Genomic DNA, 55,517 nt, shown 5'->3' with positions numbered 1-55,517 from the left:
GGCCCGGAAACGCGCGAAGCGCGACCGCTCCTCCCCCGGTTCGGAGGAGGAACGGCCGCGCTGCGTGAGTCGTGCTTCGGTGTCCATCGGGAGGGAGCCTATCCGGCCACCCCCGGGACCCGCAGACGAGCTCAGTTGTCGCGCTTCTCCTTGATCTTCGCGGCCTTGCCACGGAGCTCACGGAGGTAGTACAGCTTCGCGCGGCGCACGTCACCGCGGGTGACCAGCTCGATCTTCTCGAAGATCGGGGAGTTCACCGGGAAGGTGCGCTCGACGCCGACGGAGAACGAGACCTTGCGGACGGTGAAGGTCTCGGAGACGCCGGAGCCCTGGCGGCGGATGACGACGCCCTTGAACTGCTGGATACGAGAGCGGTTGCCCTCGATGACGCGGACGTGCACGTTGACCGTGTCACCCGGGCGGAAGGACGGGACGTCCGAGCGCAGGGAGGCGGCGTTCACACCGTCGAGGAGAGAAGACATGTTCTTCGTCTGCTTTCTTCGTACGACGCCACAGGCCGCCGTACGGGTTTTCGTAGAGAGTTCGGGAGCTGTGCCACCCGACGGGCGACGGTCCCCCTGTGGCAGGGGCGCACGCGGGCGTACAGCAGCCGCCTATTCTTCCACGGCCGGCGGCCTGCGCCAAAATCGGCCGTCGGGGGCCGGCGACCAGCCCATCATGGACAGGATCTCGCGGTCCTTCTTGTCGAACGCCGAGGCCTCGCAGCGCTCGATGAGGTCGGGCCGGTGCGCGGCCGTGCGGCGGAAGGCCTCGTCCCGGCGCCACCGGGCGATCTTGCCGTGGTGGCCGCTGAGCAGCACGTCCGGGATACCGCGGCCGCGCCACTGCGGGGGCTTGGTGTAGACGGGCCCCTCCAGCAGGTTGGCCATCGCGCCGGGGGCGAAGGAGTCGTCGCGGTGCGATTCGGCGTTGCCGAGCACGCCGGGCAGCAGCCGGGCCACCGCCTCGGTGACGACGAGGACGGCCGCCTCGCCGCCGGCCAGCACGTAGTCGCCGATGGAGACCTCGTAGACGGGCATGCGGGTGGCGTACTCGTCGATGACACGGCGGTCGATGCCCTCGTAGCGGGCGGGCGTGAAGACCAGCCACGGCCGCTCGGACAGCTCGACGGCCAGTTCCTGGGTGAACGGCCGGCCGCTGGGCGTGGGCACGACGAGGACCGGCCCGTGGGCGCCGGCCTCGTAGCCGGCGGCCAGGGCGTCGTCCAGGCAGTCGCCCCACGGCTCGGTCTTCATGACCATGCCGGGGCCGCCGCCGTACGGGGTGTCGTCGACCGTGTTGTGCCGGTCGTACGTCCAGTCCCGCAGGTCGTGGACGTGCACGTCGAGCCGGCCGCGGGCGCGCGCCTTGCCGACGAGGGAGACGTTCAGCGGTTCGAGGTACTCAGGGAAGATCGTGACGACGTCCAGCCGCATCAGGACGCGTCCTCGGAGTCGGCGGCCGCGGCTTCGGCGTCCCGGGCGGAGGCGATCTCGGCACGGTCGTCGATCAGGCCCGGCGGCGGGCTGATCACGGCGCGCTGGTTCTCCAGGTCGATCTCGGTCACGATCTCCTCGACGAACGGGATCATCACCTCGGTGCCGTCGGGGCGCTCCACGATGAACAGGTCCTGCGAGGGCAGGTGCGAGATCTCCGTGATCCGGCCGATCTCGGTGCCGTCGGCGAGCACCACGTCGAGGTCCATGAGCTGGTGGTCGTAGAACTCGTCCTCGTCCTCCGGCAGCTCGTCGGGGTCCACGTCGGCGATCAGGAGGGTGTTGCGCAGGGCCTCGGCGCCGGTGCGGTCCTTGACGCCCGCGAAGCGGAGCAGCAGCCGGCCGCTGTGCACCCGGCCGGTCTCGATGGTCAGCGGTCCCGCCGAGGCGGGTTCGGTGTGGAGGACGGCGCCGGGGCTGAGCCGGAGCTCCGGCTCGTCCGTACGCACCTCGACGGTGACCTCGCCCTTGATGCCGTGGGCGCGGCCGATCCGCGCGACTACCAGCTGCACTCTTCCTTCTCCTGTCCATACGACGACGGGCCGGGGCGGGCCTCAGCCCTCCCCGGCCCGTGCCGGTGATTCAACTGCTCAGCGGACCTGGTCCACGTCGACGAGGTCGACGCGGATGCCACGGCCGCCGATGGCGCCCACGACGGTACGCAGTGCACGTGCGGTGCGGCCGTTGCGGCCGATCACCTTGCCGAGGTCGTCGGGGTGGACCCTGACCTCCAGCACCTGCCCGCGGCGCAGGTTGCGCGAGGCGACCTGCACGTCGTCGGGGTTGTCCACAATGCCCTTTACGAGGTGCTCAAGAGCCTCCTCGAGCATGCTCAGGCCTCGGTCGACTCGGCGGCGGCGTCAGCCTCGTCCGCCTTCTTCTCGGCCTTCTTCTTCTGGGTGATGGCCTCGCCCTTGGCGTCGCCACCCTCCAGCGCCTTCGCGAACTCCTCGAAGGAAGCGCGCTTCTGCTCCTTGGTCGCCGGGGCGAGCAGCGGCTTCTCCGGGGCGGGCAGGCCCTTGGCGGCCTGCCAGTCACCGGTGAGCTTCAGGATGGCGAGCACGGCGTCGGTCGGCTGGGCGCCGACGGACAGCCAGTACTGGGCACGCTCGCCGTTGACCTCGATGCGCGAGGGGTTGTAGGTCGGCTGGTAGATGCCGATCTCCTCGATCGCGCGACCGTCCCGACGGGTGCGGGCGTCGGCGACGACGATGCGGTAGTGCGGCTGGCGAATCTTGCCGAGGCGCTTCAGCTTGATCTTGACTGCCACTGGAGTGGTGTCTCCTGAACTTGACGTGGGTGGGCACAACAAGATGCCACGTGGGGTTGCGGTACTCGGGGTGCCCGATGGACGCGTCAGCCGGAGGAGAGAGGGGTCCTGTGCGACTGTCGAGTACAGCTAGCCATTGTGCCACATGCCCGCATCCGGTCAGGACGCGGCAGCTGCGACCGCCACCTCGGGGATGCGGAAGGGCTTCATGCAGCCCCCGCACACGATCGGCGCCTGCGCCAGCACCGACGGGACCACCCGCACGTTGCGTCCGCAGTCGCAGACCGCCTTGACCCGCACGCCGCCGCCCGAGGAGCCGTGCCGGGCGGCCGGTCCGCGGAAGGAGCGCTTGGTGTCGGCGGCCGTGGCGACGGTGTGGGCGCGCAGGGCCCGCTGGAGCCGCTCAATGGTGGGGCGGTAGCGCCGGCGGGCTTCCGCGTTCAGGGTCACCAGCGAGAAGCCGCTGCTCGCATGCGGCTCCTCGGCATGGTCGAGGCCCATCTCCTCGGCGATCGCCAGGAACCGGCGGTTGTGGTACCGGCCGGCGCGCGAGGTGTCGCGGACCCCGCGGGCGGCGGCGATGCCGTGGACTGCCTCGTGAAGCAGCCGTTCGAAGGAGAGTTCCGCCCCGCAGGCGGACGAAGACTCCCCGATCAAGGACTCGGGCGCGGCAAGGTCGGGCAGCTCGGGGTGGTACCGCTGAATGTCGGCCCACGCCTGCGCCAGCTCTGCGGCGAGTACTGGTGGTGTCGTGCTCACGTCGTGACAACGAGCCGGGGGGCCCAGGTGTTCCGATTCCGGGCCATTCCAAATTTTTTGCACGTACCAGTCAGTTCACACTGATGCATCCCGACGAGGGCGGGTGCGCATATCTCCGGAGGAGTCGGTACGTACGGGTGGTCCCCCGGACCCGGTCCGGGGGACCACGGCCGTCACGGCGGTGTACCGCCGTGACGGCTGCCCCGTGCGGCTCAGTAGGAGCGCGCGACGATCGCGAGGGTGCCGGGGGCGGCGTCCTCGGTCGGGACCGAGCCGTCCTCGGCGACCAGGCAGCGGACGGTCACGGCCTGCTCGCCGAGCTTGGCCTCGCCCTCCGGGCCCAGGACGTCCCACGGGATCCGCGCCCAGCCGCCGGCGAGGGCGGCCTCGGAGGCCTCCTCGATGGTGGCGACGTCGGTGGTGCGGGACTCGCGGCGCTCGCGGGACTCGCGCAGCAGCTGCGCCTGGTCCTCGTCGAGGACCTTGGGCAGCAGGTCGGCCAGCGCGTCGATCCGGACCGGCTCCTTGCCGCCGGGGATCCGGCGGGCCAGCATCGCGGTTCCGTTCTCCAGGTCGCGGGGGCCGATCTCGATGCGGACCGGCACGCCCTTGAGCTCCCAGTCCACCGCGCGGCGGCCGAACGGGGTGTCGACGCGGTCGTCCACGTGCACGCGGATGCCCGCGGCCTTCAGCTGCGCGCCGAGCTCGCGGACCTTGGCGACGGCCTCGTCGCCCTTGATCGCCATGACGACGACCTGGACGTGCGCCAGCCGCGGCGGGACGCGCAGGCCGTTGTCGTCGCCGTGGGACATGATCAGACCGCCGACCATGCGGGTCGAGACGCCCCACGAGGTCTGCCAGACCAGCTCCTGCTGCCCCTCCTTGGAGAGGTAGGAGGTGTTGAAGGCCTTGGCGAAGTTGGTGCCGAGCTCGTGGCTCGTACCCATCTGGAGGGCCTTGCCGTCGCCCATCATGCCCTCGAGGGTGAGGGTGTTGATGGCGCCGGCGAAGCGCTCCTTAGGGGTCTTGCGGCCGAGCACCACGTCGATGCCGAGCACGTTGGTCATGAAGTCGCCGTACACGTTCCGGTGGATGTGCGCGGCGTAGTCGCGCGCGTCCTCGTACGTGGCGTGGGCGGTGTGCCCCTCCTGCCAGAGGAACTCGCTCGTACGGAGGAAGACGCGGGGGCGCATCTCCCAGCGGACCACGTTGGCCCACTGGTTGATCAGCAGGGGCAGGTCGCGGTAGCTCTGCACCCACTTGGAGAAGTAGTCGTTGATGATCGTCTCGGAGGTGGGCCGGACGACGACCGGCTCTTCGAGCTCCTTCCCGCCGCCGTGCGTGACGACCGCGAGCTCGGGGGCGAAGCCCTCGACGTGCTCGGCTTCCTTCGTCAGGTACGACTGCGGGATGAACAGCGGGAAGTACGCGTTCTGTGCACCCGCGTCCTTGATGCGGGCGTCCATCTCCTGCTGCATCCGCTCCCACAGGCCGTAGCCGTACGGACGGATGACCATCGTGCCGCGCACTGGGCCGTTGTCGGCCAGTTCGGCCTTGTTGATCAGGTCCTGGTACCAGCGGGGGAAGTCGTCCGCCTGGGGGGTGAGAACGGGAGCCTTTGCCATGGCGCGAATGGTACGGCGCCGGGCACGCTGAGCGTGAATCGGGTACGACGGTCCTCTGGACGGGCGGCCCGAAGAGCAGTTCTCTGACAACGGGGGCAAGGAGGACGGGAGCGCATTTCCATGACGACGACGCTCGCTGCCCGGGACTGGGCGGAGATCCAGGAGCGGATGCTCGTACCGCTGTACGAGGCGGTCCACGACCGGCTCGGCATCGGGCCGGGCACCCGGCTGCTGGGGCTCGACTGCGGGGCCGGGCTGGCCCTGCTGCTGGGCGCGGCCCGCGGTGCCCGGGTGGCCGGGGTGGAGCCGGACCCCGGCAGGCGGGAGCTGGCCCGTGAACGGCTGCTGGACGTGGCGGCGGCCCCGCCGGACGCCGGCGGCGCGGGGTACGACGTGCTGACGCTGTTCTCGCCGGACGGCCCCGCGGACCTGGCGGCCGCGCTGCCGCTGGTGCGGCGGGGCGGGGCGGTGGTGCTGGCCGGCTGGGGGCCGCCGGAGCGGTGCGCGACGCTGACGGCGCTGGGCCCGGAGTGGCGGCGGCCGCGGCGCGGCGCTCTGGAGGACCTGGTCACGGCGGCCGGGCTCGGGTTCGACGGCTCGGGCCGGGTGTTCTGCCCGTTCGGGTACGCGGACATGGAGAGCGCGGTGCGCGGGCTGCTGGCCGCCGGACGGTACGCGGGCGCGGATCCCGGGCTGTTCGAGGGCGATCCGGCGCACCTGGAGAAGGAGCTGGCGGAGGCGCTGCACCCGTACGCCCGGCCGGACGGCACGGTGTGGCTGCCGAACGTGTTCCGGTACGTGATCGCCCGAGTGCCGTAACGGGGCCTTCCGGGCAACGCAAAAGGCCCCCGCGACGGCGGAGGCCCTGCGTCCGGGGCACCCGTAGGGGTGCCCCGGCCCGGTTGCTTCACGGACTCACTTCATGAACTTCTTGAACTCGTCCGGCAGCTCGAAGTCCTCGCCCTGGGCGCCGCCGGGCAGCCCGAACGGGTTGCCCGGGTCCAGCGCCGGGGCGGCCGCACCCTGCTCGCGGCGCGCGGCGGCCGCGGCCTCGTCGGCCTTGCGCTTCATCGGGTTGCCGCTCTTGCGCTTGCCCTTGGCCTGCTTGATCTGCTTCTTCTGGCGGCCGGGGCCGCCGCCCATGCCCGGGATGCCGGGCATGCCGGGCATCCCGCCGCCCTGGGCCATGCGGGACATCATCTTGCGGGCCTCGAAGAACCGCTCGACGAGGTTCTTGACGGCGCTGACCTCGACACCGGAACCCTTGGCGATACGGGCGCGGCGGGAGCCGTTGATGATCGTCGGGTCCTGGCGCTCGGCCGGGGTCATCGACTTGATGATCGCGGCGGTGCGGTCGACGTCGCGCTCGTCGATGTTGTTGATCTGGTCCTTGATCTGGCCCATGCCGGGCAGCATGCCGAGCAGCTTGGAGATGGAGCCCATCTTGCGGACCTGCTCCATCTGGGCCAGGAAGTCGTCGAGCGTGAACTCCTTGGGGCCCTTGGCGAGCTTGGCCGCCATCTTCTCGGCCTCGGCCTGCGAGAAGGTCTTCTCGGCCTGCTCGATGAGGGTGAGCATGTCACCCATGTCGAGGATGCGGCCGGCCATGCGGTCCGGGTGGAAGGCGTCGAACTCGTCGAGCTTCTCGCCGTTCGAGGCGAACATGATCTGCTTGCCGGTGACGTGCGCGATGGAGAGCGCGGCACCACCACGGGCGTCGCCGTCGAGCTTGGAGAGCACCACGCCGTCGAAGCCGACGCCGTCGCGGAAGGCCTCGGCGGTGTTGACCGCGTCCTGACCGATCATGGCGTCGACGACGAACAGGACCTCGTCGGGGCTGACGGCGTCGCGGATGTCCGCGGCCTGCTGCATCAGCTCCTGGTCGATGCCGAGGCGGCCGGCGGTGTCGACGATGACGATGTCGTGCTGCTTGGTCCGGGCGTACTCGATGGAGTCCTTGGCGACCTGGACCGGGTCGCCGATGCCGTTGCCGGGCTGCGGGGCGTACACGGCCACGCCGGCGCGCTCGGCGACCACGCTGAGCTGGTTGACGGCGTTGGGGCGCTGGAGGTCGCAGGCGACGAGCAGCGGGGTGTGGCCCTGGCCCTTGAGCCAGAGGCCGAGCTTTCCGGCCAGGGTGGTCTTACCGGCACCCTGGAGACCGGCGAGCATGATCACGGTCGGTGCGGTCTTCGCGAACCGCAGTCGGCGGGTCTCGCCGCCGAGGATGCCGACGAGCTCCTCGTTGACGATCTTGAGGACCTGCTGCGACGGGTTGAGGGCCTTGCTGACCTCGGCCCCGAGGGCGCGCTCCTTGACGTTCTTGATGAACGAGCGGACCACGGGCAGGGCGACGTCCGCCTCGAGGAGGGCGATACGGATGTCCCGGGCCGCCGCGTCGATGTCGGCCTCGCTCAGGCGGCCTTTGCCGCGAAGGCTCTTGAAGGTCGAGGCAAGGCGGTCGGAAAGCGTATCGAACACGATGGTCGCGATTCCTCAGGTCGGGGGCGTCTGGTCGCCCTCCAGAGTATCCGGCTCCGGCAAGGGCACGGCCCCGCCCGGGGAGAACGGGCGGGGCCGCCGGTCAGGACAGTGCCGTCCGGACCGTGGCGGCGAGTGCGGCGGCGTCGGCGGGGCCGAGCGGCTTGCCTTCGGGGTCGGTGACGTAGAGGGAGTCGACGGCGTTGGCGCCCAGGGTGGACACGTGGGCGCTGCGCACCCGTACCCCGGCGCCCTCCAGGGCCCGCCCGATCCGGTGCAGCAGGCCGACCTCGTCGGGGGCCCGCACTTCGAGGACGGTGGCCAGGGAGGACACGTCGGGGACGACGGTGACCCGGGGCGGCGGCGGGACCACGCCCCGGCGGCGCGGGTACGCGGCTTCCCGGTCGGCGAGCCGGGCGGTCACGTCGAGGGAGCCGTCGAGCGCGCGCACCAGGTCGGCGCGGAGCCGGGGGGCCTCGGGCAGGGCGCCGTACTCGGCGGCCACCCGCCAGCGCAGGACGAGCACCTCGCCCAGCGCGTCGGGCAGTTCGACGGAGCGCAGGTCGGCGGCGCGGACGGTGAGCCGGTGCAGGGCGAGCACGCCGGCCGCGGCGGGCAGCACGCCGGGCTGGTCGGGGACCGCGACGACGAGTTCGACGCCGATCTCGCTGCCGGCGCCGTCCGCTTCGGTGCGGGCGTGCAGCGCGAGGACGGGTTCGCCGGTGCGGAGGGCTTCCACGGCGAGCCGTTCCTGGTCGGCGGAGGGGGCGGTGGGGCCGGGGGCGGGCGGCTGTTCGCCGCCGAGCAGGGCGGCGGCGCGGGCGGCGAGGTCGGCGACGAGGGAGGCCCGCCAGGCGCTCCAGGCGGCGGGTCCGGTGGCGAGGGCGTCGGCCTCGGTGAGGGCGTGCAGGAGTTCCAGGACGGCGGTGGAGCCGACGGCGTCGGCGACGGCCTGCACGGTGGCGGGGTCGTCGAGGTCGCGCCGGGTGGCGGTTTCGACGAGCAGCAGGTGGTGGCGGACGAGGGTGCCGATGACGGCCGTGTCCTCGGCGTCGAAGCCGGTACGGGCGGCGAGGGCGCGGGCCGGGGATTCGCCGGCGACGGAGTGATCGCCGGGCAGGCCCTTGCCGATGTCGTGGAGGAGGGCGGCGACGAGCAGCAGGTCGGGGCGGCCGACCCGGCGGGTGAGGGCGGCGGCACGGACGGCGGTCTCGACGAGGTGCCGGTCGACGGTCCAGGTGTGGACGGGGTTGCGCTGGGGGCGGCAGCGCACCCGCTCCCATTCCGGCAGCAGTCGGCTGATCAGCCCTTCCGCTTCGAGGGCTTCCCAGACGGCGACGGTGGGTTCGCCGGCGCCGAGGAGGGTGACGAGCTGTTCGCGGGCCTCGGCGGGCCAGGGCACGGGCAGGTCGCGGGTCTGGGCGGCGAGCCGGCGGACGGCGTGCGGGGAGACGGGCAGGCCGGCCTGGGCCGCGGCGGCGGCGAGCCGCAGCGGGAGGACGGGGTCGCGGTCGGGGCGGGCGGCGAGGGCGAGCACTGCCTCGCCGTCCTGTTCGACGACGCCTTCGGCGAGCGGGGCGCGTTCGGCGGGGGCGGTGCGGCCGCCGAGCAGGCTGCGCAGCCGGGGGCGGGCGGAGCGGGCGCGCAGCACCCGGCCGACTTCGCGCCAGGTGATGTCGCCGGCGTACGCGACGACGCGGGCGGCTTCGTAGACCTGGCGGAGCAGGGTGTCGGCGTCGGGCAGCCCGAGGCCCTCGGCCACCTGGGCCTGGTCCTGGAGGGAGAGCCGGTCGCCGGGGCGGCCGGTGGCGAGGTGGAGGGCGTCGCGGGTGTCGAGGAGCCGGCGCCGGGCGTCGGCGAGGCCTTCGCGGGGGGCGTCGGCGACCCAGGAGGCGGCGACGGCGCGCAGGGCGGTGAGGTCGCGCAGGCCGCCGCGGGCCTCCTTGAGGTCGGGTTCGAGGAGGAAGCGGAGTTCGCCGGCGCGGTCGGCGCGGTCGCGGGAGAGGGCGTGGAGTTCGGGCAGCCGGCGGACGGCCTGGTTGCGCCAGTCGGCGAGGACGGCGGTGCGCAGGCCGGTGACGAGGCCGTGGTCGCCGGCGACCGGCCGGGCGTCGAGGAGGCCGAGGTGCACCTTGAGGTCCTCGGCGGCGGTCTTGCGCGCCTGGGCGGGGGTGCGTACGGAGTGGTCGAGGGAGAGGCCGGTGTCCCAGACGGGGTACCAGATCCGGTCGGCGAGGGCGGCGAGGTCGGCGGGGCTCGCCTTGCCGTCGTGGAGGAGCAGCAGGTCGAGGTCGCTGCGGGGGGAGAGTTCGGCGCGCCCGTAGCCGCCGGTGGCGACGAGGGCGGCGCCGCGGACCCCGGTGTCGCGGACGGCTTCGGCGAAGAGCCCCGTCAGCCAGGTGTCGGTGAGTCCGGCGAGGGCGGCACGGCGCGGCGGCCCGGACCGCGGCTCCTCCTGGAGGAGCCGCAGCCGGGCCGCCGCGTGGCCACCGGGTTCCGGTTCCGCGGGTGCGGTGCTGTCGTCGGCGCCCGTCATCCGGGGCTCTCCTTCGCTTCCGTTGGCTTCCGTCGCCGCCCGCCGGCTTCCGGTTCCGTTACAGCGCGTCGGCGCCGCGTTCGCCGGTGCGGACCCGGACCACGGAGTCCACGGGGAGGGCCCACACCTTGCCGTCGCCGATCTTGCCGGTGCGGGCGGCGGTGACGACGACGTTCATGACGTCGTCTGCGTCGGCGTCGTCGACGAGGACCTCGATGCGGATCTTCGGGACCAGGTCGACGGTGTACTCGGCGCCGCGGTAGACCTCGGTGTGGCCGCGCTGGCGTCCGTAGCCGCTGGCCTCGGTGACGGTCAGGCCCTGGACGCCGAAGGCCTGGAGGGCCTCCTTGATCTCGTCGAGCCGGTGCGGCTTCACGATCGCGGTGATGAGCTTCATGCATCCACCTTCTTGTTCTGCTGGGCGGCGGGGGCGGTCAGGGCGGTGCTGCGCGGTGCGGCACCGCCGCCGGCTCCGCTGAAGTCGTACGCGGTCTCGGCGTGTTCGACCTGGTCGATGCCGGAGACCTCGTCGTCCTCGGTGACCCGCATGCCCATCGCCTTGTCGATGAGGAAGGCGAGCACCGCGGACGCGACCAGAGAGTAGGCGAGGACCGCGAAGACGCCCACGGCCTGCTTGCCGAGCTGCTCCAGGCCGCCGCCGTAGAAGAGGCCGGCCGCGTCGGACTGGACGCCGCCGGTGGCGAAGAGGCCGACGAGGAGGGAGCCGAGGATGCCGCCGACGAGGTGGACGCCGATGACGTCGAGGGAGTCGTCGTAGCCGAACTTGAACTTGAGGCCGACGGCCATGGCGCAGACCAGGCCGGCGATGGCACCGATGGCGATGGCGCCGAGCGGGGAGCAGGAGCCGCCGGACGGGGTGATGGCGACGAGGCCGGCGACGGCTCCGGAGGCGGCGCCGAGCGTGGTGAACGCGCCGTGCCGGATCTTCTCGTAGGCGAGCCAGGCGAGCATGGCGGCGGCGGTGGCGACCTGGGTGTTGACGAACATGACGGCGCCGATGCCGTCGTCGTTGCCGAGCCAGGAGCCGGCGTTGAAGCCGAACCAGCCGAACCACAGGAGGCCCGCGCCGAGCATGACCAGCGGGAGGCTGTGCGGGCGCATCGGGTCCTTCTTGAAGCCGACGCGCTTGCCGATGACGAGGATCACGCCGAGGGCGGCGGCGCCGGCGTTGATGTGGACGGCGGTGCCGCCGGCGAAGTCGATGACGCCCATCTCGAAGAGCCAGCCGCCGGAGCCCCAGACCCAGTGGGCGACGGGGAAGTAGACGGCGGTGACCCACAGGGCGATGAACAGGGCCCAGGCGCTGAACTTGACGCGGTCGGCGAGGGCGCCGCTGATCAGGGCCGGGGTGATGATCGCGAACATGAGCTGGAAGACGGCGAAGACGTAGACCGGGATGGTGTAGCCGTCCCAGAGTTCGGTGAGTCCGATGCCGCTGAGGCCGGCGTAGTCGGAGGACCAGCCGATGAGGGAGCCGGAGTCGGTGCCGAAGGCGAGGCTGAAGCCGTAGAGGACCCACAGGATCGTGACGATCCCGAGGCTGATGAAGCTCATCATCAGCATGTTGAGGCTGCTCTTGACGCGGACCATGCCGCCGTAGAAGAAGGCGAGGCCCGGGGTCATCAGCATGACCAGGGCGGAGCAGATGAGCATGAACCCGGTGTTGGCGGCAGACAGCTCGGGGGCGTCTGCGGCCAGGGTCGTGATGGCTGGTGCCATCGGCGTCTCCTCGTCGTCGGTACGTTCGCGTGCGGGCGAGCGTGGGAAACCTGAGCGGCGCATGGCGTGCGGCCTGGGGCGGGCCGTCCGGCGCACTGGCCGGTTATGAGCCCTGAGATTCGCGCAGGCCGGTTTCCGGCGGTGCCGCTCGATGTTTCTGTGCCGTGACGAAGAGGTCGGGCGTGTTACGCGCCCATGAACGGGTCGGAGCATGCGGCCGGCCGCGACAGCACCCGGGGGACTTGGCGGGGGGAGCCGAGTCGGGCATCGGTGGGGGGTGTCGCGGCCGGGCCTTTCCCCGGGCGGGCCCGGGGCCCGTCTGGCGGATCAGACGGCCTCGGCGGACTCGGGGAGCTGGGCGGCGATCCGGTCGGTGAGCCGGATCACCTCGGCGACGTCGCCGTATTCACGGGCGACGGTGTCGACGGTCTTGCGGAGCCGGGTGTTCACCCGTTCGGACCGTACTTTCTTGGCCACCGGCATGGCCTGCTCGGCGAGCAGGGCGGCCTGCTCGGGCTCGCGGCGCAGCAGGTGGACGGTGGCCATGCCGATGAGGTTGAGGGCGAGGGAGCGCTGGTGCTCGTCGTCCTTGCGGAAGAGGTCGACGGCCCGCTGCATGACGGGCTCGGCGAGGGAGGCGTACGTGGGGCTGCGGCCGGCCACGTAGGCGAGGTCGCGGAACGAGTGGGAGTTCTCGCCGTTGAGTTCGGCCTCGGAGAAGAAGCGGATCCAGTCGGGCTCGGGCTCGGCGCCGAAGGCGATGTCGGCGAAGGTGTCCTCGGCCATCCGCACGGCCCGCTTGCAGCGGCTGGGCTGGCCCATGTTGGCGTAGGCGCGGGCCTCCATCGCATACAGCATGGCCTGGGTGCGGGGACCGGCGCAGTCGCGGCTGCCGTACTGGGCGAGGTGGATGAGTTCCAGTGCGTCCTCGGGGCGGCCGAGGTGGATCATCTGGCGGCTCATGTTGGAGAGGATGTACGAGCCGAGCGGCTTGTCCCCGGCTTCCTTGGAGGCGTGCAGGGCGAGGACGAAGTACTTCTGGGCGGTGGGCTGGAGGCCGATGTCGTAGCTCATCCAGCCGGCGAGTTCGGCGAGTTCGGCGGCGACCTTGAAGAGGCGCTTCATGGTGGGCGCGGGGTGGGATTCCTGGAGCAGGTCGGTCACCTCGTGGAGCTGCCCGACGACGGCCTTGCGGCGCAGCCCGCCGCCGCACTGGGCGTCCCACTGCCGGAACATGACGGTGGTGGATTCCAGCAGGTCGAGTTCGGGTTCGGAGAGCTGGACCAGGCGGCGGCCGCCGGCGGCCGGTCCGGGGTCGGCGGCGGGTACGGGCACCAGCCAGCGCTGCATCGGCTCGATGAGGGCGGGGCCGGCGGAGAGGGCGAGCGAGGCGCCGAGGAAGCCGCGCCGGGCGAGCATCAGGTCGCTGCGGGAGAACTCGCTGAGGAGTTCCACGGTCTGGGGGGCGGCCCAGGGCAGGTCGACGCCGGAGACGGAGGGCGACTGGTGGGCGACGCGCAGTCCGAGGTCCTCGACGGCGACGACGGAGCCGAACCGCTCGGAGAACAGCTCGGACAGGATCCGCGGGATGGGTTCGCGGGGCTGTTCGCCGTCGAGCCAGCGCCGGACGCGGGAGGTGTCGGTGCTGATGTGGTGGGCGCCGAGCTGCCGGGCCCTCCGGTTGACCTGGCGCGCGAGCTCGCCCTTGGACCAGCCGCTGCGCACGAACCATGAGGTGAGCTGCTCGTTGCGGCGCGGTTCACCTCCGCCGCCCCGGGGGGCGGGCTCCTCGTTCGTGCCGATCGAGCCACTGCCGCTCACTGGAACGCCCCCATCCACTCGCCTTCGGAACACCCTTGCGCCGGAAGGGAGTCGCCAACCGCATCCTGCCTCCGGCATACCCAAGGATGCGCCTTCCGCAAGGCTCCGTGTACCGAAAGTAATCCTACGATCACCTCTCCCGCGACCCCGATTCCACAATCGCCACCATTCGCCACCCCTTCGAATGAACTCGCCACCCTCCGGTTCCGATTCACTTGACGACTAGGAAGACCAGAAGTTGGCGGAGCGGAGTGCGGCGGGGCGCGCGCGGCGATGGAGTGCGCCGGGTGTCCGGGGTTCTCCGCGTCGTAACCACCGGCGAGTTCGACCCGTTGGAGGGGGCATGGGCTTCACGATCGGCGGCAGCCGGGGCACCAAGGAGTACCGGGCCGGATCGCGGCGCCGGGGCCGGATGTCGGAGTGCACAGCGGTGGCGGAGTACACCGGGCTGTGGGGCTGGGACGTGGTGCCCGGCGCGCGGGCCGCGGCGGGCGTCTGCTCGTGCGGGGACGCGCAGTGCTCCGCACCGGGGGCGCATCCGCTGGTCTTCGGCGCGGGGGTGCCGGCCGGGGCGACGCTGGACGAGGTCACGGAGGCGTGGGGCGAGTTCCCGGGGGCGGCCCTGCTGCTGCCGGCGGGGCGGTCCTTCGACGTGATCGAGGTGGCGGAGGAGGCGGGGCGGCGGGCGCTGGTGCGGCTGGAGCGGATGGGTTTGCCGCTGGGACCGGTTGCGGCGACGCCGGACGGGCGGGCGCAGTTCTTCGTCGCGCCGGGCGCGGCGGCGGGGCTGCCGCAGCTCTTGTACCGGATGGGGTGGGACGATGCGCGGCTCGACCTGCGGGCGCTGGGTTCCGGGGCGTACGTGACCGCGCCGCCGTCCGATCACGGCGGCCTCGGGCCCATGCGGTGGCTGCGGCCGCCCGCCCTGGATTCCGCGGGTGGTCCTCCGCAGGCGCGTCTGCTCCTCGGCACGCTGGCCTACATCGCCCACCGCCTCCAGCTCTGATTCCGGCCCCCCGCCCCGATCGCGGGCCCGGCCGCTTCTCTCCGAGCGCCGCCCGCCTCGCGTGCCTCGGTCGCGGGCGGGACCGTTTCCCGGGGCGGGGCCGTTTCCCGGGGCGGGGCCGTCCCCCCGGGCGGGGTCGTCCCGCCGAGCGGGAGCCCCCCGGGCGGGAGCCGTCCCCTGAGGCGGTGCCCGGCGGGGCTCAAAGACCCGGGGCTCCGCCCCGTACCCCGCGCCTCAAACGCCGGCGAGGCTAATTTTCCCCCGCCGCATTCAACCGCGCAGGCGAAGGCCGGCTGGGGGCCGCATGCAGACCCGCAGGCGACGAAGACCGTCAGGGCCGCCCTGAGGCCCGCAGGCGAAGGCCGTCAGGGCCGCATTCAGGCCCGCAGGGGAAGGCCCGTCAGGGGCCACTTTCAAGTCCGCAGGTGAAGGCCGGCAGGGGCATGTTCGAGCCCGTCCGGCGATTGAGGACCGGGGTAGGGGGCGGAGCCCCGAAATCGAGCCCCGCCGGCGATTGAGGCGCAGGGTACGGGGGCGGAGCCCCGGATCTTCGAGCCCCGCCGGCGATTGAGGCGGGGCCCGGGGATGCGGAAGGGGCCCGGAGACGTGGTCGCCGGGCCCCCGAGGGGAAGGTCAGTCGCCGATGAGGGCGTCCACGAAGGCCCCCGCTTCGAAGGGCGCGAGGTCGTCGGGGCCCTCGCCCAGCCCGACCAGCTTCACCGGCACGCCCAGCTCCCGCTGGACCGCGATGACGATGCCCCCCTTGGCCGTACCGTCCAGCTTCGTCAGGACGATGCCGGTGATGTCGACGACCTCGGCGAACACCCGCGCCTGCACCAGCCCGTTCTGCCCGGTGGTCGCGTCGAGCACGAGCAGGATCTCGTCCAGCGGACCGTGCTTCTCGACGACCCGCTTGACCTTGCCCAGCTCGTCCATGAGCCCGGTCTTGGTGTGCAGCCGCCCGGCGGTGTCGATGAGGACGACGTCCGCTCCCTCGGCGATGCCCTCCTTGACCGCGTCGAACGCGATGGAGGCCGGGTCGCCGCCCTCGGGACCACGTACGGTCCGGGCACCCACCCGCTCGCCCCAGGTCTGCAGCTGGTCGGCCGCCGCCGCCCGGAAGGTGTCGGCCGCGCCGAGCACCACGCTGCGCCCGTCGGCAACCAGCACCCGGGCCAGCTTGCCGGTGGTGGTGGTCTTGCCGGTGCCGTTGACGCCGACGACCATCACGACGCCGGGGGTGTCGACGCCGCTCTCCGTCTTGACCGTACGGTCCATGTCGGGCCCGATGATGGCCACGAGCTCCTCGCGCAGCAGGGCGCGCAGCTCCTCCGGCGTGCGGGTGCCGAGCACCTTGACGCGCTCGCGGAGCCGGTCCACCAGCTCCTGGGTCGGCATGACGCCGACGTCGGCGGTGAGGAGCGTCTCCTCGATCTCCTCCCAGGTGTCCTCGTCGAGGTGCTCGCGGGAGAGCAGCGTGAGCAGCCCCTTGCCCAGCGAGTTCTGGGAGCGGGAGAGCCGGGCCCGCAGCCGGACCAGCCGGCCGGCGGTGGGCTCGGGCACCTCGATCTCGGGCGCGGCCGGCGCCTCGGGCTCGGCGGCAGGTGCCTCGGCGGCGGGGGCCTGCGTCCGGGCATCCGGGAGCACGACCTCCTCGATCGTGCGGCGCGGCTCTTGCGCGCCCGGCTCTGCCTCCTCCCCCACGTGCGGCTCGGCGGGCGGGGCAGTGATGGTCGGCGTGCTCGGCGGCGCCGTGGGCGGCAGCTGCTTCTTCTTGCGGCTGCCGACCACGAGCCCGCTGATCGCGCCGACCGCGACCAGGGCGATGACTAGGGCGAGGATGAGGATGTCCATAACCGTTTCAGTATGCGCGACCGCCCGCCTCCGGCCCCGATTCCGCCGCCGGGGGCCGCCCGGCCGGCCGAAGCGGAACGGGCCCCCGCCGGATCCCTGTCCAACTGACGCCACGTCAGCTAACGTCCCCCCTCGCCCGGCCCGTCCATCCAGGCGAAGGGGGATTCCCGCATGCCCATCACCGTGGCCCGGTTCAATCTCGTCGACCCGCACGGCACCCCCGAGTCGCTCGCCGCCCGCTACCGGGCGGCCGTGGAGATGGCCGCGTACGCCGACGACCGGGGGATCGACACCGTCCAGACGGAGGAGCACCACGGCACCGCGAACAACTGGCTGCCCTCGCCGTTCGCCTTCGCGGGCGCGGTCTTCGGCGCCACCCGCCGGATCGCGGTGACCGTGTCGGCGATCATCGGCCCGCTGTACGACCCGCTGAAGGCCGCCGAGGACATCGCCGTACTGGACCTGGTCAGCGGCGGCCGGCTGGTGACGGTCGCGGGCATCGGCTACCGGCCGGAGGAGTACGAGCAGCAGGGCGTGGAGTGGGGGCGGCGCGGCCGGCTCCAGGACGAGCTGCTGGAGACGCTGCTCGCGGCGTGGACGGGCGAGGAGTTCACGTACCGGGGCCGGCGGGTGCGGGTGACGCCCCGGCCGTTCACGCAGCCGCACCCGCTGCTGCTGGTGGGCGGGAGCTCGCAGGCCGCGGCCCGGCGGGCGGCCCGGCTGGGGCTGCCGTTCTTCCCGAGCGCGCACCTGCCGGAGCTGGAGGCGTACTACCAGGCACGGCTGGCGGAGTACGGGACCGAGGGGTTCTGCATGATGCCGGCGGCGCAGACCCCGCTGCTGCACGTCGCCGAGGACCCGGACCGGGCGTGGGACCTGTACGGCGAGCATTTCCTGCACGAGGCGGAGACGTACGCCTCGTGGCAGTCGAAGGACATCCGTTCGGCGGTCTGCTCCCGGGCGCGCACGGTCGAGGAGCTGCGCACCGAGGGCGTCTACCGGATCCTCACCCCGGACCAGACGGTCGGCTACGCCCGGGAGGCCGGCGAGGCGGGCAACCTGGTGCTGCACCCGCTGTGCGGCGGCATGCCGCTCGACGAGGGCTGGCGCAGCCTGCACCTGCTGTGCGAACAGGTGCTGCCCCGGCTCAAGGGGTGAGCCGGGGCAGCATCCGCGTACGAGGAGACGGGCAAGGGCGGGGAGGTCAGCCCATCTCCTCCAGCGCCTTGCCCTTGGTCTCCGGCACCCATTTGAGGATGAAGGGGATCGAGAGCACGGCGAAGCAGGTGTAGATGACGTAGGCGCCCGACAGGTTCCAGTCGGACAGGGTCGGGAAGGTGACCGTGATCACCCAGTTGGCGACCCACTGGGCAGCGGCGGCCACTCCGAGCGCCGCGGCCCGGATGCGGTTGGGGAACATCTCGCCGAGCAGCACCCAGACGACCACGCCCCAGGAGAGGGCGAAGAACAGGACGAAGGCGTGCGCGGCGACCAGCGCCAGGGTGCCCTGGAGCTCGGGCATCGAGATGTCGCCGCCGATGTCCTCCTTGTACGAGAACGCCCAGGCGGCGAGGCCGAGGGAGAGGGCCATGCCGACGGAGCCGATGAGGGCGAGCGGCTTGCGGCCGATCCGGTCGACGAAGACCATCGCGATCACCGTGCCGATGATGTTGATGATCGACGTGGTGAAGGAGTAGAAGAACGAGCTGGTCGGGTCGATGCCGACGGACTGCCACAGCGAGGAGCTGTAGTAGAAGATCACATTGATGCCGACCAGCTGCTGGAAGACGGACAGCCCGATGCCGATCCAGACGATGGGCAGCAGGCCGAAGCGGCCGCCGAGCAGGTCCCTGAAGGTCGACTTGTGCTCGGAGCTCATCGCGGCCGTGATCTCGCGGACCCGGGCGTCCAGGTCGGTGCCGGTGCCCTCGACCTCGCTGAGGACGGTCTTGGCCTGCTCGGTGCGGCCGGCGGAGATCAGGAAGCGCGGGGACTCGGGGATGACGAAGGACAGCAGGCCGTAGAGCAGGGCCGGGACCACCATGACGCCGAGCATCCACTGCCAGGCTTCCAGGCCGCCGATCCTGCCGCGCTGGTCGCCGTCGGCGAGGTTGAGGATGCCCCAGTTGACGAGCTGGGAGACGGCGATGCCGATGACGATCGCGGCCTGCTGGAACGAGGCCAGGCGGCCGCGGTAGGCGGGCGGGGAGACCTCGGCGATGTACGCGGGACCGATGACGGAGGCCATGCCGATGGCGAAGCCGCCGATCACCCGCCACAGCGCGAGGTCCCACAGGGCGAACGGCAGCGCCGAGCCGATCGCGCTCGCGGTGAACAGCACCGAGGAGATCTGCATGCAGCGGATCCGGCCGATGCGGTCCGCGATCCGGCCGGCCGTCGCCGCGCCGATCGCACAGCCGATCAGGGCCGCCGCGATCACTTGGGCCAGCGCCTCGGAGCCGATGTCGAAGCGCTCCCTGATGGCCTCGACGGCACCGTTGATCACGGAACTGTCGTAGCCGAAGAGGAAGCCGCCCATGGCGGCCGCGGCGGTGATGAAGATGACGTGCCCGAGGTGTTCCGGGTGCTGGGAAGGCCCGGGGCCCGGGCCGCCCGCCTGCGCTGTGCTGGTCAAGGTGTGCTCCGTGGGGTTTGTCCGTTATCCCAGTGGCGCACAGGTCAAGATCGGCCACCACCGGAAGGCGGGAGACAGCGGAGTGAGCCTATGTGTTCAGTTTATGAAGTCAAGAGGCGGGGTCGGAGGTAAGTAGACCCACTCTCGTTCAAGTCTTGAACGCAAGGTCGGGTACGTACGCGGGACGGCGGAAGTCAGCGGAGCCGCTGGCTGATCACCTTGGACACCCCGTCGCCCTGCATGGAGACGCCGTACAGCGCGTCGGCGACCTCCATGGTCCGCTTCTGGTGGGTGATCACGATCAGCTGGGAGCTCTCCTGGAGCTCCTCCATGATCCGGATCAGGCGCTGCAGGTTGGTGTCGTCGAGGGCGGCCTCGACCTCGTCCATCACGTAGAACGGGCTGGGCCGCGCCTTGAAGATGGAGACCAGCAGCGCCACGGCCGTCAGGGAGCGCTCGCCGCCGGAGAGCAGGGAGAGCCGCTTGACCTTCTTGCCGGGCGGGCGGGCCTCGACGTCCACTCCGGTGGTCAGCATGTCGGACGGGTCGGTGAGCACGAGCCGGCCCTCGCCGCCGGGGAACAGCCGGGAGAAGACGCCCTCGAACTCGCGGGCCGTGTCCCGGTACGCCTCCGTGAACACCTGCTCGACCCGCTCGTCGACTTCCTTCACGACCTGAAGGAGATCGCTGCGGGTGCGGCGCAGGTCGTCGAGCTGCTCGCTGAGGAATTTGTGCCGTTCCTCCAACGCGGCGAACTCCTCCAGGGCCAGCGGGTTGACCTTGCCGAGCTGCTGGTACGCGCGTTCCGCGGCCTTGAGCCGCTTCTCCTGCTGGACGCGTACGAACGGGCCGGGGCGGTTGCGCGGGTGGCCGGGGTCCTCGGGCAGGTCCTCGCCCTCGGCCGGCGGCGCAGGCGGGACGGGCTGGTCGGGGCCGTACTCGCCGACCAGGCCGGCGGTCTCCATGCCGAACTCTTCCAGGGCCCGGGCCGCCAGCTGCTCGATGCGCAGGCGCTTCTCCGCGCCGAGCACCTCGCCGCGGTGGACGGAGTCGGTGAGCTTGTCGAGTTCCGTCTTGAGGTCGCGGCCGCGGGTCCGTTCCGCGCCGAGGGCCTGTTCCCGGTGGCCCCGGGCCTGTTCGGCGGCGGCCCGCTCGGCTTCGGCGCGGCCGACGGACACGACGATGTGGGCGAGCAGCTGGCGGGCGGCGTCGCCGACCGCGGCGGCCACCTCGGCCTCGTGGCGCAGCCGGGCACGGCGGCGCTCGGCGCGGGCCCTCGCCTCGCGTTCGGCGCGGGCGCTGCGGTCGAGGGCGTCGGCGCGGCCGGCCAGGCCCTTGGCGCGCTCCTCGTGGGTGCGGAGCTGGAGCCGGGCCTCCATCTCGGTCTGGCGGGCGTTCGCGCCGTCGGCGGCGAGGCGGTCGCGGACGGCGGTGTCGGGCTCCTCCTCCGCGGGGAGCTCCTCGGCGGCGACGAGGCGGCCGGCGAGTTCGGCGACGTCTTCCAGGGCGCGGTCCAGGGCCTCTTCGGCGCGGGTCGCGGCCGCGGCGGTGCGCTCCGCCTCGCCGGCGGCGGCCCGGGCGACGCCGGCGAGGCGGCCGAGCTGCTGGGCGGTGCCGGCCCGTTCCTTCTCGCCCTTGCGGCGGCGGTCGCCCAGGTCCTCCGCGTGCGCGGCGCGGGCGGCCCGGTCCGCGGCGGCAGCCGTCTGGGCGGCGGCCAGGTCCTGGCAGCGCTGCTCCAAGCGGGCGAGCTCCGCCGCGGCTTCGTCGACGGCGGCCTGCACCTCCAGGAGGCTGGGCGCGCCTGCCGTGCCGCCCTGGGCGAGGTGGGCGCCGAGCACGTCGCCCTCGGGGGTGACGGCCACCGTGTCCGGGCGGTCCCGTACGACCGCCTCGGCCGTCGCCAGGTCCGGGACGAGGACGTAGCCGCGGAGTACGGACTCCAGTGCGCGCAGGGTTGCGCCGTCGCCGCGCAGCAGCCCTGCGAGCGGGGGGTGCGGCGCGAGCAGCGGCGCGGCCGCGCCGACGGGGCTCCGCTCCGAACCCCGGTCCTCAAGCGCCGGACGGGCCGGAATTCGCCCTCCGTCGCCGGAAGCTCCGGCTCCACCGGAACCCCCGGCTTCACCGGAACCCCCGGCTTCACCGGAACCCCCAGCCCCGCCGGCGTCTGAGGCGCGGGGGTGCGGGGGCTGGGCCCCGGGGGTGGCCGGGGTGATGAGGAAGGCGGCGCGGCCGGCGTCCGTGTCGCGGAGGTGACGGATCGCGGCGGCGGCCGCCTGCGGCGAGGTCACAGCGAGCGCGTCCGCGGCGACGCCGAGGGCCGCGGCCACGGCCGCCTCGCAGCCCGGCGTCACCGACACGCGCGCCGCAGCCGGCCCCAGCAGCCCCGCCAGCCGGTCCCCGGCCGCCAGCACCGCATCCGTGCCGTCCTTGCGCCGCAGACCGAGGGCCAGGGCCTCGTGCCGGGCCGCGACCGCAGCCCGCGACCGCTCGGCGGCGGTCGCGTCCTCCCGCGCGGCCGCGAAGGCGGCCTCCGCCGCGGCCAGCGCGGCCCGCGCCGCCTCGTGCTCCTCGGCCAGCGCCGAGTCCCCCGCGTCCAGCCCGGCGACCTCGGCCGCCAGCGCCTCGTACTCCTCCTGCGCCGCCGACGCCCGCTCGGCCGCCGCCTCCCGCGCCTCCGCCAGCCGCTCGATCTCGGCCTGCGCCGCACCCGCCCGCGAACGGGCGGCGCCGACCTGTCCGGAGAGCCGGGCCAGGCCCTCCCGGCGGTCGGCGATGGCCCGCGCCACGTCCTTCAGCCGCCGCTCCTCCGCGGCCAGCGAGCGCTCCAGCCCGGCCCGGTGCTCGACCGTGTCCTCCAGCGCCCGCTCGGCCGCCTCCAACGCCGCCTCAAGTTCCGCTTCCTGCTCGCGGATGCGTTCCGCCTCGCGTTCCGTGTCCTCCGGATCACGGCCCCGCCGCTCCTCCTCGGCCGGCGTGCGCGCACTCTTGACCCGCGCGTCGGCGAGCGAAACCGTGCCCCGCACCCGCTCGGCGAGCTGCGCCAGCTCGTGCCAGGTCTGCTGGGCCTGCCGCAGCCGCGGCACCAGCTCGGCGACGGCGGCCTCCAGCTCCGCCTCCCGGGCGAGGGCTTCCTTCAGCTGCGCTTCGGCGCTCTCCTTGCGCTCCTTCAGCGCGGCCTCGTCGGCGAGTTCGGCATCGAGCGCGGCCTGCAGCCGTACGAGGTCGTCCGCGAGCAGCCGCAGCCGGGCGTCGCGCAGGTCGGCCTGGATGACCGCGGCCCGCCGGGCCACCGCCGCCTGCCGGCCGAGCGGCTTGAGCTGGCGCCGCAGCTCCTCGGTCAGGTCGTGCACGCGGGCCAGGTTCGCCTGCATCGCGTCGAGCTTCCGCAGCGCCTTCTCTTTGCGCTTGCGGTGCTTGAGGACGCCCGCTGCCTCCTCGATGAACGCACGCCGGCCGGCCGGGTCGGCGTGCAGGACGGAGTCCAGCTGCCCCTGGCCGACGATGACGTGCATCTCGCGGCCGATGCCTGAGTCGGACAGCAGCTCCTGGATGTCGAGCAGGCGGCACGTGTCACCGTTGATCTGGTACTCGCTGCTGCCGCCGCGGAACATGATCCGCGTGATCGTGACCTCGGCGTACTCGATCGGCAGCGCGCCGTCGGAGTTGTCGATGGTGAGCGACACCTCGGCCCGGCCGAGCGGCGGCCGCCCGGTGGTGCCGGCGAAGATGACGTCCTCCATCTTCCCGCCGCGCAGCGACTTGGCGCCCTGCTCGCCCATGACCCAGGACAGCGCGTCCACCACGTTCGACTTGCCCGAGCCGTTGGGCCCCACGACGCACGTGATGCCGGGCTCGAAGCGCAGGGTCGTGGCAGAGGCGAACGACTTGAATCCGCGGAGGGTCAGGGCCTTGAGGTGCACGCCGCCGGACTCTACCTCGCCGTTCCCGTTTCACCCATGAAGGTGCAGGGCAGATCGGATCACGAGGAAGACAGCCCCTCGCCCGGGTGAACCCGGCAGCCGGCCCCGGGGCCGGCCCGGCCCGGAACGAGGGACCGGAAAGAGAGAAGGGACGCCGAAGCGTCCCTTGCAGGTACTGCTGGAGTAGGGTCTTTCGTCACGCGGCGATCAGGTGAGCGCAGGCTCCGCCTGGGGTACGTCGATGTCAATGCTGTCCAGCAGCGAGTCTCCGTGCTGCGCGGCGGCGGTCAGCGCGTCGTTCTCGGACTGAATCCGGACAAGCTCGGACTCGAGGTCCTGGACGCGCTGCTGAAGCCGTCGCATCTCGGCGAGGAGTCGCGGGTCGGAACCGCCGACGTAACCGAGAAGCGCCTTTGCCATGATGGATGGTCCTCCACACTGAGTGACCGACCGAAGCGGTGTGGGTCGTGAGGGATTCGCACCCGCGGTGCCCGGCAGTGTCTGTGTGTAGCGGCGGTTCTTCTGCCGACACTGCCAAACAGCTAGGGTGCGCGGGGCTTCCAGCGTCTCACCAAAAAGTTTGACGGTCAACACGATCACGCCCCGTATCGGCGGGCAACCCGGGCCGCTCCAGCGATTCTGGAGGGGAGCGGAAGATCGGCTCATTCCGAGCCTTCCACGCCGCGGCATGTTCGGCAACGGCACATGTGAACTGCGTGAACAGCGGCTGCCCCGGGTCGCTCCCGACACTCCCGAATCAGCGGATCGCGAAGCCGTCGTAGCCGCCGCGCGGCTCACCCCATATTTCCGTCACTCCGTCGACGCGCCCGGGCGTGCCGGAGGACCGCAGCCAGTCCAGCAGCCGGTGGCAATTCTCACGTTGACCTTCGGCGACGACCTGTACCCGCCCGTCGTCGAGGTTGAGGGCGAAGCCGGTGAGCCCTCCGATGGTCATTGCGTTCTCCCTGGTGAACCACCGGAAGCCAACTCCTTGCACACGGCCGCGCACCCAGGCGGTCATGCGTACGTCTTCGCTCATGCGTGAAAGCCAACCAGACGGAGCGTCGCAGGTCACGCTCGCCCCCGGGCCGTTTCGCGTACAGTCGCCGCTCAATGAGACTCACCCATTTGGGCGAGTTAGGGATGATCTTGTACGGCAGGGAGGCAGCGCCGATGGGTCGCCACCGAAGCTCCGCGGCGCGGCGCGGCAAACGCACCGCCCCGGTGCGCACCGGCCTGCTGGGCGTCACCGCTGCGGCGGCGCTCGGAGTCGTCGCGGTCGCCTCCGGCCTGGTGCCGGTCGGCGACAACTTCGTCCTGGGCGGCAGCAGCAGCGACGTCCCGGCGCGGACCGCGGCGAAGCAGCCGGCGGCCACGCCCGCCGCAGCCGAACGCCCCTCGGGCGGCGGCGGCCTGAAGAGCCTGACCGACAGCTCCGGCGCGGCGAACGGCACCGGGGCCGGCACGGCGCAGGACTCCCCCCGCGCGGCTTCCGGAACGCCCCGCCCGAAGCCTTCCGCTTCCGCCTCGGCGAGCCCCGCCCCCAAGGCTTCCGCACCGCAGGCACCCCGTACGCCCGAGCCCCGCCGGAGCGCCCCGGCCACCGCTGCGCCGACCCCGTCGCAGCAGCCGGACGCCGCCTCCGAAGAGGCCGCCGAGGCAGAGGTGCTGGCCCTGGTGAACCAGGCCCGGGCACAGGCCGGCTGCCGTCCGGTACGGCAGCACCCGCCGCTCGCGGCGCTGGCCGGCGCCTTCAGCAAGGACATGGCGGAACGGAACTTCTTCGACCACACGGACCCGTCGGGCGCGAACCCGTGGGACCGGGCCCGCAACGCCGGCATCGGCGGGCTGGCGGCCGAGAACATCGCCCGCGGCCAGACCGGAGCCAAGGCCGTGATGGCCGCATGGCTCGAGAGCCCCGGCCACCGGGCCAACATCCTGAACTGCGAGTTCCGCACCCTCGGTGTCGGCGCCCACTTCGCTGCGGGCGGCCCCTGGTGGACCCAGGACTTCGGCCGCTGACCGGCTCCCGGTCCCGGTCCCGCGCACGGAACGCCCGACGGGCCCCCGCCAGCATGGCGGGGGCCCGTCGGGCGTTCTGCGCTGTCGCCGCAGGTCAGGCGGCCAGGGCGGCGCGGCCGGCGGCGAAGACCCGGGCCTGCTCGGTGACCCGGCGGCCGAGGTGCTCGGCGGTGGCCAGGTCGGCCTTGTGGACGCCCTCCGGACCCTCGTCGGAGTTGGTCTGGGCGGCGGCGCCGGAGAAGAAGCCGAGGCGGTTGAGGTCGTTCTCCGAGCCGGTGGTGGAGTTCCAGCCCGGCTTCAGGCCGAGGTTCACCCAGCTCATGCCGTGCTGTGCGGCCAGCGTCTGGAAGTACTGCAGGGTGTGCAGCTTGTCGCCGCTCTTGGAGCCGGAGTTGGAGAAGCCGGCCGCCAGCTTGTCCTGCCAGGCGTCGGTGAACCAGCGCTTCGAGGTGGCCTCGGCGAACACGTGGAAGGCCCCGGAGGCGGTGCCCATGTAGGTGGGCGACCCGAAGATGATCGCGTCGGACGCGTCGAGCAGCGCCCACTGCGCGTCGTCGATCTCGTCCACCTTGATCAGGTGCACGGTGGCTCCGGCGTCGTGCGCGCCGTCGCGGACGGCCTCGGCGACGACGGCGGTGTGGCCGTAGCCCGAGTGGTAGGCGATGGCGACGACGGGGTTCGGGGTGGTGCTCATGGGGGTGTCCTTCCTCGGCGGTGCACCGCCCTGCGGAAGCATGCGGGGCGACGACCAAAAGGTAAGCACTAACTTTCAGAAAGCGCAAACGTTCCCTCAGCGCTTACCCCGCGAGCGTCCGCCGGAGTACCCTCGTGGACATGGAAGACACCGCCGCGGCCACCCAAGACCTGGCGTTCGATGCCTTCGCCCGGAACTGCCCTTCGCGGGAGACCCTGGGCCACGTCACCGGCCGCTGGGGTGCGCTCACGGTCGGAGCCCTGTACGACGGCTCCTGCCGGTTCAACGAGCTGCGCCGCCGGGTGGACGGCGTGAGCGAGAAGATGCTGTCCCAGACCCTGCAGGCGCTGGAGCGCGACGGCATCGTGCACCGCGAGGCACAGCCGGTGAACCCGCCGCGGGTCGACTACGAGCTGACCCCGCTGGGCCGCGGGGTGGCGGAGCGGCTGATCCCGCTGATCCGCTTCCTGGAAGAGGGCACGCCGGAGGTCATGGCCTCACGCGAGCGCTACGACGCCGAGCGCGGCGGCCTCTGACAGCGCGGGCAGAAGTAGCTGGACCGGTTCATCCACGGCCGGCGCCGGATCGGGGTGCCGCACCGCCGGCACGGCTCGTCCTCGCGCCCGTAGGCGTCCAGTGACCGGTCGAAGTAGCCCGACTCGCCGTTCACGTTCACGTAGAGGCTGTCGAAGCTGGTGCCGCCGACCGAGAGGGCCGCGTTCATCACGTCGCGGACGTGGCCGAGCAGCTCCGTGCTCTTGGGGCGGGTGAGGGTGCCGGTGGGACGCTCGTAGTGCAGCCGGGTGCGCCACAGCGCCTCGTCGGCGTAGATGTTCCCGACGCCGCTGATCAGCGACTGGTCGAGCAGGGCCCGCTTGACGGTGGAGCGCTTGGCGCGCAGCGCCAGGTGGTAGGCGCCCTCGTCGAAGAGCGGGTCCAGCGGGTCCCGGGCGATGTGCGCGATGACGTCCGGCAGCCCGTCCCCGGCGCCGGCCGCACTCTCGTGCAGGGAGAGCCCGCCGAAGGTGCGCTGGTCGACGAAGCGCAGCTCGGTGCCCAGGTCGTCGGCGAACCGGACCCGGATCCGCAGGTGCTTCTCGGCCGCCGCGCCCTCGGGCTGGACCAGCAGCTGTCCGCTCATGCCGAGGTGGCCGAGCACCGACAGCTCGTGCCCGTCCAGCGGCACCCACAGGTACTTGCCGCGCCGCTGCGGCACCCCGAGGGTGCGGCCCGCCAGCCGGGCCGCGAAGTCGGCCGCGCCGGCCGGGTGCCGGCGCACCGCCCGCGGGTGCAGCACCTCGACGCCGGCCACGGTCCGCCCGGCGACCCAGCGCTCCAGCCCGCGGCGTACGACTTCGACCTCGGGCAGCTCGGGCACGGTCTCTCCTGGGCGGACGGGCGGGCGGTGCGGTGACACGGTCAGCCTATCGGGCCCGTCCGGCATGCAGAACGGCCCCGCCGCACGGTGGGTGCGGCGGGGCCGTTCCGAGGAATGCTCCGTGAAGGAAGCGTCAGGAGGCGGGGGCGTCGGCGGGGGTCGGCGTCCCGCCATCGCTGCCCGCCCCGGCGGCCGACTCGGCCGCGGCCTGGGCCGCGATCCGCTCGTCCGCAGCGGCGCGAATCGCGCGCCAGGCGGACTCCGCCGCCTGCTGCTCAGCTTCCTTCTTGCTGCGGCCGGTGCCGGTGCCGTACGAGACACCACCGACGCGGGCGGCAGCAGTGAAGGTCTTCTCGTGGTCCGGACCGGTCTCGGTGACCAGGTACTCGGGCACGCCAAGGCCTTCGGCCGCGGTGAGTTCCTGGAGGCTGGTCTTCCAGTCCAGTCCCGCACCGAGGTTGGAGGACTTCTCGATCAGCGGGTCGAAGAGCCGGTGCACCAGCTCCGAGGCCGCGTCGAGGCCCTGGTCGAGGTAGACCGCGCCGATCACCGCTTCAAGGGTGTCGGCGAGGATCGAGGCCTTGTCCCGGCCGCCCGTGCCCTCTTCGCCCCGGCCGAGCCGGATGAAGGAGCCGAGTTCGAGGCCGCGCCCGACCTCCGCCAGCGCACGCGAGTTGACCACCGCGGCCCGCAGCTTGGCCAGCTGGCCTTCGGGCAGGTCGGGGTGGGTGCGGTACAGCGTGTCCGTGACCACCAGGCCGAGCACGGAGTCCCCGAGGAACTCCAGCCGCTCGTTGGTGGGCAGACCGCCGTTCTCGTACGCGTACGAACGGTGGGTCAGGGCACGCACCAGAAGGGCGGACTCGAGCTGATACCCGAGCCGCCCTTCCAGAAGCGTGTGGGACGAGGCCGCGTTGCTGTTGTCTGCCTGCTTCTTACTGCCGGCAACGTCAGACATTGCGCCTCTCACCAGCCACTCAGACCGAGAGGACCTGGCGCTTGTTGTAGGTGCCGCAGCTCGGGCACGCGATGTGCTGCAGCTTCGGCTCCTGGCAGCTCTCGCACGCCACCAGGGTGGGGACCGCAGCCTTCCACTGCGACCGGCGGTGGCGCGTGTTGCTGCGCGACATCTTCCGCTTCGGAACAGCCACGGCTACTTCTCCTGCTTCTCGTCGACGCCCGGTTCAGCGGCGCCGTTCACGTTGTCCTTCTCGTCGGCCTGATCGGTCGCGACGAGTCCCTGCAGTGCCGCCCAACGGATGTCGACGGCGTCGTGGTGGTGGTCCGGGTCCTCGTTCAGGCTGACCCCGCACTGGGGGCACAGACCGAGACAGTCCTCCCGGCACACCGGCTGCGACGGCAGTGCAAGCACGACCGCATCCCGCAGCAGGGGTTCGAGGTCGAACAAGTCGTCCTCGAGGAAGTACCTGTCCTCGTCTTCCTCGGCGTCGTCGCCCGGTTCCGCCACAGGGCGGCCCCGGCCATCGGCGTCAGGGTACGAGAACAGTTCCTGGAAGCGCGCGTTGAGCTCACGCTCGAGCGGCTCCAGACACCTTACGCACTCCCCCACGGCCGATGCACGGGAGATGCCTGTGACAAGCACCCCTTCCATGACCGACTCCAGGCGGAGTCCCATCTGCACCGAAGAGCCTTCCGGCACTCCGATGACACCGGCGAGACCGAGGTCCGCCGGAGCGGGCACCGTGCGGGACACCTTCTGCATCGCACCAGGACGCCGGCCCAGCTCGTGTACGTCGAACACGAGAGGGTTGCGGTGGTCGAGGTGGCGGTTCAGGGCTGGTCCTGCTTTCGGATTCGCTGGGGAAGCTGCCGGAATGCCGGAGTCGAGGCACCTGGGGGCAGCAGTGATCGCGGTTGCATACGCGCGACCGAAGAGCCAGGATACCCGGCGCTTCGCTCTGGGCCCAATCCGGGCCCGTGTCCGGACTACCGCCCCTGCTCGTAGGCGCGCACCTGGTCCAGGTTGATCATGCTGGTGTCGAAGAAGCTGGTCTCGTCGAGCGACCCGCCGCCGTGCGGCGCCTGCGGGTGCCCGGCCGGACCGCCCTGGTGCACCTGGTGGCCGTACTGCACGGCTTCCTGGGGCTGCCCGTAGGCGGCGTACGGGTCGGGCTGCTGCCCGTAGCCGTACGGGTCGGGCTGCGGCTGCTGGGCGTAGCCGTAGGGGTCCTGGTAGCCGTACGGGTCCTGCTGCGGGACGGGGGCGGCGTACGCGGCCGGGGCGTAGGGCTCGTACGCGGGCTCCGGCTGGGCCTGGGCGGGGATGGCCGGGGCGGGTTCGGCGAGCCCGGCGAGGAAGTCGGCGTCGCTGGTGGCGGTGCGCAGGCCGCCGGCGGCGTCCTGGGCGGCCAGGTGCTCGCCGAGGTCGTCGCTGGGGACCCGGCCGACGAGCTTCTGGCGGCCGCGGCCGACGGCCTCCAGGGTCTTGGCGAGGACGGCCTCGAAGGCGCCGAGCTTGGCGGCCATGTAGTCGTCGGCGGAGCCGAAGCCCTCGTCGGCCAGGCCGGGTTCGTGGCCGAGGAGCTTGCCGCGGCCGCGCTCGACGGACCCGATGGTCTTGGTGAGGACGGCCTCGAAGTTGGCGAGCTTGCTGTCCACGTAGTCGTCGGCCTCGGCGCGGATCTCCTCGGCCTGCCGGCGGGCGTCGTCGAGGATCCGGTCGGCCTCGGCGCGGGAGCTGCGGGCCACTTCGGTGTCGGAGATCAGGGTGCCGCGCTGCAGGCGGGCAGACTCGATGATCCGATCGGCCTCCTGGCGGGCGTCCTCCACGAGCTGGTCCCGGCCGCCGATGAGCTGCTGGGCCTGGGCGAGGGAGCCGGGCAGGGCCTGGCGCACCTCTTCCAGCAGCGCGAGCAGCTCGGCGCGGTTGACCACGCACGAGGCCGACATGGGCATGGACCGGGCGCTGCCGACCGTCTCGACGATCTCGTCGAGCTTCTTCTGCACGTCCACCTGTGCTCGCACTCTCTCGGCCTCGGCTGTTCCAGAGACGGACGGCACGACTGTACGGGGAGCAGGCGGCCGTCCGACACCGGATGCGGGGACGTCAGCGGCCGGCCAGGCGTTCGACCAGGGCGGTGTTGACGGCCGGGGGCAGCAGGTGGGTCACGTCCCCGCCCCAGGCCGCGACCTCCTTGACCAGCGAGGAGGACAGGAAGCTGTACGTGGGGTTGGTCGGGACGAACAGGGTCTCGACGCCGGTGAGCCCGTTGTTCATCTGGGCCATCTGCAGCTCGTAGTCGAAGTCGCTGACCGCCCGCAGGCCCTTGACGATGGCGGGGATGTCGCGCTGCTTGCAGAAGTCGACGAGCAGGCCGTGGAAGGACTCGACCTCGACGTTGCCGTAGTCGGCGGTGACCTCGCGGATCAGCTCGATCCGCTCCTCGACGGTGAACAGGCCCTGCTTGGACGAGTTGATCATCACGGCCACGTGTACGACGTCGTACAGCTTCGAGGCTCGTCCGATGATGTCCAGATGTCCGTTGGTGATGGGGTCGAAGGACCCCGGACAGACGGCGCGGCGCACGCGAACTCCCTCGCTCTCCGGTCCGGTCATGATGCGTTTTCGCTGGTTGAGGCGGCGCGACCGTACCAAAGGGTGCCTTCGCCGTAGCGCCGGGACCTCAGGGGGTCGAAGCCGTCGGGCCAGGGGAACGGCCCGCCTCGGGTGCTGCGCTCCACGGTGACGAGCGCGTCGTCCGTGAGCCAGCCCTGGGCGCGGAGTGTGAGCAGGATCTCTCGAAGATCATCATTGGTGACGGCGTACGGCGGGTCGAGGAAGACGATGTCGTACGCCTCGGCGGGCGCCGGGCCCGCCACGATCTGCTCGGCCTTGCCCGCCCGGAACTCGGCGCCGGGCAGGCCGAGGGCGCTGATGTTGTCGCGGATGGCCTTCGCGGCCCTGGGGTCGGCCTCGACGAGCAGGGTGTGGGCGGCGCCGCGGGAGAGGGCTTCGAGTCCCACGGCTCCGGAGCCGCCGTAGAGGTCGAGGACGCGGGCCCCGTCGACCCCGTGGAGCGACTCCCACGTGGAGAACAGGCCCTCCCGCGCCCGGTCCGAGGTCGGACGGGTGCCGGTGCCGGGCGGTACGGCGAGCCGGCGGCCGCCGGCCACACCGGCGATCACGCGGGTCATCAGGGTTTCCTTCGTCGGGCGGGCAGGGGCAACTCCACGATAGGTCGTCCGGGTCAGCCCTTCTCCAGGTACTGCTCCCGCTCGGCGTCGAGGAGGGCGTCCAGGGCGGTCCGCAGGGCGGGCAGCCCGGCGAGTCCGGGGTCGGCGGCGACGACCCGGACGGCCTCTTCTCGGGCCTGGGCGATGACCTCCTCGTCCTCGATGACGGCGAGCATCCGCAGCGAGGACCGCACTCCGGACTGGGCCTGGCCGAGGACGTCGCCCTCGCGGCGCTGTTCGAGGTCGATGCGGGAGAGTTCGAAGCCGTCGAGGGTGGCGGCGACGGCGCCGAGCCGGGCGCGGGCGGGGGCGGCCTCGGGCATCTCGGTGACCAGCAGGCACAGCCCGGGGGCGGAGCCGCGGCCGACCCGGCCGCGGAGCTGGTGCAGCTGGGAGACGCCGAACCGGTCGGCGTCCATGATCACCATGACGGTGGAGTTCGGCACGTTCACCCCGACCTCGATGACGGTGGTGGCGACGAGGACCTGGACCTCGCCGGCGGCGAACCGGCGCATCACGTCGTCCTTGTCGGCGGGGTCCATCCGGCCGTGCAGCACCTCGACGGCGAGACCGGCGAGCGGGCCCTTCGCGAGCTGCTCGGCGGTGTCGAGGACGGCGAGCGGGGGCCGCTTCTCCGCCTCGTCCTCGGCGGACTTGCGGGCCTTGGCCGCGGCGGCCTCGTCGGCGTCGTCGCCGATCCGCGGGCAGACCACGTACGCCTGGTGGCCGTTGCCGACCTCTTCGCGGACCCGTTCCCAGGCGCGGCTGAGGAAGTGCGGCTTGTCCTTGGCGGGCACGACGTGGGTGGCGATGGGCGAGCGGCCGGCGGGCAGCTGGTCGAGTACGGAGGTCTCCAGGTCGCCGAAGACGGTCATGGCGACGGTCCGCGGGATCGGGGTGGCGGTCATGACCAGCAGGTGCGGGGGCTGCTTGCCCTTGCCGCGCAGGGCGTCGCGCTGCTCGACGCCGAAGCGGTGCTGCTCGTCGACGACGACCAGGCCGAGGTCGTGGAACTGGACCTTGTCCTCGATGAGGGCGTGGGTCCCGATGACGATGCCGGCCTCGCCGGTGACGAGGTCGAGGAGGGCCCGGCGGCGGGCGGGCACGCCCATCGACCCGGTGAGCAGCACCACTTTGGTGCCCTGCTCGGCACCGCCGAGCATGCCGCCTTCGGCGAGCTCGCCCATCATCTCGGTGATCGACCGGTGGTGCTGCTGGGCGAGCACTTCGGTGGGGGCGAGCATGGCGGCCTGCCCGCCGGAGTCGACGACGGCGAGCATGGCGCGGAGGGCGACCATGGTCTTTCCCGAGCCGACCTCGCCCTGGAGGAGGCGGTGCATGGGGTGGTCGGTGGCGAGGTCGTCGAAGATCTCCTTCGAGACGGTCTGCTGGCCTTCGGTGAGGGTGAAGGGCAGCCTGGCGTCGAACGCGTCGAGGAGGCCGCCGGGCGCGGGCCGCCGCGGTACCGCCGGGAGCTGGGTCTCGGCGAACCGGCGGCGGGCCAGGGCGACCTGGAGGACGAAGGCCTCGTCCCATTTGAGGCGCTGCCGGGCCGCGTCGATGTCGGCCTTGGTGTGCGGCCGGTGGATCCGGAGCAGGGCCTCGGGGAGCGGGACCAGGCCGCGGCCGTCGCGGAGGGCGGGCGGCAGCGGGTCGTCGGCGTCCTGGGCGCTGGGCAGCACCGCGTCGACCGCCTTGGCGATCTTCCAGGACTCCAGCTGCTTGCAGGCGGGGTAGATCGGGATCAGCCGGCCGGCGAAGGCGTCGACGGCGTCGGCGTCGCCCGCGTCGCCGCCGAGCGGCTCGTACGCGGGGTGGGCGAGCTGCAGCTTGCGGTTGAAGACCGAGACCTTGCCGGCGAACATCGCGCGGCTGCCGGGCTGCAGGTCCTTGTGCGGCTTGTGGACGCCCTTGCCGAAGAAGACCAGCTGGAGGCGGCCGCTGCCGTCGGTAATGGTGACTTCGAGGCGCTTGCCGCGGCCGCCGTTGAAGGTCAGCACGCGGGCCTCGGCCACCTGGGCGACGACGGTGACGTGCTCGTCGAGCTGGTCTCCGAGGCCGGCGAGCGGGGTCAGCTCGCCGCGTTCGGCGTACCGGCGCGGGTAGTGGTGCAGCAGGTCGCCGACCGTGTGCAGGCCGAGGTGTTCGGCCAGCACCTTGGCGGTGGCGGGGCCGAGCGTCTTCTTGAGCGGTTCGTCGAGCGCGGGCACGCCCTCATTCCACACCATGGGACCGACAGCGGGGCGGCCCGGCGCCGCCGGTGCGGGGCGGGCGGCCCTATTCGACGCCGATGAGCAGCGGTGCGGAGTGCCGGCCGCCGCGGTAGGTGACGGTGTCGACGGCGAGGTGGCGCTCGCGTACGTAGTCCTGGAGGCGGTCGGCGAGCGCGTCGGGGACGTCGGGGCCGAGGACGAGGGTGACGAGTTCACCGCCGGAGCCGAGCATCCGCTGGAGGACGGCTTCGGCGGTGCCGGGGAGTTCGGTGCCGATGACGGCGACGTCGCCGTCGATGAGGCCGAGGACGTCCCCGGCCTGGCAGATGCCGGCGGAGGTGAAGGACCGGCGTTCGGCGACGGCGAGTTCGCCGTAGCGGGTGGCGCCGGCGGCGGCTGTCATGGCGACGACGTCCTCGTCGAAGCTGCCGTCCGGATCGTGGACGGCGAGGGCGGCGAGGCCCTGGACCGCGGACCGGGTGGGGATCAGGGCGACCCGTACGCCCTCGCCTCGGGCCTGTTCGGCGGCCGTGGCGGCGGCCTGGCGGAGTTCGGCGTCGTTGGGCAGCAGGACGACCTCGCGGGCGTGCGCGCGGTGGACGGCGTCGAGGAGTTCCGCGGCGGTGGGCGGCTCGCCGGGGCGGACCGGGACGGTGGTGGCACCGGCCTCGCCGCAGAGGTCCGCGAGTCCTTCGCCGGCGACGACGGCGACGACGGCGCGCTGGGCGCGTTCGCCGCGGGCCTGCAGCCGCTGGTCGCCGAAGTGGGTGATGCGGATCCGGTGCGGCCGGCCGGCCTCGACGCCGGCTTCGACGGCCGCGCCGGGGTCGTCGACGTGGACGTGCACGTTCCACAGTCCGCCGCCGCCGACCACGACGAGGGAGTCGCCGAGGGAGTCGAGGGCGGTGCGCAGCCGCTCGACGGCCGGGTCCTCGGCGTCGAGGAGGTAGACCACCTCGTAGCGGGGGCCTTCGTGGTGGGCGGCGTCGCAGGGGCCGCCGGCGGATGCGGGTGCGGGGGCTGCGGGACGGGTGAGGGCCGGTCCGGGGCCGGGTTCCCGTCCGGACAGGGTCTGCCAGAGGGCGCCGAGGACGGCGACGACGCCGCAGCCGCCGGCGTCGACGACCCCGGCGGCGCCGAGGACGCCGAGCTGGCCGGGGGTGCGGTCGAGGGCGGCCCGCGCCCCGTCGTAGGCGGCGCGGGCCACGGCGTCCGGGCTCGCGTCGCCGGCGGCCGCGGCGGCCCGTGCGGCGGCCGCGGCGACGGTGAGCATGGTGCCCTCGACGGGGTGGGCGACGGCCTGGTAGCCGGATGCGGCGGCCCGGTGCAGGGCGCGGGCCAGGTCCGGGCCGGACCCGGCGGACTCCCCGGCCAGGGCCTCGGCCAGGCCGCGCAGGAGCTGGGCGAGGATGGTGCCGGAGTTGCCGCGGGCGCCTATGAGGGCGCCGTGCGCGTACGCCCGGAGGGCCTCGCCCGGAGTGGGGGCGGCGCCGTCCCGGCCGAAGGCGGCGGCGACTTCCCGGGCACCGGATTCGGCGGTCATCAGGAGGTTGGTGCCGGTGTCGCAGTCGGCGACCGGGTAGACGTTGATCGCGTCGATGTCCTCGCGGGCCCGGCCCAGGGCGGACACGGCCAGCGAGCTCCAGGTGTGCACCGCAGCGGCGTCGAGGGTCTGCGGCGGGTGCGGCACCTGGTGTTCCTCCTTGGGCGGGCGGTCTGCACCGCAGCGTAACGAAGGGGGGCGGGGGTCGCGGGGTACCTCCCGGAGCCAAGGCCGCGGAAGCCGTGGTAGTTTTCTTGGACCGAAGCAGTCGTTGTATGCTGCTCCGGTTGCCCGATGCGAATCGGGCCATCCCCCGGCAAACCACTTCAGATCTCTGATTCCGGTGCGCCGGATTTCACTGTAAGTGCATCTGAAGTCTTTGGAGTGACCTGTGGCTGCCAACTGCGACGTTTGCGGCAAGGGGCCGGGCTTCGGCAACAACATCTCGCACTCGCACCGCCGTACGCCCCGTCGCTGGAACCCGAACATCCAGCGTGTGCGTGCCGTGGTCAGTGGGACGCCGAAGCGCCTCAACGCCTGCACCTCGTGCATCAAGGCCGGCAAGGTCTCGCGCTGACGCTTCACGTCGTAGCGCAGCCCTTTCCGGTTGCCTCGAAAGCCGGTCCGCCTCTGGCGGGCCGGCTTTCCGCCTTTTCCGGAGCGGGTGCCCGGCCGGGCACCCGCTCCCGGGGTCATGCGGTGCGCAGCCGCCAGGCGTGATCGACCGGGCCGATGCCCGCGCCGAGCGCGAAGCCGGCCCGGATCGCGCCGGTGACGTACTCCTTCGCGGCGGCCACCGCGGCCGGCACGGCGAGGCCCGCGGCCAGGCCGGCGGCGACGGCGCTGGCGAGGGTGCAGCCGGTGCCGTGGGTGTGCCGGTTGGCGCCGCGCGGGGCCCGCAGCCAGTGCTCCTCGGTGCCGTCGGTGAGCAGGTCCACCGCGTCCGCGGCGGCCGGCAGGTGGCCGCCCTTGATCAGCGCCCAGCGGGGGCCGAAGCCGAGCACGGCGTCGGCGGCCCGCCGCAGGTCGTCCTCGGTCTCCGCGCGGATGCCGGTGAGCTGCGCCACTTCGTCCAGGTTGGGCGTGGCGACGGTGGCCGCGGGCAGCAGCAGGGTCCGTACGGCGTCCAGCGCGGACTGCGCCAGCAGCGGGTCGCCGTGCTTGGAGACGCCGACCGGGTCGACGACGGCCGGGGCGCCGGTCTCGTGCAGCAGCCCGGCGACCGTCTCCACGAGCGCGGCCGAGGCGAGCATGCCGGTCTTGACGGCCTGGACTCCGATGTCGTCCACGACGGCCCGGTACTGGGCCGTGACGGCCTCCGGGGGCAGTTCCCAGACCCCGTGCACGCCCACGGAGTTCTGGGCGGTCACGGCGGTGACCACGCTCATCCCGTGCACGCCGAGCGCCAGCATGGTCTTGAGGTCGGCCTGGATGCCCGCGCCGCCGCCGGAGTCGGATCCGGCGACGGTGAGGCAGCGCGGCGGCAGCGCGGTCACGGGTTGACGTCCTCGATCTCGCCGCCGAAGTGGTCCCAGCCGCCGGTGCTGGTCCAGGGCGCGCCGTCCACGGTCACCTGGGGCTGTGCGGACGGGTGCAGGACCTCTCCGATGACCTTCCAGCGGGCCGGGAGCTTCACGTCCGGCGGGAAGGTCGCGACGATCGCGTGGTCCTCGCCGCCGGTGAGCACCCACTGGAGCGGGTCCACGCCGACGGCCTGGCCGATGTCGTTCATCTGCGTGGGCACGTCGATGGCGGCCGAGCGCAGGTCGATGCGGACCTTGCTGGCCTCGGCGATGTGCCCGAGGTCGGCGACCAGGCCGTCGCTGACGTCCGTCATCGCGGTGGCGCCGAGCCCGGCGGCCGCGGGACCCGCGTGGTACGGGGGCTCCGGGCGGCGGTGCGCCTCGACGAAGGCCCGCGGGGAGCGGAAGCCGCGCGAGAGGATCGCGAAGCCGGCCGCGGACCAGCCGAGCCAGCCGGTGACCGCCACGACGTCGCCGGGCTGGGCGCCGGCGCGGGTGACGGGTTCGTGGTTGCGCAGGTCGCCGAGCGCGGTGATGGCGACCGTGATGGTGTCGCCGCGTACGACGTCCCCGCCGACCACGGCGGCCCCGGCGACCTGGCACTCGTCGCGCAGGCCGTCCATCAGCTCGGTCGGCCAGGTCACCGGCAGTTCGGCCGGGACGACGAGGCCGAGCAGCAGCGCGGTGGGCACGGCGCCCATGGCGGCGATGTCGGCCAGGTTCTGTGCGGCGGCCTTGCGGCCGACGTCGTAGGCGGTGGACCAGTCCCGGCGGAAGTGCCTGCCCTCCAGGAGGATGTCCGTGCTCGCCACGACCCGCCGGTCGGGTGCCGACACGACCGCGGCGTCGTCGCCGGGTCCCAGTCGTACCGCCGGGGTGGTGGTGAGCCGGGAGGTGAGCTCTCTGATGAGCCCGAACTCCCCCAGCTCGCCCACAGTGCCCTTCATCGCTGTGCTCCTTCTGGCCCAGTGGGCTTGCGGTCGCGAGCCGTCACTGCTGTAGGTACCGTCAACAGATACGTCAACTTCTGCTCCCCGTACGCCCCGGTGGGCGCGGCGCCGTACCCGGGGGTCTCCCCCCGGCAGTCGGCGACGCGGTACCGTGGCGTCCCTTCTTCCCTGGGGCCGTCCCGCCGTGTCCGTGTCCGGGCCGGGGCCGTCCCCACCCGAAGGTTAGGGGAGATCATCCTCGTGGCCGCCCTGGAGGTTCCGTGGTACAGGCGTACATCCTCATCCAGACCGAGGTGGGCAAGGCGTCGCTGGTCGCCGAGTCCATCGCCAAGATCCCGGGGGTGATCCAGGCGGAGGACGTGACGGGCCCGTACGACGTGATCGTCCGGGCGCAGGCCGACACCGTCGACGACCTCGGTCGCATGGTGGTCGCCAAGGTCCAGCAGGTGGAGGGGATCACCCGCACCCTGACCTGCCCGGTCGTCCATCTGTAGCCCCCGTCTAGTCTTGGCCGGTGACGTTCTTCCGCCGCCGGCCCTTCCTCCTGCTGCCCGCGTCGGCCGCCGCTCTGCTCGCGGCCCTCGCAGGGTGCTCCTCAGGTGACGTGCGTGCGCAGGTGGAACCTCCGCCTGCCCCGCCCGCGGACGTCGCGGAGCTCTGTGCGGCGTTGCACGGGGAGCTTCCGGAGACGGTGGCCGGCGAGGACCGTTCTGCCACCGTGCCCGCGTCGGGTCTGACCGCCGCGTGGGGCGGCGGAGCGATCGTACTGCGCTGCGGCATCCCGAAACCCGTCGACCTGATTCTCGCGACCGCGACCACCGGTCAGGTCGAGGTGAACGGCGTCGGCTGGCTGATCGAGAAGCAGCGGGCCGACGGCTCGTTCCGGTTCGTCACCGGCGGCCGGCAGGCGTACGTCGAGGTCGTGGTCGACAAGGCGCACGCCACGGACGCCGGACTGCTGGTTCCGCTGGGGCCGGCCATCGCGAAGGCCATTCCCGCCGGTTCGTCCTTGCACTGAGGCCGCGGCCGGGGCCCGACGTGCGGCCGCCCGCCGGGGGGAACCCGGCGGGCGGTCGTGGGGCGTCGGCGGGTCAGCGCAGTCCGGTCGGGCGGTTCATCGCCGCTTGGATGAGCCGGTCGACCAGCTCGGCGTACGAGACGCCCGACTCCTGCCACATGCGCGGGTACATGGAGATCGGCGTGAAGCCCGGCATCGTGTTGATCTCGTTGATGACGAACGTGCCGTCCTCGGTGAGGAAGAAGTCGGCGCGGACCAGGCCCTCGCAGGAGGCGGCCTCGAAGGCGTCGACGGCCAGCCGCTGGATCTCGGCGGTCTGCTCGGGGGTGAGCGGAGCGGGCACGATCCCGGACGCCGAGTCGATGTACTTCGCCTCGAAGTCGTAGAAGTCGTGGCTGGAGACCGGCGGGATCTCGGCGGGCACGCTGGCGCGCGGGCCGTCCTCGAACTCCAGCACGCCGCACTCGATCTCGCGGCCGCGCAGCAGCGCCTCGACGAGGATCTTCGGGTCGTGGCGGCGGGCTTCCTCGATGGCCTCGTCGAGGCCGGAGAGGTCGTCGACCTTGGTGATGCCGATGGAGGAGCCGGCCCGGGCCGGCTTCACGAACAGCGGCCAGCCGTGCTCGCCGGCGAAGTCCACGATCCGCTTGCGGGCGCCGTCCCGGTCCTGCTCCCACTCGCGGGGGCGGACGGTGACGTACGGGCCGACGGGGAGGCCGAAGCTGGTGAAGACCCGCTTCATGTACTCCTTGTCCTGGCCGACGGCCGAGGCGAGCACGCCGGAGCCCACGTAGGGGATCCCGGAGAGTTCGAGCAGGCCCTGGAGGGTGCCGTCCTCGCCGTAGGGGCCGTGGAGCATGGGGAAGACGACGTCGACCTCGCCGAGGGCCTTGGGGACGGCGCCGGGCTCGGTGTAGACGACCTCGCGGCTGGCGGGGTCCACGGGCAGGACGACGCCGCCCTCGTCGGATTCGGCGAGCTCCTCGACGTCCGGCAGCGTGCGGTCGGCGATGGCCATCCGCTCGGGGGCGTCGGCGGTCAGCGCCCACCGGCCGTCCCGGGTGATGCCGATGGGCAGCACCTCGTACTTCGAACGGTCGATGGAGCGCAGGACGGCGCCGGCGGTGACGACGGAGATGGCGTGCTCGGAGCTGCGTCCGCCGAACACGACGGCGACGCGGGGCTTGCGGCCCTGCTGCTCAGGGGTCTGGGGGAGGTTCTCGCTGCTCATATCGCACCGAGGGTACCCGCTCAGACGTCCGGAAAGGTGTCAGCGGCGTTCCGGTTTGGCGCTGCGGGCCATGAGTTCCTTGAGCGCGACGAGCGGCGGCTTCCCGTTGTGGACGATGTCGACCACGGTGTCCGTGATGGGCATGTCGACGCCGTGGCGGCGGGCCAGATCGGCCACCGACTGGCAGGACTTGACGCCCTCGGCGGTCTGCTTGGTGACCGCGATGGTCTCTTCCAGGGTCATCCCGCGGCCGAGGTTGGTGCCGAAGGTGTGGTTCCGGGAGAGCGGCGAGGAGCAGGTGGCGACGAGGTCGCCGAGGCCCGCGAGGCCGGAGAAGGTCAGCGGGTCGGCGCCCATGGCCAGTCCGAGGCGGGTGGTTTCGGCGAGGCCGCGGGTGATGAGCGAGCCCTTGGTGTTGTCGCCGAGGCCCATGCCGTCCGCGATGCCGACGGCGAGGCCGATGACGTTCTTGACGGCGCCGCCCAGCTCGCAGCCGACCACGTCGGTGTTGGTGTACGGGCGGAAGTACGGGGTGTGGCAGGCGGCCTGGAGGCGCTGGGCGACGGTCTCGTCGATGCAGGCCACGACGGAGGCGGCGGGCTGCCGGGCGGCGATCTCGCGGGCCAGGTTGGGGCCGGTGACGACGGCGACGCGCTCGGCGGGGACCTTGGCGACCTCCTCGACGACCTCGCTCATCCGCTTGGCGGTGCCGAGTTCGATGCCCTTCATCAGGGAGACGAGCACGGTGTCGGGCGCGAGCAGCGGGGTCCAGGCGGCGAGGTTGCCGCGCAGGGTCTGGGAGGGCACGGCCAGGACGGTGAAGTCGGCGCCGGCGGCGGCCTCGGCCGGGTCGGTGGTGGCGCGGAGGTTCTCCGGCAGCACCGTGTCCGGGAGGTAGTCCGGGTTGGTGCGGCCGTTGTTGACGGCGTCGGCCAGCTCTTGGCGGCGGCCCCAGAGGGTCACCTCGCAGCCGGCGTCGGCGAGCACCATGCCGAAGGCGGTGCCCCAGGAGCCGGTTCCGAAGACGGCTGCCTTCACGGGACGTGTCACTTCTTGCCCTCCCCCGCGGCCTTGCGCCGCTGTTCGGCCCGCGCCTTGCGGTGGTCGTAGGGCTCGGCGGGGGCGGGCTCCCCGCGCAGCTCCTCCAGGAGGGCCGTGATGGCGGCCATGATGACCTCGGTGGCCTCCTTGAGGACCTCCGGGGTGGCCTCGCGGCCGTAGAACTCGGAGAGGTCGACCGGCGGTCCCGCGAGCACCCGGAGGGTCTTGCGGGGGAACAGGCTGACCTTGTTCTCCTTGGCGTACGGCGGCATGGCGAGGTGGGCGCCCCACTGGGCCACCGGGATGACCGGCGCCTTGGTCATGAGGGCGACCCGGGCGGCCCCGGTCTTGCCGGCCATCGGCCACAGGTCGGGGTCCCTGGTGAGGGTGCCCTCGGGGTAAAAGGCGACGCATTCCCCGCGCTCAATGGCGTCCACGGCGGCCCGGAATGCGTCCAGGGCGTTGGTGGTCTCGCGGTAGACGGGGATCTGGCCGGTGCCGCGCAGGATCGACCCCACGAAAGGCGCCTTGAAGAGGGCCGCCTTCGCGAGCAAACGGGGAACGCGGCCGGTGTTGTACTGGAAGTGCGCGTAGGAGAGCGGGTCCAGATACGAGTTGTGATTGACCGCGGTGATAAATCCGCCCTCGGCCGGAATGTGCTCCATTCCCCGCCAGTCCCGCTTGAAGAGCACTACCAGCGGCGGTTTCGCGATGACCGCCGCCAGGCGGTACCAGAAGCCGATTTTGCGGCGGGACACTCGGACACCTTCCTCTAGGACCGGGGCGGTTCTCGGTCACCCGGCCCGGGCGCAAGTGTGGCCCCCGGTCCGGTCTCTGTCGAGGAACACCGTACGCCCCGGCCGGAAGAACGTACCCCGGGCGGGGCGGCGGGGGGTGACAATGGGGCCCACTCGCACGCCTGAACGCTTACGGGAAGAGGGGGACGTCACGAACGCGCTCTGGACCCTGGTGGTTCCCCTCAAGCCGCTCGCGCTGGCGAAGAGCCGCCTGGCGGCCGCGGTGGGCGAGGCCCGCCCGGCGCTGGCGCTCGCGTTCGCGCTGGACACCGTCGCGGGGGCGCTGGCCTGCCCGGCGGTGCGGAATGTGGTGGTCGTCACGGACGATCCGGCGGCCGGTGCGGCACTGGCGGAGCTGGGTGCGGAGATCGTGCCGGACCTGCCCGCGGCGGGCCTGAACGCGGCCCTGGCGCACGGGGCGCGGGCTGCCCGCCTCGACCGGGCGGGCTCGGCGGTGGCGGCGATGAACGCGGACCTGCCGGCGCTGCGTCCCGGCGAATTGCAACGCGTGCTCGATACCGCGCGGGCATTTCCCCGGGCATTTCTGGCGGATGCGGCAGGAATCGGAACAACCCTGCTTTCCGCTGCTCCGGGAGTGGAATTGGCACCCGCGTTCGGTGGGCGTTCCCGGGCCCGGCATTCGGCCTCGGGGGCGGTGGAAATCGACCTGCCGGGGGTGCCGAGCGTACGCCGGGACGTGGACACGGGGGCGGACCTGCTGGCCGCGGCGGAGCTGGGTCTGGGCGCACACACGGCGGCCTGCCGCGCCGCACCGGCGACCGCGCAGCGCCGATAGGATCCGCGCATGCAGGCGACCGCGTACACGTACGACTCCCAGACCCGCAGCGGCAGTGTGCTGCTGGACGACGGCACCCCGGTGCCCTTCGGCACGGCGGCCTTCGACGCGGGCGGGCTGCGGCTGCTGCGGCCGGGCCAGCGGGTGCGGATCGAGACCGAAGGGGCCCTGCCCGACCTGCGGATCACCCTGGTCACGCTGCAGACGCTCTGAACGTGCCGCGGGCCGGTGTCCCCAGTGGGGGGACACCGGCCCGGCGCGTGACAGGGCGGCCGCCGCTCCTACTTCTTCCGTGCGGTGGCGGTCTTCTTGGCGACGGTCTTGCGCGCCGTGGTCTTCTTGGCGGGGGCCTTCTTCGCGACGGCCTTCTTGGCGGGCGCGGTCTTCTTGGCCGTGGCCGCCTTCTTGGCGGGGGCGGCCTTCTTCGCCGCGGTCTTCGCCGTGGTCGTCTTCTTCGCCGGTGCGGCCTTCTTGGCCGCGGCCGTGGTCTTCTTCGCGGCGGCGGTGGTGGTCTTCTTGGCCGCGGCGGTGGTCTTCTTCGCCGCCGTGGTCTTCACGGCCGTCGCCTTCTTGGCGGTCGTGGCCTTCTTGGCCGCGGCCTTCTTGACCGTCGTACGGCTGCCCGCGGCGGCGGCCATCAGGCTGCCCTTCGGGGCCTTCTTGACGGCGACCTCGTCGCCCTTGGGGAGCTTCTTGGTGCCGCTGACCAGGTCCTTGAAGCCCTGGCCGGCACGGAAGCGCGGAACCGAGGTCTTCTTGACCCGGACGCGCTCACCCGTCTGCGGGTTGCGGGCGTAGCGGGCGGGGCGATCGACCTTCTCGAACGAGCCGAAGCCCGTGACCGAGACCCGGTCGCCCGCGACGACCGCCCTGACCATGGCGTCGAGTACCGCGTCGACAGCGTCCGCGGCCTGCTGACGGCCACCGAGCTTGTCGGCAATCGCTTCTACGAGCTGCGCCTTGTTCACGTCTTCCCCTTCGGAGACATTGCCAGAACGAATGTGTTCAAGCTTTTTCGCACGTTAGGCGGATATATACCGCAAATCAAACACGAAACGGGCTAATCACCCTAGTGCCGCAACGATGTGGACCGTTGCGGAGTTCCTTCGCATCAGTCGCCTTCAGGGAATCGACCCTCGTCGAGGTCCTTCATCAACCTGTCCAGGCGCCTTGCCGCATCGGCGAGATCGTGCTTCGCCGCGGCCGTGACGACCAACAGCTTCCGGGTCAGCGTCATCCTTACGCCCTCCGGGACTTGCAGTGAGCGCACCCTTGCGTGTGCTTCTTTCAGCCGGTCCGCGACGAGCTCGTAGAGCTCGAGTTGACTGTCGCGTTCCATGCACAGATTGTGCCATCTGGGGCGAGTTGTCGCCTCACAGGGCCTCAACATACGACTGTGCCCCCTGCCGGACGGCAGGGGGCACAGTGTTCGCTCAGTGATCGCCGACTGGCGAATAAGCGCTGATCAGACAGGAATCAGGCCTGAATCGTACGCGGCTTGAAGGCCGGCCGGGTGCTTTCGTACTCGGCAATGTCGGCTTCGTTCTGAAGGGTGAGCGAGATGTCGTCCAGCCCCTCCAGGAGTCGCCAGCGCGCGTTGTCGTCGAGTTCGAACTCCGCCTCGATTCCGGCCGCGCGGACCTGGCGGGCGACCAGGTCGACGGTGATCTCGGCCGTGGGGTCGGCCTCGGTGAGCTCCCACAGACGGTCGACGGTCTCCTGCGGCAGGACGACGGTCAGCAGGCCGTTCTTCAGCGAGTTGCCGCGGAAGATGTCGGCGAAGCGGGAGGAGATGACCGTCTTGAAGCCGAAGTTCTGCAGGGCCCAGACGGCGTGCTCGCGGGAGGAGCCGGTGCCGAAGTCCGGGCCGGCGACCAGGACGGTGGCGCCCGCGCGCTCGGGGCGGTTCGTGACGAACTCCGGGTCCTTGCGCCAGGCCTCGAAGAGCCCGTCCTCGAACCCGTCGCGGGTGATCTTCTTCAGCCAGTGGGCCGGGATGATCTGGTCGGTGTCGACGTTGCTGCGGCGCAGCGGTACGGCCCGGCCGGTGTGCGTGGTGAAGGCTTCCATGGCTCTCAGACTCCGGAAGGGGCGGAAACGGCGGCGTCGGTGAGGTCGGCGGGCGAGGCCAGGTGGCCCAGGACCGCGGTGGCCGCGGCGACCTGGGGCGAGACCAGGTGGGTACGGCCGCCCTTGCCCTGCCGGCCCTCGAAGTTGCGGTTGGACGTGGACGCGGAGCGCTCGCCCGGGGCCAGTTGGTCGGGGTTCATGCCCAGGCACATCGAGCAGCCCGCGTGCCGCCATTCGGCGCCGGCCTCCTTGAAGACCTTGTCCAGGCCCTCTTCGACGGCCTGCAGGGCGACCCGGACGGAGCCCGGCACGATCAGCATGCGTACGCCGTCGGCGACTTTGCGGCCCTCGACGATGCCGGCGACCGCGCGCAGGTCCTCGATGCGGCCGTTGGTGCAGGAGCCTACGAAGACGGTGTCGACACGGATGTCCCGCAGCGGCTGGCCCGCGGTCAACCCCATGTACTCCAGGGCCTTTTCGGCGGCCAGGCGCTCCGAAGCGTCCTCGTACGAAGCCGGGTCGGGGACGCTCGCGGACAGCGGCGCGCCCTGGCCCGGGTTGGTGCCCCAGGTGACGAACGGGGACAGCGCGGAGCCGTCGATGACGACCTCGGCGTCGAAGACGGCGTCGTCGTCGGTGCGCAGCGTCTTCCAGTAGGCGACGGCCTCATCCCACTCGGCGCCCCGGGGGGCGTGGTCGCGGCCTTCGAGGTAGTCGAAGGTGGTCTGGTCCGGGGCGATCATGCCCGCCCGGGCGCCGGCCTCGATCGACATGTTGCAGATGGTCATGCGGGCTTCCATCGAGAGCTTCTCGACGGCCTCGCCGCGGTATTCCAGGACGTAGCCCTGGCCGCCGCCGGTGCCGATCTTGGCGATGATCGCCAGGATCAGGTCCTTGGCTGTGACGCCCTCGGCCAGCTCGCCGGTGACCGTGATCGCCATGGTCTTGGGGCGGGCCAGCGGCAGCGTCTGGGTGGCCAGCACGTGCTCGACCTGGCTGGTGCCGATGCCGAAGGCCAGCGCACCGAACGCGCCGTGCGTCGAGGTGTGGGAGTCGCCGCAGACCACGGTCGTACCGGGCTGGGTCAGTCCCAGCTGCGGTCCCACCACGTGGACGACACCCTGCTCGACGTCGCCCAGCGAGTGCAGCCGGACTCCGAACTCGGCACAGTTGCGGCGCAGCGTCTCCAGCTGGTTCCGGGAGACCGGGTCCGCGATCGGCTTGTCGATGTCGAGGGTGGGGGTGTTGTGGTCCTCGGTGGCGATGGTGAGGTCGAGGCGCCGGACCTTGCGGCCGTTCTGGCGCAGTCCCTCGAAGGCCTGCGGGCTGGTCACCTCGTGCAGCAGGTGCAGATCGATGAAGAGGAGGTCGGGCTCGCCTTCCGCGCGCCGGACGACATGGTCGTCCCAGACCTTCTCCGCGAGTGTCCTACCCATCGCCTTCCCTCCGGCCGGCGGCTGCGACTGCCGGCACTTGCTCGAGACCCTGAACCCCGTTGCTCGTGGGTCCGCACATACAGACTGTCGGGTTCTTGGAAAAATTGAACTTGCGTTTCACAGTGTGAGACGTGAATATCGTTGCATGGACAACTCTAGCGGCGTCGGCGTTCTCGACAAGGCAGCTCTGGTTTTGAGCGCACTGGAGTCCGGTCCGGCCACCCTCGCCGGGCTGGTCGCGGCGACAGGGCTTGCACGACCCACGGCCCACAGGCTGGCCGTGGCACTGGAACACCACCGGATGGTGGCGAGGGACATGCAGGGCCGGTTCATCCTCGGACCGCGGCTGGCGGAGCTCGCCGCCGCGGCCGGTGAGGACCGGCTGCTTGCCACGGCCGGGCCGGTGCTCACGCACCTGCGCGACGTGACCGGGGAGAGCGCACAGCTCTACCGCCGGCAGGGCGACATGCGCATCTGCGTGGCGGCCGCCGAGCGGCTGTCCGGTCTCCGGGACACGGTCCCGGTCGGCTCGACCCTGCCGATGAAGGCCGGTTCGGCCGCCCAGATCCTGATGGCCTGGGAGGAGCCCGAGCGGCTCCACCGCGGCCTGCAGGGTGCCCGTTTCACGGCCACGGCCCTGTCCGGCGTACGTCGCCGGGGCTGGGCGCAGTCGATCGGCGAGCGGGAGCCGGGTGTGGCTTCCGTGTCGGCGCCGGTGCGCGGGCCGTCGAACCGGGTGGTGGCCGCCGTCTCGGTATCCGGTCCGATCGAGCGTCTCACCCGCCACCCGGGCCGTATGCACGCCCAGGCGGTCATCGATGCGGCTGCGCGCCTCACCGAGGCCCTCCGCCGCGCCGGCTGACCCGTTCCGATTCTCCCTGCTCCCCCGGTGTCCGGGGGCGCCTGCGACGCCGCACACGTCCGTACAGGCGCCTCCGGGCACCTTTTGCGTGCCGGGGCTTGCGGCGGCGCTCATGTTCCGCTCAGGGGCGGTGGACGGCCGCCGGGCGTCCTGTCGCCGGGACGGCGGGGGACGAGCGCGGGGCAACGGGCCGGAACAGCAAGAAGGCCCCTCGCGTCGAACGCGAGGGGCCTTCTCTGTGCGTACCCCCGACCGGATTCGAACCGGCGCTACCGCCTTGAGAGGGCGGCGTGCTAGGCCGCTACACAACGGGGGCTTGCGAGATACTGCGCTGGGCTACCAGGACTCGAACCTAGAACAAAGGAACCAGAAACCTTCGTGTTGCCAATTACACCATAGCCCAATGAGGTCTAGACCTCAGTACCCCCGACCGGATTCGAACCGGCGCTACCGCCTTGAGAGGGCGGCGTGCTAGGCCGCTACACAACGGGGGCCCTAGCGATCCTGCATCGAGGCGTCCGGGAGCTACCCAGGAGACCTCGCGGGAAGGATCTGTACCCCCGACCGGATTCGAACCGGCGCTACCGCCTTGAGAGGGCGGCGTGCTAGGCCGCTACACAACGGGGGCTAAGCACTGCGTTACTACTGCACTGCGCTGGGGTACCAGGACTCGAACCTAGAATAAGGGAACCAGAAACCCTCGTGTTGCCAATTACACTATACCCCACCGAAAGTCAATCCCTTGTCGGGACTTTCTTTCGAGTGGCGCCTCCGTCCGGCCTTTCGGCCCGCTCCGGCGGCGCAGAAAGAACATTACCGGATGTCTGACCGTGCTCCAAAACGGGTATCCACGGCCAGCAGATCCGGGAGAAAGTCCAGCCCGGTGATGCGGTGCACTCCTTCGGGTGCCGGGCCGCGGCCGCCCTCCCGGTCCAGCCAGAAGGACAGCAGCCCGGCGTCCCGGGCGCCCCGGCCGTCGATTTCGGGCTGGTCGCCGACGTAGGCCACCTCGGCGGGCGGCAGGCCCAGGGCCTTGCAGGCCAGCAGGAAGGCCTCCGGCTCCGGCTTGCTGACGCCCAGCTCGGCGGCGCACACGAGCACCTCGAAGCGGTCCCGCAGGCCCAGGGTGCGCAGCTTGGGGTCCTGGTTGGCGAAGGTGGAGTTCGACAGCACCCCGTGCCGGTGGCTGTCCGCCAGCCGGTCGAGCACCGGCACCACGTCCGGGAACACCGTCCACTCGGCCTTGAAGTACGCGATGTACCGCTCGATCCACGCGTCGGCCCCCGCGTCGTCCATACCCGGATCGCCGAGGAAGTCCCGTACCCGCTCGCGGCGCTGGTCGGCGAAGGAGATGCCGCCGGCGGCGAACCGGGCCCAGTGGGTCTCCGTGACCTCGCGCCAGAGGGCCAGCGCGGCCGCGTCGTCGCCGAACCGGCCGGTCAGCCCCTCGGCGGCGAGGTGCCGGGCCAGGCCGGTGCGGTCGGCTCCCGTGTAGTCGAAGAGGGTGTCGTCGATGTCCCAGAGCACGGCGCGGATCGGCATGTGACCGACGCTACAACGCCGCAGGGGCGGCCGCCGGGCCTCTCGGAAAAGAGGCCGGCGACCGCCCCTGCGGGCGTGACGGACGACTCAGCCGGCCAGCTTGGCCAGCGTCGCGTCGATACGGGCCAGCGAGCGCTCCTTGCCCAGGATCTCCAGGGACTCGAAGAGCGGCAGGCCCACGGTGCGGCCGGTGACGGCGACCCGGACCGGGGCCTGGGCCTTGCCGAGCTTGAGGCCGTGGGCCTCGCCGGCGTCCAGCACGGCCTGCTTGAGCGACTCGGGGTCGTTCCAGTCCGCGGCGTCGAGCTTCTCGCGGGCGGTGGTCAGCAGGGCCGCCGGCTCGCCCTTCATCGCCTTGTCCCACGAGGCCTGGTCCTCGACGGGCTCCTTGAGGAACAGGAAGTCCACGTTGGCGGTGATGTCCGACAGGACGGTGACGCGGGTCTGGGCGTACGGCGCGATGCGGTCCCAGGCCGCGGCGTCGAAGTCCTCCGGCGCCCAGTTGGCGTGCGGGGCCTGCAGCCACGGGGTGCAGGCGTCCGCGAAGGCCTTGGGCTCCATCATGCGGATGTGGTCGCCGTTGATCGACTCGCACTTCTTGAGGTCGAAGCGGGCCGGGTTGGCATTCACGTCCGTGATGTCGAACTTCGCGACCATCTCGTCGAGCGTGAAGATGTCCTGGTCCTTGGAGAACGACCAGCCCAGCAGCGAGAGGTAGTTCACCAGGCCCTGGGGCAGGAAGCCGCGCTCGCGGTACAGGTTGAGCGAGGCCTGCGGGTCGCGCTTGGAGAGCTTCTTGTTGCCCTCGCCCATCACGTACGGCAGGTGGCCGAACTGCGGGATGTCCTTGGCGACGCCCAGCTCGATCAGCGCCTTGTACAGCGCGATCTGGCGCGGGGTGGAGGACAGCAGGTCCTCGCCGCGCAGCACGTGCGTGATCTCCATCAGCGCGTCGTCGACCGGGTTGACCAGGGTGTACAGCGGGGCGCCGTTGGCCCGGAGGATGCCGTAGTCCGGCACGTTCTCCGGGGTGAAGGTGAGCTCGCCGCGGACCAGGTCCTGGAAGGTGATCGGCTCGTCGGGCATCCGGAAGCGCACGATCGAGGTGCGGCCCTCGGCCTCGTACGCGGCCTTCTGCTCCTCGGTCACCACGCGGCAGGTGCCGTCGTAGCCGGAGGGGCGGCCCTCGCGGCGGGCGAGCTCGCGGCGCTCGTCGAGCTCCTCGGCCGTGCAGTAGCAGTGGTAGGCGTAGCCGCCGTCGAGGAGCTTCTTCGCGACGTCCGCGTAGATGTCCATGCGCTGGGACTGGCGGTACGGGGCGTGCGGGCCGCCGACCTCGTCCGGGCCCTCGTCCCAGGTGAAGCCGAGCCAGCGCAGCGAGTCGAGGAGCTGCTCGTACGACTCCTCGGAGTCGCGGGCCGCGTCGGTGTCCTCGATGCGGAAGACGAACGTGCCGCCGTGGTGCCGGGCGAAGGCCCAGTTGAAGAGGGCGGTGCGGACCAGACCCACGTGGGGGTTGCCGGTCGGCGAGGGACAGAACCGTACGCGTACGGGAGATGCGCTAGCCACGCTTGATCACCTTGTTGGTGAGAGTGCCGATGCCTTCGATGGTGACGGCGACCTCGTCGCCGACGTTGAGGGGGCCGACCCCTGCCGGGGTGCCCGTGAGGATGACGTCTCCGGGGAGGAGGGTCATGGCCTCGGTGATGTGCACGACGAGGTCCTCGATGGAGCGGACCATCTCGCTGGTCCGGCCCAGCTGGCGCTGCTGCCCGTTGACGGTGCACTGGATCGCGAGGTCCGAGGGGTCGAGCTCGGTCTCGATCCAGGGGCCGAGGGGGCAGGAGCTGTCGAAGCCCTTGGCCCGGGCCCACTGCTTCTCGCGCTGCTGGACGTCGCGGGCGGTGACGTCGTTGGCGCAGGTGTAGCCGAGGATGACGTCCTTGACCCGGTCGCGGGGGACCTCGCGGCACATGCGGCCGATGACCACGGCCAGCTCGGCCTCGTGGTGCAGCTCCTGCGAGAAGGAGGGGTAGACGACCGGGTCGCCGGAGCCGACCACGGAGGTGGAGGGCTTGAAGAAGGTGATGGGGGTCTCGGGGACCTCGTTGCCGAGCTCCGCCGCGTGCTCCGCGTAGTTGCGGCCGATGGCCACGACCTTGTTGGGGAGCACGGGCGGCAGCAGGCGCACCTTGCTGAGGGCGACCTTCGTGCCGGAGAGCTCGAAGTCCGCGAAGGGGATGCCCTTGATGATGTCGAGGACGAGCTCGTCGGGGTTCGACCCCTCTACGGCGCCGAAGGCGACGTTGCCGTCGATCGAGAACCTGGCGATGCGCACGTGTTGCGTCTGCCCCTCTTGTTGCGCTGGCTGGAGTCTGCGGATCCAGGCTAACGCGGCGGGCGGTGCGGCATCGCGTTGCGTCGCGGGGCTGCTACTCCGCGGCGGCGGTGACCGGGGCGGTCATCAGGACGGTGCGGCGCGGGTTGGCGGTCTGCGTCGGCAGCTGGACGGCGTGCTCCGGGGCCGCGGCGCCCTGCAGCTCCTCGGCGTCCTTCAGGTGCGCGAGGGTGGTGCGGCGCGGGTTGGCTATGTTGCGGAACATCATCGTCGTCTTCATCGCTGTCTCGGAACCCTGTCGGTGACGGGCACCCCACGGGCGCCGGTTGTCGGTTGTGCCATGCCTGTAAACAGTCAGGCTAAACATCGGGATCCCCGCGGATGTGGGGAAGTACCGGCTCCGGGCGTGTGAGTTTGCTCACCAGCGACCGGGCATTAGGCCCATAACGGACACTCAATTCGGGGCGACGAAACGGACATTGCGCCACTGAATGAGCCATTCCGCTCCTGATCATGAGGACTGGGACACCCCGGCCGCGTAAGCGATTGATAAGAAATAGTCCGTTTTCTCCAAGAACACCTTCCACACCCCGTAGCGCCACCGTCACGTGCGGTCATGGATCAAGGGGTGCGCTACTCGCACCTTGTTGGAGATCCGGCACTGTGCTGGAATTCCGGAGACCGCCGCGGGATTCAGCCGGCGCGCACCGGGCGCAACGCAGCGCCGAGCGGCGGTAATGAAAGGGGAGAAGCGCCGGTCACCGACGACCACAATGGGGCTCGTTAGTGCCCCACGACTCGACACCGTCCCATCCGCTCGCGGGGGACGCCTGGTCCAGAGGTTGCGACGCTAGTGCAGGGACGTTTCAAGAAGGATGGGTCGCCCCAGGCCCGCCAGGGCCGAGGGGAAGCTGCGGCGGAGCAGGAGCCGCGCGGCGCCAACGACCGTGGCTCCGCGCCCCAGCACGCCCAGAACCAGGGGCCGGCAGCGGGCGGTGTCAGTGCCGGTGCGGCTCCCGAGGCAGGTGCCCAGGCGAAGGCCCGCGGCAAGTCCAAGGGCAAGGCCAAGGCCCGGAACAAGAGCCTGAAGGACCAGCCCCAGACGCCGCAGGACCAGGCGATACCCGCCGCCGCGGCCCCCCAGGGGTCCGGCTCCCGGCTCGCCCTCCAGAACTGGCGCATCAGCACGCGACTCGTGTCGCTGCTCGCCCTCCCGGTCGTCGCCGCCACCTCGCTCGGCGGTCTCCGCATCAACGAGTCGATGACCGACATGCAGCAGCTGGAGCACATGCAGCTGCTGACCACGATGACCAAGCAGGCGACCGCGCTGGCGTCCGCGCTCCAGGAGGAGCGCGACAAGTCCGCGGGCCCGCTGAAGAACAGCAAGGGCAAGACCAACTCCCTCGTCGACGGCATCCGCAAGAACACCACGGACGCCGCCGAGGCCTTCCTCGACGCCACGCAGACGGTCGACGACCAGGAGCGCAACGACGAGACGCTGGAGTCCATCCGCGCGAACGTCCTCCAGATCAGCCAGCAGCTGATGACGATCGAGGACATCCGCAAGCAGGCGTACGTGAACGGCGCCCAGCAGACGGTCTCCGAGTACAACCAGCTGATCCAGTCGCTGCTCAGCCTCTCCCAGGACATGGCGCAGGCCACCTCCAGCCCGGAGATGATCAAGCGCACGCGCGCCCTGGCCGCGTTCTCCTCCGCCAAGGAGTACGCCTCCATGCAGCGCGCCGTCATCGCGGCCGCGCTCCCCGACTCGAACACCGAGACCGGCTCCCTCACCGAGAACGACCGGCTCTACGCGCTGGCCGCCCTCAAGAGCGAGGGCCAGGCCCGCAAGACGTTCGACCTCGTGTACCAGGGCAAGGCCGAGGACCTCACCGAGAGCCTCAACGACGGCCACGCGGAGATCTCCAGCGCCGAGCACTACGCCCGCCGCATCCTCGGCACCCAGGGCCAGTTCGCCAAGGAGCGCCCCCGCTCCTGGATGGACTGGTACGACCAGGCCGACGTCAAGATCGCGGCGATGAAGCGCGTCGAGCTCTCGCTCCTCGACGACATGGAGCAGGAAGCCCGCAACCTCAAGAACGAGGCGCAGCGCGACGCCATCATCAACGGTGCGCTGATCCTCCTCGTCCTCGGTGTCTCGCTCGTCGGCGCCTTCGTGGTGGCCCGCTCCATGATCCGCTCGCTGAAGCGGCTGCAGGACACCGCGACCCGGGTCGCCCAGGACCGTCTGCCGGAGCTCGTCAAGCAGCTCTCCGAGTCCGACCCGCAGGACGTGGACACGTCCGTGGAGTCCGTCGGTGTGCACTCGCGCGACGAGATCGGCCAGGTGGCCGCGGCCTTCGACGACGTGCACCGCGAGGCGGTCCGCCTCGCCGCCGAGCAGGCCCTCCTCCGGGGCAACGTCAACGCGATGTTCACCAACCTCTCGCGGCGTTCCCAGGGCCTCATCCAGCGCCAGCTCTCGCTCATCTCCGAGCTGGAGTCCCGCGAGGCCGACCCGGACCAGCTGTCCTCGCTCTTCAAGCTCGACCACCTCGCGACCCGCATGCGCCGTAACGGCGAAAACCTCCTCGTCCTCGCGGGCGAGGAGCCGGGCCGCCGCTGGACCCGCCCGGTCCCGCTGGTCGACGTGCTCCGTGCCGCCGCCTCCGAGGTGGAGCAGTACGAGCGCATCGAGCTGGCGTCGGTGCCCGGTACCGACGTGGCCGGCCGCGTCGTCAACGACCTCGTGCACCTCCTCGCCGAGCTGCTGGAGAACGCGACGTCGTTCTCCTCCCCGCAGACCAAGGTCAAGGTGACCGGTCACGCCCTGCCGGACGGCCGGGTGCTGGTCGAGATCCACGACACCGGCATCGGCCTCTCCCCCGAGGACCTCGCCGCGATCAACGAGCGGCTCGCGTCGCCGCCGACCGTGGACGTCTCCGTCTCCCGGCGCATGGGCCTGTTCGTGGTCGGCCGCCTGTCCCTGCGACACGGCATCCGCATCCAGCTGCGCCCGTCCGACTCGGGCGGTACGACGGCGCTCGTCATGCTCCCCGTCGACGTGGCCCAGGGCGGCCGCAAGCCGGGTGCGCCCGGTGCGCCGGGTGCCGGCCCGCAGCAGGGCCAGGGCCCCGCTCAGGGCCAGGGCCAGGGCCAGGGCCAGGGCGCCGCGGGCGGCCGGCCGAACCCCGGCGGGGCGCCGCAGGGCGGCCCCCAGGGCGGCCGGCTCGCCGGCGGCCAGCAGCGCGGTCAGCTCGCCGGTGCCGGCCAGGGCGGCCGTCCGCAGGGTCCGGGCCAGGGCGGTCAGCGTCCGCAGGGCCCGAACGCCTTCGGTGCGGGTGCCCCGATGGCCCCCGGCCGCGGCGGCCCGTCCGGTCCGCAGGGCGGCGGTCTGCTCCAGGGCGGGCCGCAGCCCTCCCCGAGCCGTCCGGCCGCACCGCAGCCCGCCTCCGCGGGCTTCCCGCAGAACAACACGTTCGAGCGTCCGCAGCAGCCGGCCCAGGCCTCGGCCCAGCCGGGTGCGACGGCGGCTCCGGCCGGACCGCGCCGCGCGGACGGCTCGGCCCGTCCGCAGCTGCCGCCGCGCGGCGGTGCCCGCGGCGAGCTGCCGGGCGCCGCCGGGCAGAACGCCGGCTGGGGTGCGGACCAGGCCCGGGCCGGTCAGGACGCCCCGCGCGGCCACGACGACCGCCAGGGCCCCGGCTCCACCGCCGAGTTCGCCCGTCCGGACTTCAACGCGCCGCTGCCGCAGGGCAGCACGACCGGCCAGTTCGCCCGCCCGGACCTCCCGGGGGCGGTGGACCCGTCGCAGACCGGCCAGTTCGCGCGTCCCGAGGTGCCGGGTGCCGTGGACCCGTCCCAGACGGGCCAGTTCGCCCGCCCGGAGGGGCTGCCGGCGAACTCGGCCACCGGTCAGTTCGCCCGTCCGCAGGTCCCCGCGGCCCAGGACCCGGCGTCCACCTCGCAGTTCGAGCGTCCCGACTTCCAGGCGCCGCGTCCCGGCGGTCCCGGGGTCGGCGGGTTCGCGCCGCAGGGCGGCCCGGCGGCCCAGCCGTTCCCGCCGCAGCAGTCGACCGGCCAGTTCCCGGCCGTGCCGGCGCCGCGCACGGACGCTCCGCAGCTGCCGCAGGCCCACCAGCCGGAGGCGCTGCCGCCGGCCGGCGGTCCGGGCGACGCGCGTACGCCGCTCTTCGACACGCTGGAGTCGAACTGGTACCGCGCGGATGCCGGGCAGCCGCCCGCCGCCGCGGGTCCGGCCGTACCGCCGCCGGCGCAGTTCGCGCCGCAGCAGCAGCCGGCCCGGCAGTTCGAGCAGCCGGCCCCGGCGCCGCAGGCTCCGGCCCAGCAGCCGGCGCCGCAGCGCGGCGGCCCGGACGCGCTGACCGCCACGGGCGCCACGCCGACCGTCACCTGGCGCAGCTCCCCCAACGACGAGCTGATGAAGCAGGCCGAGCGGGTGCGCCAGCCCGCCGCCGGCGGTGTCACCACCTCGGGTCTGCCGCGCCGGGTGCCGCGTGCGAACCTGGTGGCGGGCACGGCCCAGCAGCAGTCCGACGTGCAGTCCGGTCCGCAGGTCTCCCGCGCACCCGACGACGTCCGCGGCCGTCTCACCAACCTCCGCCGGGGTATCCAGCAGGGTCGCCAGGCGGGCAACAACGGTCCGGCCACCGGCAGTTACCGCACCACCGGCCCCACTCACCAGCAGGAGCGTTAGTTGAGTTCC

The 55,517-nt window shown here is 72.1% G+C and carries 53 protein-coding genes and 5 tRNA genes (1 of these 58 running past the window's edge); 12 read left to right on the top strand and 46 right to left on the bottom strand.

Going from position 1 to position 55,517, the window contains the following annotated elements; translation table 11 throughout:
* The 8 genes from lepB to proS form a co-directional block, all read right to left on the bottom strand.
* Window positions 1–87, bottom strand: partial view of a signal peptidase I gene (gene lepB / locus LG634_RS27780; protein ID WP_226737522.1) — the 5' end (the start) only. 684 nt of this gene lie to the left of the window's left edge; the window shows 87 of its 771 coding nt (coding positions 1–87); the start codon lies at window positions 85–87; the stop codon falls past the left edge of the window.
* A gap of 44 nt (window positions 88–131) precedes the next feature.
* Window positions 132–482, bottom strand: a complete 351-nt coding sequence (rplS, locus tag LG634_RS27775) for a 50S ribosomal protein L19 (protein WP_226737520.1) — start codon at window positions 480–482, stop codon at window positions 132–134.
* A 132-nt stretch (window positions 483–614) separates the two neighbouring features.
* A complete protein-coding gene (trmD, locus tag LG634_RS27770; RefSeq protein WP_226737518.1) occupies window positions 615–1,436 on the bottom strand; it encodes a tRNA (guanosine(37)-N1)-methyltransferase TrmD in 822 nt (273 codons plus the stop codon).
* A complete protein-coding gene (gene rimM, locus LG634_RS27765) occupies window positions 1,436–2,008 on the bottom strand; it encodes a ribosome maturation factor RimM (protein ID WP_226737516.1) in 573 nt (190 codons plus the stop codon). Before rimM ends, trmD begins: the two co-directional genes overlap by 1 nt.
* Before the next feature lie 78 nt (window positions 2,009–2,086).
* Window positions 2,087–2,326 carry an RNA-binding protein gene (locus LG634_RS27760; protein WP_007266827.1) on the bottom strand — a complete coding sequence of 80 codons (240 nt, stop codon included), beginning with the start codon at window positions 2,324–2,326 and terminating at the stop codon, window positions 2,087–2,089.
* A gap of 2 nt (window positions 2,327–2,328) precedes the next feature.
* Window positions 2,329–2,766 (bottom strand): 30S ribosomal protein S16, encoded by a 438-nt coding sequence (gene rpsP, locus LG634_RS27755; RefSeq protein WP_226737514.1) that lies wholly within the window; start codon window positions 2,764–2,766, stop codon window positions 2,329–2,331.
* A 159-nt stretch (window positions 2,767–2,925) separates the two neighbouring features.
* Window positions 2,926–3,525, bottom strand: coding sequence for a hypothetical protein (locus LG634_RS27750; protein WP_226737512.1), 600 nt, complete (start codon window positions 3,523–3,525; stop codon window positions 2,926–2,928).
* A gap of 212 nt (window positions 3,526–3,737) precedes the next feature.
* Window positions 3,738–5,150 (bottom strand): proline--tRNA ligase, encoded by a 1,413-nt coding sequence (proS, locus tag LG634_RS27745; protein ID WP_226737510.1) that lies wholly within the window; start codon window positions 5,148–5,150, stop codon window positions 3,738–3,740.
* 120 nt (window positions 5,151–5,270) lie between these two features.
* Between proS and LG634_RS27740 the strand changes: the two genes are divergently transcribed.
* A complete protein-coding gene (locus LG634_RS27740; protein ID WP_226737508.1) occupies window positions 5,271–5,969 on the top strand; it encodes a methyltransferase type 11 in 699 nt (232 codons plus the stop codon).
* Between the two features lie 96 nt (window positions 5,970–6,065).
* Here LG634_RS27740 and ffh read toward each other — a convergent pair whose 3' ends face one another.
* The 5 genes from ffh to nsdA all read right to left on the bottom strand — a co-directional run bounded on the left by ffh (window position 6,066) and on the right by nsdA (window position 13,728).
* A complete protein-coding gene (gene ffh / locus LG634_RS27735) occupies window positions 6,066–7,631 on the bottom strand; it encodes a signal recognition particle protein (protein ID WP_226737506.1) in 1,566 nt (521 codons plus the stop codon).
* Window positions 7,632–7,734: 103 nt separating this feature from the next.
* Window positions 7,735–10,167, bottom strand: coding sequence for a [protein-PII] uridylyltransferase (locus LG634_RS27730; RefSeq protein WP_226737504.1), 2,433 nt, complete (start codon window positions 10,165–10,167; stop codon window positions 7,735–7,737).
* 58 nt (window positions 10,168–10,225) lie between these two features.
* Window positions 10,226–10,564 (bottom strand): P-II family nitrogen regulator, encoded by a 339-nt coding sequence (locus LG634_RS27725; protein ID WP_226737503.1) that lies wholly within the window; start codon window positions 10,562–10,564, stop codon window positions 10,226–10,228.
* The gene (locus tag LG634_RS27720) at window positions 10,561–11,907 is read right to left on the bottom strand and encodes an ammonium transporter (protein ID WP_226737501.1); all 1,347 of its coding nucleotides are present in this window, start codon (window positions 11,905–11,907) and stop codon (window positions 10,561–10,563) included. Before LG634_RS27720 ends, LG634_RS27725 begins: the two co-directional genes overlap by 4 nt.
* Before the next feature lie 327 nt (window positions 11,908–12,234).
* Complete coding sequence (gene nsdA, locus LG634_RS27715) at window positions 12,235–13,728, bottom strand: transcriptional repressor NsdA (protein ID WP_372482500.1); 1,494 nt, start codon at window positions 13,726–13,728, stop codon at window positions 12,235–12,237.
* A 343-nt stretch (window positions 13,729–14,071) separates the two neighbouring features.
* Between nsdA and LG634_RS27710 the strand changes: the two genes are divergently transcribed.
* Window positions 14,072–14,734, top strand: coding sequence for a bifunctional DNA primase/polymerase (locus tag LG634_RS27710; RefSeq protein WP_226737498.1), 663 nt, complete (start codon window positions 14,072–14,074; stop codon window positions 14,732–14,734).
* 633 nt (window positions 14,735–15,367) lie between these two features.
* Here the strand turns inward: LG634_RS27710 and ftsY are convergent.
* Window positions 15,368–16,588 (bottom strand): signal recognition particle-docking protein FtsY, encoded by a 1,221-nt coding sequence (gene ftsY, locus LG634_RS27705; RefSeq protein ID WP_226737496.1) that lies wholly within the window; start codon window positions 16,586–16,588, stop codon window positions 15,368–15,370.
* Between the two features lie 171 nt (window positions 16,589–16,759).
* Between ftsY and LG634_RS27700 the strand changes: the two genes are divergently transcribed.
* Window positions 16,760–17,746: an LLM class flavin-dependent oxidoreductase gene (locus tag LG634_RS27700; protein ID WP_226737494.1), complete on the top strand. Its 987-nt coding sequence runs from the start codon at window positions 16,760–16,762 to the stop codon at window positions 17,744–17,746.
* A 46-nt stretch (window positions 17,747–17,792) separates the two neighbouring features.
* On the opposite strand, the gene LG634_RS27695 is transcribed toward LG634_RS27700, so the two are convergent.
* The 4 genes from LG634_RS27695 to LG634_RS27680 all read right to left on the bottom strand — a co-directional run bounded on the left by LG634_RS27695 (window position 17,793) and on the right by LG634_RS27680 (window position 24,182).
* The gene (locus tag LG634_RS27695) at window positions 17,793–19,223 is read right to left on the bottom strand and encodes a sugar porter family MFS transporter (RefSeq protein ID WP_226737493.1); all 1,431 of its coding nucleotides are present in this window, start codon (window positions 19,221–19,223) and stop codon (window positions 17,793–17,795) included.
* 194 nt (window positions 19,224–19,417) lie between these two features.
* Complete coding sequence (locus LG634_RS27690) at window positions 19,418–23,143, bottom strand: AAA family ATPase (protein WP_226737491.1); 3,726 nt, start codon at window positions 23,141–23,143, stop codon at window positions 19,418–19,420.
* Window positions 23,144–23,350: 207 nt separating this feature from the next.
* The gene (locus LG634_RS27685; RefSeq protein ID WP_150207136.1) at window positions 23,351–23,563 is read right to left on the bottom strand and encodes a hypothetical protein; all 213 of its coding nucleotides are present in this window, start codon (window positions 23,561–23,563) and stop codon (window positions 23,351–23,353) included.
* A 337-nt stretch (window positions 23,564–23,900) separates the two neighbouring features.
* Entirely contained in the window at window positions 23,901–24,182 is a 282-nt protein-coding gene (locus LG634_RS27680; RefSeq protein ID WP_226737489.1) for an acylphosphatase, read from the bottom strand.
* Between the two features lie 134 nt (window positions 24,183–24,316).
* Between LG634_RS27680 and LG634_RS27675 the strand changes: the two genes are divergently transcribed.
* Window positions 24,317–25,165, top strand: coding sequence for a CAP domain-containing protein (locus LG634_RS27675; protein WP_226737487.1), 849 nt, complete (start codon window positions 24,317–24,319; stop codon window positions 25,163–25,165).
* Window positions 25,166–25,259: 94 nt separating this feature from the next.
* Here the strand turns inward: LG634_RS27675 and LG634_RS27670 are convergent, their stop codons facing one another.
* Window positions 25,260–25,859: a flavodoxin family protein gene (locus LG634_RS27670; RefSeq protein WP_226737485.1), complete on the bottom strand. Its 600-nt coding sequence runs from the start codon at window positions 25,857–25,859 to the stop codon at window positions 25,260–25,262.
* A gap of 140 nt (window positions 25,860–25,999) precedes the next feature.
* Here LG634_RS27670 and LG634_RS27665 point away from each other — a divergent pair, with 140 nt between their 5' ends.
* Window positions 26,000–26,395, top strand: a complete 396-nt coding sequence (locus tag LG634_RS27665) for a winged helix-turn-helix transcriptional regulator (protein ID WP_226737484.1) — start codon at window positions 26,000–26,002, stop codon at window positions 26,393–26,395.
* On the opposite strand, the gene mutM is transcribed toward LG634_RS27665, so the two are convergent.
* The 9 genes from mutM to LG634_RS27620 all read right to left on the bottom strand — a co-directional run bounded on the left by mutM (window position 26,368) and on the right by LG634_RS27620 (window position 35,334).
* Complete coding sequence (gene mutM / locus LG634_RS27660; protein ID WP_226737482.1) at window positions 26,368–27,237, bottom strand: bifunctional DNA-formamidopyrimidine glycosylase/DNA-(apurinic or apyrimidinic site) lyase; 870 nt, start codon at window positions 27,235–27,237, stop codon at window positions 26,368–26,370. The two genes, LG634_RS27665 and mutM, sit on opposite strands and share 28 nt — an antisense overlap.
* A gap of 133 nt (window positions 27,238–27,370) precedes the next feature.
* Window positions 27,371–28,195 (bottom strand): ribonuclease III, encoded by an 825-nt coding sequence (gene rnc, locus LG634_RS27655; RefSeq protein WP_226737480.1) that lies wholly within the window; start codon window positions 28,193–28,195, stop codon window positions 27,371–27,373.
* Between the two features lie 19 nt (window positions 28,196–28,214).
* A complete protein-coding gene (gene rpmF / locus LG634_RS27650; protein ID WP_226737478.1) occupies window positions 28,215–28,388 on the bottom strand; it encodes a 50S ribosomal protein L32 in 174 nt (57 codons plus the stop codon).
* Between the two features lie 2 nt (window positions 28,389–28,390).
* Window positions 28,391–29,032, bottom strand: coding sequence for a YceD family protein (locus LG634_RS27645; protein ID WP_308072685.1), 642 nt, complete (start codon window positions 29,030–29,032; stop codon window positions 28,391–28,393).
* Window positions 29,033–29,184: 152 nt separating this feature from the next.
* On the bottom strand, window positions 29,185–30,210 hold the full coding sequence (locus LG634_RS27640; protein WP_226737524.1) for a F0F1 ATP synthase subunit B: 1,026 nt from the start codon (window positions 30,208–30,210) through the stop codon (window positions 29,185–29,187).
* Between the two features lie 94 nt (window positions 30,211–30,304).
* Window positions 30,305–30,784, bottom strand: a complete 480-nt coding sequence (gene coaD / locus LG634_RS27635; RefSeq protein WP_226737474.1) for a pantetheine-phosphate adenylyltransferase — start codon at window positions 30,782–30,784, stop codon at window positions 30,305–30,307.
* 26 nt (window positions 30,785–30,810) lie between these two features.
* Window positions 30,811–31,392 (bottom strand): 16S rRNA (guanine(966)-N(2))-methyltransferase RsmD, encoded by a 582-nt coding sequence (rsmD, locus tag LG634_RS27630; RefSeq protein WP_226737472.1) that lies wholly within the window; start codon window positions 31,390–31,392, stop codon window positions 30,811–30,813.
* A 53-nt stretch (window positions 31,393–31,445) separates the two neighbouring features.
* Entirely contained in the window at window positions 31,446–33,659 is a 2,214-nt protein-coding gene (gene recG, locus LG634_RS27625; RefSeq protein ID WP_226737470.1) for an ATP-dependent DNA helicase RecG, read from the bottom strand.
* 49 nt (window positions 33,660–33,708) lie between these two features.
* Window positions 33,709–35,334, bottom strand: coding sequence for a DAK2 domain-containing protein (locus LG634_RS27620; RefSeq protein WP_226737468.1), 1,626 nt, complete (start codon window positions 35,332–35,334; stop codon window positions 33,709–33,711).
* A 244-nt stretch (window positions 35,335–35,578) separates the two neighbouring features.
* Here LG634_RS27620 and rpmB point away from each other — a divergent pair, with 244 nt between their 5' ends.
* Window positions 35,579–35,764 carry a 50S ribosomal protein L28 gene (gene rpmB, locus LG634_RS27615; RefSeq protein WP_016642993.1) on the top strand — a complete coding sequence of 62 codons (186 nt, stop codon included), beginning with the start codon at window positions 35,579–35,581 and terminating at the stop codon, window positions 35,762–35,764.
* Window positions 35,765–35,879: 115 nt separating this feature from the next.
* Here rpmB and thiD read toward each other — a convergent pair whose 3' ends face one another.
* Entirely contained in the window at window positions 35,880–36,683 is an 804-nt protein-coding gene (gene thiD / locus LG634_RS27610; protein ID WP_226737466.1) for a bifunctional hydroxymethylpyrimidine kinase/phosphomethylpyrimidine kinase, read from the bottom strand.
* A complete protein-coding gene (locus LG634_RS27605; protein ID WP_226737464.1) occupies window positions 36,680–37,657 on the bottom strand; it encodes a thiamine-phosphate kinase in 978 nt (325 codons plus the stop codon). Before LG634_RS27605 ends, thiD begins: the two co-directional genes overlap by 4 nt.
* A 263-nt stretch (window positions 37,658–37,920) precedes the next feature.
* On the opposite strand from LG634_RS27605, the gene LG634_RS27600 reads away from it, so the two are divergent.
* Together LG634_RS27600 and LG634_RS27595 are read left to right on the top strand one after the other, a co-directional pair.
* The gene (locus LG634_RS27600; RefSeq protein WP_226737462.1) at window positions 37,921–38,154 is read left to right on the top strand and encodes an Lrp/AsnC family transcriptional regulator; all 234 of its coding nucleotides are present in this window, start codon (window positions 37,921–37,923) and stop codon (window positions 38,152–38,154) included.
* A 20-nt stretch (window positions 38,155–38,174) separates the two neighbouring features.
* Window positions 38,175–38,678: a DUF3515 domain-containing protein gene (locus tag LG634_RS27595; RefSeq protein WP_226737460.1), complete on the top strand. Its 504-nt coding sequence runs from the start codon at window positions 38,175–38,177 to the stop codon at window positions 38,676–38,678.
* A gap of 73 nt (window positions 38,679–38,751) precedes the next feature.
* Here the strand turns inward: LG634_RS27595 and LG634_RS27590 are convergent, their stop codons facing one another.
* The 3 genes from LG634_RS27590 to LG634_RS27580 are packed head-to-tail and all read right to left on the bottom strand — an operon-like array spanning window position 38,752 to window position 41,708.
* The gene (locus LG634_RS27590; protein ID WP_226737458.1) at window positions 38,752–39,909 is read right to left on the bottom strand and encodes a D-alanine--D-alanine ligase family protein; all 1,158 of its coding nucleotides are present in this window, start codon (window positions 39,907–39,909) and stop codon (window positions 38,752–38,754) included.
* A 39-nt stretch (window positions 39,910–39,948) separates the two neighbouring features.
* On the bottom strand, window positions 39,949–40,959 hold the full coding sequence (locus tag LG634_RS27585; protein WP_226737456.1) for an NAD(P)H-dependent glycerol-3-phosphate dehydrogenase: 1,011 nt from the start codon (window positions 40,957–40,959) through the stop codon (window positions 39,949–39,951).
* Window positions 40,956–41,708, bottom strand: coding sequence for a lysophospholipid acyltransferase family protein (locus tag LG634_RS27580; protein WP_226737454.1), 753 nt, complete (start codon window positions 41,706–41,708; stop codon window positions 40,956–40,958). Before LG634_RS27580 ends, LG634_RS27585 begins: the two co-directional genes overlap by 4 nt.
* Before the next feature lie 142 nt (window positions 41,709–41,850).
* Here LG634_RS27580 and cofC point away from each other — a divergent pair, with 142 nt between their 5' ends.
* Together cofC and LG634_RS27570 are read left to right on the top strand one after the other, a co-directional pair.
* Window positions 41,851–42,543 carry a 2-phospho-L-lactate guanylyltransferase gene (cofC, locus tag LG634_RS27575; RefSeq protein ID WP_226737452.1) on the top strand — a complete coding sequence of 231 codons (693 nt, stop codon included), beginning with the start codon at window positions 41,851–41,853 and terminating at the stop codon, window positions 42,541–42,543.
* A gap of 9 nt (window positions 42,544–42,552) precedes the next feature.
* Window positions 42,553–42,756 (top strand): hypothetical protein, encoded by a 204-nt coding sequence (locus tag LG634_RS27570; protein ID WP_226737451.1) that lies wholly within the window; start codon window positions 42,553–42,555, stop codon window positions 42,754–42,756.
* A gap of 68 nt (window positions 42,757–42,824) precedes the next feature.
* Here LG634_RS27570 and LG634_RS27565 read toward each other — a convergent pair whose 3' ends face one another.
* From LG634_RS27565 to leuC, 4 genes are all read right to left on the bottom strand, one after another.
* Entirely contained in the window at window positions 42,825–43,511 is a 687-nt protein-coding gene (locus LG634_RS27565; RefSeq protein WP_226737449.1) for an HU family DNA-binding protein, read from the bottom strand.
* A 143-nt stretch (window positions 43,512–43,654) separates the two neighbouring features.
* Window positions 43,655–43,882, bottom strand: coding sequence for an SCO5555 family protein (locus LG634_RS27560; protein ID WP_226737447.1), 228 nt, complete (start codon window positions 43,880–43,882; stop codon window positions 43,655–43,657).
* Between the two features lie 137 nt (window positions 43,883–44,019).
* Window positions 44,020–44,613 (bottom strand): 3-isopropylmalate dehydratase small subunit, encoded by a 594-nt coding sequence (gene leuD / locus LG634_RS27555; RefSeq protein ID WP_226737445.1) that lies wholly within the window; start codon window positions 44,611–44,613, stop codon window positions 44,020–44,022.
* 5 nt (window positions 44,614–44,618) lie between these two features.
* Window positions 44,619–46,049 (bottom strand): 3-isopropylmalate dehydratase large subunit, encoded by a 1,431-nt coding sequence (leuC, locus tag LG634_RS27550; protein WP_226737443.1) that lies wholly within the window; start codon window positions 46,047–46,049, stop codon window positions 44,619–44,621.
* Window positions 46,050–46,194: 145 nt separating this feature from the next.
* Between leuC and ndgR the strand changes: the two genes are divergently transcribed.
* The gene (gene ndgR, locus LG634_RS27545; RefSeq protein WP_114054338.1) at window positions 46,195–46,911 is read left to right on the top strand and encodes an IclR family transcriptional regulator NdgR; all 717 of its coding nucleotides are present in this window, start codon (window positions 46,195–46,197) and stop codon (window positions 46,909–46,911) included.
* Between the two features lie 243 nt (window positions 46,912–47,154).
* On the opposite strand, the gene LG634_RS27540 is transcribed toward ndgR, so the two are convergent.
* The 9 genes from LG634_RS27540 to LG634_RS27500 form a co-directional block, all read right to left on the bottom strand.
* Window positions 47,155–47,227 (bottom strand) — tRNA-Glu (locus LG634_RS27540).
* A gap of 15 nt (window positions 47,228–47,242) precedes the next feature.
* A tRNA-Gln gene (locus tag LG634_RS27535) sits at window positions 47,243–47,314 on the bottom strand.
* 18 nt (window positions 47,315–47,332) lie between these two features.
* Window positions 47,333–47,405: transfer RNA gene (locus LG634_RS27530), tRNA-Glu, on the bottom strand.
* 61 nt (window positions 47,406–47,466) lie between these two features.
* Window positions 47,467–47,539, bottom strand: a tRNA-Glu gene (locus LG634_RS27525).
* 27 nt (window positions 47,540–47,566) lie between these two features.
* Window positions 47,567–47,638 (bottom strand) — tRNA-Gln (locus LG634_RS27520).
* Window positions 47,639–47,724: 86 nt separating this feature from the next.
* Window positions 47,725–48,453: an HAD family hydrolase gene (locus LG634_RS27515; protein WP_226737441.1), complete on the bottom strand. Its 729-nt coding sequence runs from the start codon at window positions 48,451–48,453 to the stop codon at window positions 47,725–47,727.
* A gap of 87 nt (window positions 48,454–48,540) precedes the next feature.
* Window positions 48,541–50,022: a glutamate--tRNA ligase gene (gene gltX / locus LG634_RS27510; protein ID WP_226737439.1), complete on the bottom strand. Its 1,482-nt coding sequence runs from the start codon at window positions 50,020–50,022 to the stop codon at window positions 48,541–48,543.
* On the bottom strand, window positions 50,015–50,791 hold the full coding sequence (locus LG634_RS27505; protein WP_226737437.1) for a fumarylacetoacetate hydrolase family protein: 777 nt from the start codon (window positions 50,789–50,791) through the stop codon (window positions 50,015–50,017). Before LG634_RS27505 ends, gltX begins: the two co-directional genes overlap by 8 nt.
* A gap of 94 nt (window positions 50,792–50,885) precedes the next feature.
* Window positions 50,886–51,071 (bottom strand): hypothetical protein, encoded by a 186-nt coding sequence (locus LG634_RS27500; protein ID WP_226737436.1) that lies wholly within the window; start codon window positions 51,069–51,071, stop codon window positions 50,886–50,888.
* Between the two features lie 573 nt (window positions 51,072–51,644).
* Between LG634_RS27500 and LG634_RS27495 the strand changes: the two genes are divergently transcribed.
* Window positions 51,645–55,508, top strand: a complete 3,864-nt coding sequence (locus LG634_RS27495; protein ID WP_226737434.1) for a sensor histidine kinase — start codon at window positions 51,645–51,647, stop codon at window positions 55,506–55,508.
* Window positions 55,509–55,517 lie beyond the last annotated feature (9 nt).

It is taken from the genome of Streptomyces bambusae (assembly GCF_020532645.1).
Taxonomy (GTDB): domain Bacteria; phylum Actinomycetota; class Actinomycetes; order Streptomycetales; family Streptomycetaceae; genus Streptomyces; species Streptomyces bambusae.
The sequence above is the reverse complement of the archived record's forward strand: the minus strand, read 5'-3'. Positions and strand labels throughout refer to the sequence as shown.

What these genes read in the sequence shown, in the direction of transcription:
- cofC (WP_226737452.1), top strand. Translation starts at nt 41,851, where the DNA reads ATGGGGCCCACTCGCACGCCTGAACGCTTACGGGAAGAGGGGGACGTC.
- LG634_RS27570 (WP_226737451.1), top strand. Translation starts at nt 42,553, where the DNA reads ATGCAGGCGACCGCGTACACGTACGACTCCCAGACCCGCAGCGGCAGT.
- rnc (WP_226737480.1), bottom strand. Translation starts at nt 28,195, where the DNA reads ATGTCTGACGTTGCCGGCAGTAAGAAGCAGGCAGACAACAGCAACGCG.
- leuC (WP_226737443.1), bottom strand. Translation starts at nt 46,049, where the DNA reads ATGGGTAGGACACTCGCGGAGAAGGTCTGGGACGACCATGTCGTCCGG.
- LG634_RS27730 (WP_226737504.1), bottom strand. Translation starts at nt 10,167, where the DNA reads ATGACGGGCGCCGACGACAGCACCGCACCCGCGGAACCGGAACCCGGT.
- leuD (WP_226737445.1), bottom strand. Translation starts at nt 44,613, where the DNA reads ATGGAAGCCTTCACCACGCACACCGGCCGGGCCGTACCGCTGCGCCGC.
- LG634_RS27760 (WP_007266827.1), bottom strand. Translation starts at nt 2,326, where the DNA reads ATGCTCGAGGAGGCTCTTGAGCACCTCGTAAAGGGCATTGTGGACAAC.
- ndgR (WP_114054338.1), top strand. Translation starts at nt 46,195, where the DNA reads ATGGACAACTCTAGCGGCGTCGGCGTTCTCGACAAGGCAGCTCTGGTT.
- LG634_RS27700 (WP_226737494.1), top strand. Translation starts at nt 16,760, where the DNA reads ATGCCCATCACCGTGGCCCGGTTCAATCTCGTCGACCCGCACGGCACC.
- LG634_RS27500 (WP_226737436.1), bottom strand. Translation starts at nt 51,071, where the DNA reads ATGAAGACGACGATGATGTTCCGCAACATAGCCAACCCGCGCCGCACC.
- LG634_RS27685 (WP_150207136.1), bottom strand. Translation starts at nt 23,563, where the DNA reads ATGGCAAAGGCGCTTCTCGGTTACGTCGGCGGTTCCGACCCGCGACTC.
- LG634_RS27665 (WP_226737484.1), top strand. Translation starts at nt 26,000, where the DNA reads ATGGAAGACACCGCCGCGGCCACCCAAGACCTGGCGTTCGATGCCTTC.
- LG634_RS27605 (WP_226737464.1), bottom strand. Translation starts at nt 37,657, where the DNA reads ATGAAGGGCACTGTGGGCGAGCTGGGGGAGTTCGGGCTCATCAGAGAG.
- LG634_RS27710 (WP_226737498.1), top strand. Translation starts at nt 14,072, where the DNA reads ATGGGCTTCACGATCGGCGGCAGCCGGGGCACCAAGGAGTACCGGGCC.
- LG634_RS27560 (WP_226737447.1), bottom strand. Translation starts at nt 43,882, where the DNA reads ATGGAACGCGACAGTCAACTCGAGCTCTACGAGCTCGTCGCGGACCGG.
- LG634_RS27725 (WP_226737503.1), bottom strand. Translation starts at nt 10,564, where the DNA reads ATGAAGCTCATCACCGCGATCGTGAAGCCGCACCGGCTCGACGAGATC.
- rplS (WP_226737520.1), bottom strand. Translation starts at nt 482, where the DNA reads ATGTCTTCTCTCCTCGACGGTGTGAACGCCGCCTCCCTGCGCTCGGAC.
- LG634_RS27680 (WP_226737489.1), bottom strand. Translation starts at nt 24,182, where the DNA reads ATGAGCGAAGACGTACGCATGACCGCCTGGGTGCGCGGCCGTGTGCAA.
- rsmD (WP_226737472.1), bottom strand. Translation starts at nt 31,392, where the DNA reads ATGACCCGCGTGATCGCCGGTGTGGCCGGCGGCCGCCGGCTCGCCGTA.
- proS (WP_226737510.1), bottom strand. Translation starts at nt 5,150, where the DNA reads ATGGCAAAGGCTCCCGTTCTCACCCCCCAGGCGGACGACTTCCCCCGC.
- trmD (WP_226737518.1), bottom strand. Translation starts at nt 1,436, where the DNA reads ATGCGGCTGGACGTCGTCACGATCTTCCCTGAGTACCTCGAACCGCTG.
- LG634_RS27740 (WP_226737508.1), top strand. Translation starts at nt 5,271, where the DNA reads ATGACGACGACGCTCGCTGCCCGGGACTGGGCGGAGATCCAGGAGCGG.
- recG (WP_226737470.1), bottom strand. Translation starts at nt 33,659, where the DNA reads ATGGTGTGGAATGAGGGCGTGCCCGCGCTCGACGAACCGCTCAAGAAG.
- LG634_RS27515 (WP_226737441.1), bottom strand. Translation starts at nt 48,453, where the DNA reads ATGCCGATCCGCGCCGTGCTCTGGGACATCGACGACACCCTCTTCGAC.
- LG634_RS27670 (WP_226737485.1), bottom strand. Translation starts at nt 25,859, where the DNA reads ATGAGCACCACCCCGAACCCCGTCGTCGCCATCGCCTACCACTCGGGC.
- LG634_RS27590 (WP_226737458.1), bottom strand. Translation starts at nt 39,909, where the DNA reads ATGAGCAGCGAGAACCTCCCCCAGACCCCTGAGCAGCAGGGCCGCAAG.
- LG634_RS27720 (WP_226737501.1), bottom strand. Translation starts at nt 11,907, where the DNA reads ATGGCACCAGCCATCACGACCCTGGCCGCAGACGCCCCCGAGCTGTCT.
- ftsY (WP_226737496.1), bottom strand. Translation starts at nt 16,588, where the DNA reads ATGGACATCCTCATCCTCGCCCTAGTCATCGCCCTGGTCGCGGTCGGC.
- LG634_RS27675 (WP_226737487.1), top strand. Translation starts at nt 24,317, where the DNA reads ATGGGTCGCCACCGAAGCTCCGCGGCGCGGCGCGGCAAACGCACCGCC.